Source organism: Pseudomonas sp. JAI111, from assembly GCF_024809425.1.
Lineage (GTDB): Bacteria > Pseudomonadota > Gammaproteobacteria > Pseudomonadales > Pseudomonadaceae > Aquipseudomonas.
Window position 1 is genome coordinate 1 of record NZ_JANUCB010000017.1, and the last position, 57,511, is coordinate 57,511.

Sequence of the window (57,511 nt, forward strand, 5' to 3'; positions counted from 1 at the left end):
GACGAGGGCAATTCGCGCTTCAGTCTGCTGGTTTCGCAGGCAACGCCCGTAGCTCTCAACTTTCGACGTATTCAGTGCGTTTTCACACGGCCTGGACCCATAGCAGTCATATGTACCGCATTGATCGACAGAAATGTCCACCGCCAATCCTAAAATCGTGATGGTGGCTCTTTTCCGGCCTTGATATGCGAAAAGACCTGATCTGGATCTGCTTGGCACCAATATCTGAACAGAAGGCGAGGTTCGGTATTTCCGAAATATTGATCCACGATGCTCTCGGGCGGCACGGTCAATTTAGGTTCTGGCCATTGCTGCGCTAAAACACCTATTGGTTTGTCAGACGAAAAAATAATCCAAGTAGCCTTGCCTCCATTGATACCAGGTAAGTAGCCCGCATCTTGTATCACTTCGATTAAGGCACGCAGCGTTGCTGATGGATCGAGTGTGATCGACGTCGCATGGCCTCCCAGATCGTCTCCTGCATGAACGCTATCTCGATCAATGGCGACTTCCAACATGAATACTCCTTTTTTTGCCGCTGTGCTGTCACTGGATCGCCCAGCGTAGAGACATCAGCGGCTACCTGTCCACAGTCTGCTCTTGGCCGATTGTTGCCTGTCGCGACCGGCTGAAAACGGCCAAAAGCGGACGCTGGCTGCCATTCCCCATCCAGTGCTCTCACACAGGAACCTGACCCAGTCATTTCAACGGGTCATACCTGATCAACGTCTTCGGCTCCAAATACGCGCTCATCCCCCACCTGCCCATTTCGCGCCCAAGGCCTGAATGCTTGAATCCACCGAAGGGGGCACGCGGTTCGTGGGCCAGGGTGTTGATGAGCACGCGTCCCGAATCGATCTGACGGGCGACGTTCATACAACGTTCGGAGCTTTTTCCCAGCACCAGGGCGCTCAGCCCATAGTCCGTATCGTTGGCAATGCTGATCGCATCAGCATCATCCTCGTAGGGGATGATCGTCAGCACCGGGCCGAAGATTTCCTCACGGGCGATGCGCATCCGGTTGTTGGCATCAGTGAAGATCGTGGGCTTCACGAACCATCCGGCATGCAAGCCTTCCGGGCGACCTTCGCCACCCGCCAACAACCTCGCGCCTTCTTCCTGGCCGGTACGGATGTAGCGCTGCACCCGTTCCCATTGTTTCTGGCTCACCATCGGACCGATGTCGGTGTCGGCGTTGCGTGGATCGTCCGAGTGAATCTGTGAGACCCCCTCCTTCGCAATCCGCTCGAACTCTGCCAGCCGGCTGCGCGGCACGAGGATGCGAGTGCCCGCGATGCAAGCCTGGCCGCTGTTGAGAAATCCGGCTTGCAGCACCAGCGGCATGACTGCCTGGAAATCCGCATCGTCAAGCACCACGGTGGGCGACTTGCCGCCGAGTTCAAGCGTCACGCGCTTCATGGTGTCAGCACCGGTTTTTAGCAGATGTTGGCCGATAGCGGACGACCCCGTGAACGAGATCTTGGCAACGTCGCGATGACGGGCGATTTCCTCGCCTACAACATCGCCTCGTCCGTTGACGATATTGAATACTCCCGGTGGCAGCCCCGCTTCGTGCAACGCATTGACCACGACCTGCGTCTGCAACGCGCTCATCTCGCTCGGCTTGATGACAGCGGTGCAGCCTGCCGCCAGCGCGGTAGCCAGCTTGTTGCAGATGAAGCCCGCATTGCTGTTCCAGGGTGTGATCAGACCGGTAACGCCCACGGGCGTCAGAATGACCCTGGCCATGCCAACCTGCTCCTCGAAATCGAACGCCTCCAGTGCATCGATTGCTTGCGCGATCACGTCAGTCGGATAAGTCGCCATCCAGCGCCCGCGGACCGCAGGTGCGCCGTATTCCACGAGGATCGCCTCCAGCAGTTCTTCCTCCCTTGCCGCCACGGCCCGGTGCATGCGTTGCAGTGCCGCAATGCGCTCCTCCCGGCTGGTACGAGCCCACGCCGGGAACGCTACCTTGGCGGCTGTGATCGCACGCTGTGCGTCCAGAGCATCTCCCAGCCGAACCTGACCGATGACTTCCTCGGTGCTCGGGTTATGAAGGTCGAACCATTCCTGACCGTGTGGAATGACGAACTCGCCGTTGATGTAGATATGTTCAATGCGTTGCATGGAAACTCCTCGCTCAAAATGACTCGCCTGAATCGAGCCTCTGTGAAGCGAAGTCTAAGAAGAGTTCATTGTTCCGATAAGCTATCCTTTGGCTCATGAAGAATCCGCATTTTCAGGACAATCCATGCACAGAACAGGAATGACCGAACTGGAAGTGGTTCTGGCCGTTGCGCGCCGCAGCAGTTTTCGCGGCGCAGCACAGGAGTTGGGCATGTCCACCACCGCCGTGAGCAGCGCGGTGGCTGGCCTGGAAGCGCGCCTGAAAGTACGCCTGTTCAATCGCTCCACGCGCAGCGTTGCCCTCACCGACATCGGGCAGCGCTACGTGGCACGCATCGCACCTGCGTTGGCACAGATCAAAAGTGCCGGCGAAGAAGCCAGCGTCGGCCCCGATGAACCCAGCGACACATTGCGCATCAATGCACCGAATGGCGCGGCCTACCTGCTGTTGGAGCCGCTATTGAAACAGTACGCTCTGCGCTATCCCGAAGTGCGCATCGACATCGTCAGCGAATCAAGCATGGTCGACATCATCTCCGGTGGCTTCGACGCCGGGATTCGCCTGGCAGAGTCCGTGCCGCAAGACATGATTGCCGTGGCACTGTCAGGTGACATCCGGATGCTCGTGGTGGCAACGCCCGAGTACCTCGAACGCCACGGCGTGCCCGAGCATCCGCGAGATCTGCTCTCCCACCAGAGCATCGGCATGCGCATGGCCCACGGAGGCCTCTACCAGTGGGAATTGGAGCGCGACGGCCAGAAGTTGCAGATGGATCTGCCGGTACGCTTCGCGTTCAATGAGTTGCTGGCGATCAAGCAGGCCGTGTTGTTGGGCCTTGGCATTGGTTTCATTTCCGAGTGGTTCATCCTGGAAGAACTGGCAAGCGGCGCACTGGTGCCGGTGTTGATGCCGTGGTGCCCGTCGTTTGGCGGGTTGAGGCTCTACTACTCGGGCCATCGCTTCGTGCCGGCGCGATTGCGCGCACTGATTGAACTGGCGCACGAGTTGCGGCCCGTTGTGGTTTGATCATGTTTCGCCCGCGCAGACTGGATATTTATAACGTTGGGTTCGCTAGACATGACCTTTACTACCGACAAGCAGCAACATATCGAAGTCACGTCCAAGGCACCCTGGTATGAAATCCAGGATCAGTGACCATTGTCTCGATGAAAGCTTCGGGTCCGCTGCTACCAGTCCTCGACAAAGCCCACGCGCTCAACGGTCAACCCAAACCTGCGACAATGCTGCCTCTTCGTGCTTCGCAGCTTGCGTGGCAAACGTTCAGGTATTTGAATTGCAAATTCACGAGGAGCAGCCACATTGGAATTGAGACAACTACGCTATTTCGTAAAAATCATCGAGCTTGGCAGCCTGGGGCGTGCGGCACTTGAACTGGACGTTGGCGTGTCAGCCCTCAGTCAGCAAATCTCCAAGCTGGAAAGCGAACTGTGCACCCGCCTCCTGAATCGAACCTCTACCGGCGTGACGCCCACTAGCGCCGGACTTGCGTTTTTACACCATGCCCAATTGACGCTACGCCAGGCGGAAAACGCAATCATGGCCGCCCATCGCGGGCGAATGAGCGGTTATGTCAGCGTCGGCTTACCGCCGACCACCGCAACGGTGCTCGCGTTGCCGTTGATCAACGCAATGCGTGCGCGCTATCCGGACATACAACTGCATTTGGTGGAAATGCTTTCCGGCCACTTGGCGGCGCAGCTCAACGCACGGCAAATTGATCTGGCCATCCTGTTCCAGCTCGAAGGGGGTAAACGCTGGAGCGTGACTCCGCTGCTGGATGAAAAGTTGTTTGTCATTGCTTCGCCCAGCCTGCCTCAAGCGCCTTCTGGTGATAGCGTGCAGTTAGCGGACCTCGGCGGCCTGCCGCTGGTGATGCCCAGCGCGCAACATGGATTGCGCTCGGCATTGATGAGCGCGTTCGAGCGGGTCGGGCTAACACCCAATGTGATTATGGAAGTCGACGGTCTCGCTGTGTTGATGAACGCCGTTCGGGCAGGTCATGCAGCAACGATTCAACCGGGGGCGGCCGCTGCATTGAAAGACGGGTCCGGACTTTCACTGGTCAGGATTGCCGATCCCCATGTGGGCCGGCGTAATCTTCTGGCGACGCTGGCTGACGACGAACTCTCTCCGGCGGCGCTGGCAACGCGGTTGGTCATCGTCGATGTGGCGCGACAACTGGTCGTCGACAAACAGTGGCCTGGAGCTACCTGGATAGAAGGTGTTGACGCGTAATCCTCCTTACCCCCGGACACATTAGTCTCTCTTGACGACAAAGCCTTTAGAAAAACTAAACACCCCGAGTCAAACGCAGCCTTTCGGCCACTCTTTCCTCACCCTATCGTTCTCCCCACTCGCAAGGAGCACTTCGTTCCCGCTTCCTTGCAAATCGAGGAGCGATAATGATCGATGTTTTAATCATAGGGGGTGGCAACGCTGCCTTGTGCGCCGCCCTGATGGCGCGAGAAGCCGGCGCCAGCGTGATGCTGCTGGAGGCCTCTCCGAAAATCTGGCGCGGTGGCAACTCCCAACACACCCGTAACCTGCGGTGCATGCACGACGAACCGCAGGACGTGCTGATCGATGCCTATCCGGAAGAAGAATACTGGCAAGACCTGCTGAAGGTCACCAGTGGCCTTACCGATGAAAAGCTTGCGCGCATTGCAATTCGGGCATCGTCCTCTTGCCGCGACTGGATGCGTTCACACGGCGTGCATTTTCAGCCACCGCTGTCCGGCGCGCTGCACGTGGCGCGGACCAATGCATTTTTTATGGGCGGCGGCAAAGCGCTGGTCAATGCCTATTTCCGCAGCGCCGAGCGCCTGGGTGTAAAAGTTCGCTACAACGCGCAAGTGACCGACATCGAGTTGGATGAGGGGAAATTCGTCGCCGCCCATGTGGGCGAACATGAGGTCGATGGTCAGCGTTTCGCCGCAGAACGCATTGAAGCCCGGGCCTGCGTGTTGGCGGCCGGCGGCTTCGAATCCAACCGTGAATGGCTGCGCGAAGCGTGGGGTCAGAACGAACGCGGTGAATGGCCATCGGACAATTTCCTGATCCGGGGCACCCGATTCAACACCGGCATTTTGCTACGGCGCATGCTCGACCTCGGCGCAGATGTGATCGGCGATCCGACGCAAGCACATATGGTCGCAATTGATGCCCGCGCGCCACTCTACGACGGCGGCATCTGCACCCGAATCGACTGCGTATCGCTGGGTGTGGTGGTCAATCGTGATGGCGAACGCTTTTACGACGAAGGTGAGGATTTCTGGCCGAAACGTTATGCGATCTGGGGGCGTCTGGTGGCCGGACAACCCGGTCAGCAGGCGTATTCGATCATCGATCAACAAGCCATCGGCCGCTTCATGCCACCGGTCTTTCCCGGAACTACCGCCAATACTCTGCAAGACCTTGCCCGCCAGTTGAAGCTGCCTCAAGAAAAATTCGTCAAGACTGTCGAGGACTACAACCGCGCCTGCCGTGTTGGCACGTTCGATCACACGGCGTTGGACGACTGCCACACCCAAGGACTGATGCCCGCCAAAACCCATTGGGCGCGGCCATTGGTGAAACCACCTTTCTACGCGTACCCGCTTAAACCGGGTGTCACGTTCACCTACCTCGGCCTCGCCACCGACGAAACCGCTGCCGTGCATTTCAACGGTAAAGCGAGCCCCAACCTGTTCGTCGCGGGAGAAATGATGGCCGGCAATGTTCTCGGCAAGGGCTACACCGCCGGCATCGGCATGGCCATCGGTACCGCGTTTGGCCGTATCGCCGGTGTGCAGGCGGCCGCTTCGGTGGGCTTTGGCGTTTCATCTGTAAACACGGAGTCTCGACATGCAACTGTTTGATCCCCAAGCGTCGGGCGGGTTGATCCCGGTATTGAATCTTGACGAAAGTGAAGTCCAGCGGCAGATGACCATCTGCAATGCCTGCCGTTATTGCGAAGGCTTTTGCGCGGTATTTCCGGCGATGACCCGGCGCCTGGAATTCACCCAGGCCGACATCCATTACCTGGCGAACTTGTGTCATAACTGCGGCGCGTGCCTGCACGCCTGTCAGTACGCCGCCCCACACGAATTCGACGTCAACATACCCAAAGCCATGGCCAAAGTGCGCCTGGATACTTACGCCGAATACGCCTGGCCGCAAGTGATGGGCAGGTTGTATCAGCGCAACGGCCTGACCCTGGCGCTGGCTTCCGGAGGGGCACTGGCGTTGTTTTTATGCCTGACCCTGATGCTCATGGGCAACCTGTACACGGCCATTCCCGGGGGCAACTTCTACAAGATTTTCCCGCATAACACCCTGGCGCTGATGTTTGGCTCAGTGTTTGGCTTTGCGGTACTTGCCCTGACCATGGGTGTACGGCGCTTCTGGCGCAACGTTTCACCGGTCGCAGCGCCACTGCCGTTGAAAACGTCCGCTGCATTGGAGGCTACGGCCAACGTCGCGAAGCTCAAATACCTGGACGGTGGCCATGGCGAAGGCTGCAACAACGCCGACGATCAATTCACCCTGTGGCGACGCCGATTCCACCACCTCACCTTCTACGGCTTCATGCTGTGCTTCGCCGCCACCGGTGTCGCCACGCTCTTTCACTATCTGCTGAAGTGGTCGGCGCCTTATCCGATCTTCAGCTTGCCGGTGATGTTGGGGATTGCCGGTGGCATCGGCCTGCTGATCGGCCCGGCGGGTCTTCTTTGGCTGAACCTGCGTCGCAACCCTGCGCACGGCGATGAGAAACAAAAACCCATGGATCGCGGCTTCATCGCGCTGCTGTTTCTGGTCAGCGCAAGTGGCCTGGCACTACTGGTTTTGCGTGAAACCAGCGCCTTGGGCTTGATGTTGGCGATCCATCTCGGCCTGGTCATGGCGTTTTTCTTGACCATGCCCTACAGCAAATTCGCCCATGGAATATTCCGCAGCGCAGCGCTGCTCAAACACGCGATCGAGAAGCGTCAACCCAACCCGATCAACGCCGGCAGTGACTGACGGTTAAAAACACTCATTCCAAAAACAATAGTGAGCATAACGGTAGCCATGATGAAAACGACAACGGCAACACCCCAAGCCAAGGGGTCCAAATTGGGCGCCATTTTGCGGGTCACCAGCGGTAACTTTCTCGAGCAGTTCGACTTCTTTCTGTTCGGGTTCTACGCGACCTACATCTCTCAGACTTTCTTTCCGGCCACCAGCGAGTTTGCCTCGCTGATGATGACCTTCGCGGTATTCGGCTCCGGATTCCTGATGCGTCCGTTAGGCGCCATTGTGCTGGGGGCGTACATCGACAAAGTGGGCCGTCGCAAGGGGCTGATCGTGACGCTGTCGATCATGGCCACCGGTACCGTACTGATCGCCCTGGTGCCGGGCTATGCCGCCATCGGCGTGGCGGCACCGATTCTGGTGCTGTTGGGCAGGCTGCTCCAGGGCTTCTCCGCCGGAGCGGAAATGGGCGGTGTTTCCGTGTATCTGGCGGAAATTTCCACCCCCGGTCACACCGGTTTCTACACCAGTTGGCAATCGGCCAGCCAACAGGTGGCGATCGTCGTCGCGGCCGCATTGGGCTACACGATCAACGCCACGATGCAAGCCGCCGAGATCGCCGATTGGGGCTGGCGTATTCCGTTCTTCATTGGCTGCGTGATCATCCCGTTCATTTTCATTATTCGCCGCTCACTGGAAGAAACCGCTGCCTTCACTGCTCGTAGCCATCGTCCAACAACTCGTGAAGTTTTTCGCTCGATGCGTGACAACTGGCGCACCGTACTGGCGGGCGGCTTGCTGGCGTCCATGACCACCACCACGTTCTACCTGATTACGGTTTACACACCGACGTTTGGCAGGACAGTGCTGAATTTAAGCACCTCCGACAGCCTGGCGGTCACACTGCTGGTCGGCATCAGCAACTTTATCTGGCTGCCTGTCGGCGGCGCCCTCTCCGACCGCATTGGCCGTCGGCCACTGTTGCTGGCGATATCGTTGCTGTGCATTTTGACCGCCTATCCCGCCATGCACTGGCTGGCAGAAGCGGCAAGTTTCGAACGCCTGCTCGCTGTTCTGCTGTACTTCTCATTCTTCTTTGGCATTTATAACGGCGCCATGGTCGCGGCACTGACCGAAGTCATGCCACAGAACGTGCGGGTAGTCGGGTTTTCACTGGCCTTCAGTTTGGCCACCGCGGTGTTTGGCGGTTTTACCCCGGCAATCTCGACGCTGCTTGTCCAGGCCACGGGCGACAAGGCATCACCTGCCTACTGGCTGATGTTCGCGGCGGTGTGCGGATTCACGGCGACGACGATTCTGTATCGTCGGCAAAAAGCATTGTCAGTCAGAACCGTTTAGTTTCTCGATCGCCGACGCTTACCACGCGTCGAACCACGACGGGCACCGAATTAGAATGGCATGAGGTCGATTACAGTCTTTCGTCAGGGCAGTAATCGGCCAAAATCAGCCCCTCTGACAGCGAACCTTGGCCCTCGCACAGTGGTCACAACCAATGATGGCACCGCGACTGATCAAAGACCCCTCGGTCTGCTCCACTCAAGCGCGGCGCTTGCAAATCACACACTTTAGGGTGCGCCGGATAACGTTCAGTGGGTTCGGTTCTGTGTAACGCAGGCGCGGACTGCTGCTTTCATCCAATGCTCCCTTGTCGGAGTATGCAAATGACTCAATCAATGCGCTTCTTCCTGTCGATCTTCCTCGCAGCGGCATCACTGGCCTCGGCGAGTTTCCTCAACACGGCGGGTGCGGCCACCGCCGAAGATCTGAATGCCGAATCCCGGCAAGCATTACAAATGCTCTACAAGTCCCATCCGTTTTCTGAAACCATCTCGCAAAAAGCCAAGGCTGTGCTTGTCTTCCCGAAAATCATCAAGGCTGGCCTCGTATTCGGTGGTAGCTATGGCGAAGGCGTATTGATGAAGGGCTCGAAAGTAGAGAATTACTACAACTCTGTCAGCGGCTCATGGGGGCTACAGGCAGGCGCCCAGTCGTATGGCTATGTGGTTTTCCTGATGACCGACAAAGCCGTGAAATATGTCGCTGAAACCAAGGGTTGGGAAATCGGCGTAGGACCAACGGTTGTGGTGGTTGATGAAGGGGTTGCGAAGAATCTCTCAAGCTCGACGCTGAAGGACGACGCGTATGCGTTTATCTTCGATCAGCAAGGGTTGATGGCCGGGATCAGCATCGAAGGCACCAAGATTTCGCTGATCAAGCGTTAAAAGCAGTCCAGCAAAAAAGTGAGGGGATGGATTTACTTTCAGGAAAGTAAATCCATCCCCTTTTCAGTCACTTATTCTTCTTCGCCGGCTTATCTGCCTTCTCTGACTTCTTAGTCTTATCTGGCTTGCTATCAGCTTTTTTTGCAGATTTCTTTGGCTCGACATCTTTTTTCTTGTCTTTCTTATCGGAAGATTTCGAAAGAGCCGAGGCCGCAGCTGATTTCTTTGTCGATGAAGACTTTTTGTCTTTCATATCCTTGCTGGCGCTCGAAGCTTCACCTTTGCTTTTTTTGTCGTCTTTAGCCACGTTGATCACCTCTTGGAGTATGCCGGTATTGGCAAAATGCCTGTGCGATTCTCCACAAGCTAATCATTAGGCGAGCGCGTACAAGAGCGGTTCAAATTTTTTGATGCGTCGAGACAAGCTTTGGATGAAGCACCGATACCTGACCGTTGAAATCCCATCGGTAGGTTGTCGATTGACTCGACCCTCTGTGACGCCAGACCAGCCGTTCGTCACAGAGGGAGTTGCCCTACTCCTTCACTTCAACCTGATCCAACGCCTGATTTACCGCCAATTCCCCCAACATCACCACCTGGGTAATTCCCAGCAAGGTCTTGCGGTGTGAGTGGTCCAGCAATGCCGCGAAGTTGCTGAGCATGGTGGTGGCCGAGCCCAGTGATTCGCTGGCGTTGGCCAGCAGGGATTCGGTGTCGTACTTGGGATTGACGAGGAACATGCGCTCGGGCTCGTTGGCCGCGGCCATAATGAGGGCGCCTGGGTTGAGGTAATGGTCGAGAGCACGCTCAGCGGCGTCGTGGAATTTTTTGGAATCGACGGATTCGTAGGGGGGATGCTGGATCGGTATCGGGTGGGTTGGGTGTGGGTTTGGTCATGGATAAAACTCCTGATACGAGTTTATTTGAAAGGGAGCCATCACACTCGCTACCAAACGAAGGTGGCGGCCATACGCGGGTTGGTAGACCGGTCGTATCAGTTCCCGGCGCCCTCGAAAGGACCCCACGCATGGCCACCATAAAAGGTGATGCTATGCGCTGTGATACGAAACCGGGCTACCAAACCCGATCACTGTTTTCCAGTGACCAGGAAACGATATAGCCCACCTCACAGACGCACAAGCCGGCGGATTCTGGCGCACGCGTAGGCAACGACGCAAGACGTTGTAGCCCTTGGGACGTAACACCGGGTGTCTTTAAACGGGCGCCTTGAAACCTGTTTAAAGCATCAAACGTCGGGCGACAATTTCCAGTCTGAAATCGATGGCGTCGGGGCTGACGCCATCGCGAGCAGGCTCGCTCCCACAGGGGATTAGGTTGAATTCAAGGTCTCTGGATGACGATGAAAAGGCTCGGCCGCAATCAGCGCTGACGCTGATTGACGACATCGGAGGATCGGCCCGGCAGCATGCGGGTCAGGGTGTTGTCGCGGACCCAATAGTGATGGAACAGCCCCGCCGCCGCGTGCAAGCCGATCAACCAGTAACCGGCGCTGCCGAGCAGTTCGTGCCAGTGTTTGAACAGCTTGGCCTGGTCCGGATTGACCGCCACCAGCGATGGCAGGTAGAACTCGAAATAAGGCATCGGCTTGCCACTTGCCGAGAGCAGCAGCCAAGCCAGTAATGGCGTGGCGATCATCAGGCCGTACAAGGCGAAGTGCATCAGGTGCGAAATGCCCGTCTGCCATTTTGGCAGTGATGGAGTGATCGGTGGTCGAGGCGTCAGGCGCCCGAGCAAACGCACCCACACCAGCGCAAAAATGCTCAGCCCGAACAAGCCGTGCAGCCCCAGAAACAGGCCCCTGGCGGTGCTCTCCCGGGGCAGTAGCCCCTTGATCTCGATGCAGGCATACACGCCAACGAACAGCGCCAGCATCAGCCAATGCAGGGTGATCGAGAGTTTTCCGTACCGATTTGTCACTGATTCGCGGGTCATAAAGGGCCTCAAAAACGTCATTGCCGGCTGCCGAGTCATTCGCGCATCCGGGGTCCGGTGGGTTACCGCACCGAAGGGCGACACCGTGCCCGCGAAGTCTTAAGGCAATCTGAAGATCGGCACGATAACACCGTGAATTTCACCTTCAGACTCCGTTAAGAAACACCGCCAATACTCCTCCAAAATCTACCCGGAGGCGTCTTCCAATGCTTGATTCTGAATGGAATATTCCTCTGCCCCTGCACTTCGGCCACGCCGAAACGCCACCGATGAATCTGGCCAGGGCGTTACCGGACGACATCGAGCGTCCTGTCTTTGAAGCGTTTATCCAGCATCGCTTTCGCAAGGCCCATGGTGCCGACATTCGTCACTTCATGCCTGAGTTGTTCGGCATGAGCGATGCCTCGGGCACGCTCACAGCAGTGGTCGGTGTGCGATTGGCAAACGCAGAGGACTTGTTTCTGGAGCGTTATCTGGACGAGTCGATCGAACCGTTGATCAGTGCCGCCGCCGAACGTCCGGTGGACCGCGCCGGCATTGTCGAAGTCGGCAACCTGGCTGCCAGCGACACCGGCAGCGCGCGGATGAGCATCATCGCCATCACCTATCTGTTGGCCATGGGCGGCCTGGAATGGGTGGCCTTCACCGGCAACGTCGGCCTGGTCAACAGCTTTCATCGCCTGGGCTTGAAACCCGTGACGCTCTGCGCGGCCGATCCCGAGCGACTGGGCGATGAGCGCCAGCATTGGGGCAGTTACTACGAGAGCAAACCCTGGGTGCATGTCGGGAATATCCGCGCCGGCTTCATCCATCTACGCAACATCGGCATGTTCAATCGCCTGGGGCTACCAACGTCCATCGAGGATTCCAGCCATGTCGCCTGAAACCGAGCGCTTCAAACAGATCCTGCGCAGCCACGCCACACGCAAGCCCGACACCATTGCCTTGTGGGGCGATCAGCTCAAAGTGGATTACTCCGAGCTGTACGCCGACGTGGTGTATCGCCAGGAGCGACTGCGCGATGAAAACGTCAAGGTGGTGGCGTTGGCGCTGGAGAATGGCGTCGAAGCCATGCTCTGGGACCTGGCTGTGTTGTTTGAAGGCCTGACCTGCCTGACGTTGCCGCCGTTTTTCAGCCCGGCGCAACGTAGCCACTGCCTGGAACAGAGCCAGGCCGGGCTGGTGATTGCCGAGCCGGAGCTCGACGCCGAACTTCTGGCGTGTGGGTACGAGAAAGCCGGGGCGTTCTGGCGCCGCTCGTTCAGCGGCCCGGACCGGATACCCAAAGGCACCGCCAAATTGACGTTCACCTCCGGCACCACGGGCACACCAAAAGGTGTTTGCCTGAGCGCCGAAAGCCTTCTGACCGTCGCTCGCGAACTGTATCAAGCCAGCACGCCCACCGATCCACAGCATCATTTGGCCCTGTTGCCGCTAGCGATCCTGTTGGAAAACCTCGGTTGCTATGCCGCGCTTTACGCCGGTGCAACCTTGAGCGTGCCCAGTCAGAAAACCCTGGGAATTCAGGGCGCCAGCGGTGTTGATATTCCACGGTTGCTCGGCTGCCTGATGACCCGTGCACCCGAGAGCCTGATCCTGGTGCCGCAGTTGTTACAGCTACTGGTCAGCGCCGCCGAACAGAAAGCCTACAACCCCGGCGCATTACGCTTTGCCGCAGTGGGCGGCGCGCGGGTCAGCGAAGAATTGCTGCATCGCGCACAACGGATAGGCGTGCCGGTTTACGAAGGCTACGGACTGTCGGAGTGCGCCTCTGTGGTGTGCCTCAATCGACCCGAGGCACGCCGTCCAGGCAGCGTCGGTCGGCCCCTGCCCCACGTCGAGATTCGCCTGGCAGAGGACGGCGAAGTGCTGGTCAAGGGTTCCACCCTGCTCGGCTATCTGGGCGAGGCGCCACACACCGATGAATGGTGGCCGACCGGCGATCTCGGCGAGTTCGATCCCGAAGGTTTTCTCTACCTCAAGGGTCGAAAGAAGCATCAATTCGTCACCAGTTTCGGACGCAACGTCAACCCGGAATGGGTCGAGGCCGAATTGACCCAGCGCCGCCATATCGCCCAGGCCTTCGTCTACGGCGAAGCCATGCCGCACAACCATGCGCTGCTCTGGCCTCAACGCCCGGACTGCACCGATGAAGAACTGGCCACCGCCGTGGCACAGGCCAACGAGGCCTTGCCCGATTACGCCCAGGTCCATCACTGGACCCGTCTGGATCAGCCTTTCACCCCCGCCAATGGCCTGCTCACCGCCAATGGCCGTCCGCGCCGTGACGCCATCGTCGAGCGTTACCGGGCACAACTGTCTGAATCGGTATTTCCCGAGGTATCCGCATCATGAGTTTTTTCGACACCCTGCAAGAAGCCACGCAACAAGAACGCCACACGTTGTTCAACCTGCCAATCATTCTCGACGCCCTTGAAGGCCGGGTCAGCCTGGAAAGCTACCGGGCTTTTTTGACGCAAGCCTATTACCACGTGCGCCACACCGTGCCGTTGATGATGGCCTGCGGTGCGCGTCTGCCAACGCGTCTGGAATGGCTGCGCAAAGCGGTGTGCGAATACATCGAGGATGAATACGGCCACGAACAGTGGGTGCTTGACGATATCGAAGCCTGCGGTGGCGACCGCAACGCCGTGCGCGATGGTCAGCCGAGCCTGCCAATCGAATTGATGGTCAGCTATCTCTACGACTTGATTGCCCGTGACAACCCGGTCGGTCTGTTCGGCATGGTCAACGTGCTCGAAGGCACCAGTATCGCCCTCGCCACCCACGCGGCGGGCAGCATTCGCGAACGGCTGGACTTGCCCGAAAGCGCTTTCAGCTACCTCAGCTCCCATGGCGCTCTGGACATTGAACACATGCAGACCTATCGCCGATTGATGAACACGCTCGAAGACCCGGCCGACCAGGCCTCCGTGATTCACGCCTCCAAAGTGGTGTACACGCTCTACACCGACATGTTCCGTGGCTTGCCGCGTAACGGGGAGAATCTGCATGCGCCTGTCTGAGGCTCGCGTGGTATTGACCGGCGCCAGTGGCGGCATCGGCCTGGCAATCGCCACCGCCCTGTGTGCCAGCGGCGCCCGGGTGTTGGCGGTGGCTCGGCACAAGGAACCGCTGACGCCCTTGATTGAACGTTATCCGCAGCAGTTGTGCTGGATTGGCGCGGACCTGACCGTGCTGTCCGACCGGCGCAAAGTGCTGAGCGCGGCCGAAGCCATCGGCGGGATCAACCTGCTGATCAACGCCGCCGGGGTCAACCACTTCGCCATGCTCGAACAGTTGGAGGACAGCGACATCCACGCCATGCTCGCGGTGAACATTGGCGCGCCCATTTGCCTGACCAAAACCTTGCTGCCGCTGCTCAAACAAGCCGACAGCGCGATGGTAGTAAACGTCGGTTCGACTTATGGCTCTATCGGCTACCCCGGTTACGCCAGTTATTGCGCCACCAAGTTTGCCTTGCGCGGGTTTTCCGAAGCCCTGCGTCGGGAATTGGCGGACACCCGGGTCAGCGTGCTCTACGTCGCACCGCGCGCCACCCGTACCAGCATGAACAGCCCGGCGGCGCAGGCCTTGAACGATGCGCTCAAGGCCAACGTCGATGACCCACAAACCGTCGCGTCCGCCGTGATTCATGCAATCGCCGGTGATCGGCGCGACTTGTACCTGGGCTGGCCGGAACGCTTTTTCGTGCGCCTCAACAGCCTGCTGCCGCATCTGGTGGATCGAGGCTTGCGCAAGCAATTGCCACTGATTCGGCGCCTGAGTCACAAGCCCGATAACGAGAACCTCGAACCATGAAAAAATTCATCACATGCCTATTGTTGGGGGTCTTGAGCCAAAGTGTCTGGGCGCTGGACCCCACCGACCAGCAACGCCTCAACGGCATCCAGCAAAGCTGGGCGCACATTCAATACGAGGTCCCCGAAGCGCAGCGCACCGCCGCGTTCGAAAAACTGTCGGCCCAAGCGTCGGCCTTCACCCAGGAACGCCAATCGGTCGCCGAAGCCTGGATCTGGTCCGGCATTGTCAAAAGCAGTTGGGCGGGCGCACAGGGCGGCCTCGGCGCGTTGAGCAAAGTGAAGGCGGCAAAAGCCGATTTGGAGAAAGCCCTGTCCCTGGACCCCAAAGCCCTGCAGGGCTCAGCCTATACCAGCCTCGGCGCGTTGTATGATCGTGTCCCGGGCTGGCCCATCGGTTTCGGCGATTCGGACAAGGCCGAACAGTTACTCAAGCAGGCCTTGCAACTCAACCCGACCGGCATCGATAGTCTGTACTTCTGGGGCGATCACCTTTACCGTCAAAAACGTTACGCCGAAGCTCGGACCGCGCTGCAAAAAGCCCTGCAGGCCGAACCAAGACCAGGCCGGGAAACCGCCGACGCGGGCCGGCGCAAAGAGATCGCAGCGTTGCTGATGGACGTTAACAAGAAACTCGACTGACAGGAGTTCGTGTGCGCTTATTACTGATCGAGGATGACGTGGCTTTGGGCGAAGGCATCCATCAGGCTTTGGGCCGTGAGGGCTACACCGTCGATTGGCTGCAGGACGGCGCGAGCGCTCTGCATTCATTACTCAGCGAAAATTTTGACCTGGCGGTGCTCGACCTCGGCCTGCCACGCATGGACGGGCTCGAAGTGTTGCGGCGCTTGCGTGACAGCGGGTCCAATCTGCCGGTGCTGATCCTCACCGCTCGGGACGCGACCGAAGACCGCATTGCCGGGCTGGATGCCGGGGCCGACGATTACCTGATCAAGCCCTTCGACCTCGCCGAACTGAAAGCGCGCCTGCGGGCCTTGTTGCGCCGCAGTGCCGGTCGCGCCCAGCTGTTGATCGAACATGCTGGAATCAGCCTGAACCCCGGCACCCAGCAAGTCAGCTACCAGGGCGAACCGGTGGCGCTGACCCCCAAGGAATACCAGCTGCTGCACGAATTGCTCTCGCCGCCGGGCAGGGTCATGACCCGCGATCACCTCATGCAGTTGCTGTATGGCTGGAACGAGGAAGCTGAAAGCAACACCCTGGAAGTGCACATCCATAACTTGCGCAAAAAATTCTCCACCGACCTGATCCGCACCATTCGCGGTGTCGGTTATTTGGTGGAGGAGCGTCGATGACGTCGATCCGCCGCCGCACGCTCACGCTGATCATCGGCCTGATGCTGGTGGGGGTGGCCGTGATCAGCCTGTTCAACCTGCACGACAGCAATCACGAGATCGCCGAAGTCTACGATGCCCAACTGGCCCAGAACGCCCGGCTGTTGCAAGGTGTGATGCGCATGCCGATGGCCGGCAATCAACACGCCGATCTCTACCAGGCGTTCAACAAGGCGCTGGGCGAAGCGGAACCCCGGGTCGACGGCCATCCCTATGAATCCAAACTGGCCTTTCAAGTCTGGAGCCACAACGGCGAAGTGCTGGTGCACACGGCGAGCGCGCCCTCCTTCAGTTCGCCGCCGGCAACTCCAGGATTCAGTGACGTGGTCGATCTGAACAATCGCCACTGGCGCGCATTCCTGCTGCTGGATAAACAAAATGACTTGAGGATCTGGGTCGGCGAACTGGACGATGTGCGTGCGGACCTGGTGGATCGGATCGTGAGCCATACCCTCTGGCCCAATGTGTTGGGCAGCCTGATCCTGGCGGCGATGATCTGGATGGCTATCGGCTGGGGCCTCAAGCCACTGGAAAACATGGCGGCAACGTTGCGCGCGCGGCACAGCGGTTCGCTGGAGCCGTTGCAACTGAACCCGTTGCCCAGTGAACTGGAGCCGATGCAAGCGGCGCTCAACCGCATGCTCGCGCAGATTCAGGAAGTGCTGGGCCGCGAACGACGCTTCATTGCCGATGCCGCCCACGAAATGCGCACGCCTCTGGCCGTGTTGCGCGTGCATGCACAAAACCTGCTGGAGGCCGGCACCGAACAGGAGCGCCGAGAATCCTTGCAATTTCTGATTGCCGGCGTCGACCGCACCAGCCGCCTGGTCAATCAGTTGCTGACCATGGCGCGCCTTGAACCCAAAGCCCTGGCGCCGGTGTTAACCAGCATTGACCTGGCCGAAACCGTACGCGACAGCCTGGCCCAGCTCACTCCCTGGCTGCTGAGCAAAAACCTTGAGCTGGCCTTTGACGTCACCGACCGCCCTTTTAAGGTGGTAGCAGACGCCTCCGCCATCGACATCGCCCTGAACAACCTGATCAGCAATGCCGCCAACTTCTCCCCCGAACACGGCGTCATCACCGTGCAGTTAAACCAGGCGGACGGTTTCTATACGCTGAGCGTCGAGGATCAAGGCCCGGGCATCGACGAAGCGGATCGCGGGCGATTGTTCGAGCGTTTCTACAGTCGCGGCAATGCTCACGGCGCCGGACTGGGCCTGACCATCGTCAACACCATCGCCACCCGACTGGGCGGACGCATCACCTTGGTCAACCGACCGGAAGGCGGATTGCGCGCGACGCTGTCGATTCCCGATGGCGAGTCCCACAACCCTTTGCAGCGCTCTACGCGCGAGCTGCCGCCTACGGTTTGAGGGATTACCAGCGAGATTTACATCATTTCGTCTGCGACGCGTGACGCGCTAACACTGAATCCCGCCCATAAAAAAGCCCACTGACCGTCACCGGTTCAGTGGGCTTTTGACTGACTTCTACTTACAAAGCCATGTCACTTGCAGCATTAGCCTTTGCGGCCTTTGGCGCTTCAGCCGGAGCAGCAACCGGAGCCGCTACCTGACCAATCGCCGGCGGCGGAGTCAGTTGCAGCACCTTGGCGGTGTAAGCCCACTCCTGCGCAACCTTCTCAGGACTGCCGTTCAGTTGAGTGCCATAGCTCGGCACGATCTGATGCAGTTTTTCCTGCCAGGCAGGCGTTGCAACCTTGTCCTTGAACACTTTCTGCAGCACGGTCAGCATGATCGGCGCAGCGGTCGATGCACCCGGCGATGCGCCCAGCAGGCCGGCGATGGTGCCGTCTTGCGAAGCAACGATCTCGGTGCCCAGCTTCAGCACGCCACCGGCAGCTTCATCGCGCTTGATGATCTGCACGCGCTGGCCGGCTTGCCACAGGCGCCAGTCTTCGGCTTTGGCGTTCGGGAAGTATTCTTTCAGGGCGTTGAGACGGTCTTCATCAGACAGCATCAGTTGGCCGGCGAGGTACTCGACCAGCGGGTACTCCTTGATGCCGACTCTGGTCATTGGCCACACGTTGTGCGTGGTCGTGGTGGTCAGCAGGTCCAGGTACGAGCCTTCCTTCAGGAACTTGGTGCTGAAGGTCGCGAATGGGCCAAACAGGATAACGCGCTTGCCGTCCAGGACACGGGTATCCAGGTGCGGAACCGACATTGGCGGTGCGCCAACGGAGGCTTTGCCATAGGCCTTGGCCAGGTGTTGCTCGGCGATGGTCGGGTTGTCGGTGACCAGGAACGAGCCGCCTACCGGGAAGCCTGCGTATTCCTTGGCTTCAGGAATGCCGGACTTCTGCAGCAGGTGCAGTGCACCGCCACCAGCGCCGATGAAGACGAACTTGGCGTCGGTTTCGGTCTTGCTGCCGTCTTTCAGGTTTTTGTAGCTGACGCGCCAGGTGCCGTCTGCGTTCTTGGTGATGTCTTGCACTTCGCTAGACAACTTCAAGTCGAACTTCGGCGTGGTTTGCAGGTGCGCGACGAACTGGCGGGTGATCTCGCCAAAGTTCATGTCGGTGCCGATCGGGCTCCAGGTGGCCGCGACTTTCTGGTTCGGGTCGCGCCCTTCCATCATCAGCGGAACCCACTTCTTGATCACCACCGGGTCTTCGGAGTACTGCATGCCGGCGAACAGCGGGCTCGCTTGCAGGGCTTCGTAGCGCTTCTTCAGGAACTTGATGTTGTCATCGCCCCACACAAAGCTCATGTGCGGCGTGGAATTGATGAACGAACGCGGGTTCTTCAGCACGCCTTGCTGAACCTGCCAGGCCCAGAACTGACGGGAGATCTGGAAGGCTTCGTTGATTTCAATGGCTTTCGTGATTTGAACTTTGCCGTTCTCGTCTTCCGGCGTGTAATTCAACTCGGCCAGGGCGGAGTGTCCGGTACCGGCGTTGTTCCAGCCGTTGGAGCTTTCCTGGGCGACGCCGTCGAGGCGCTCGACCATTTCCATCGACAGGTCAGGTTCAAGCTCATTGAGCCAGACACCCAAGGTGGCACTCATGATGCCGCCGCCGATGAGCAACACATCGACCTTCTTTGCCTCTTCCGCGTGAACGGACGTGATCCCCATCGACAAAGCCAGCCCCAACAGGGCTGTGTTCATTTTCTTAAACATCTGTAGCACCTATGATAAAACGCCATCCGCCCTTCCATCCTCACAACGAAACCCTCGTTTCACGGCATTCAGGCAGGATGTCGTGGGGTGCTTGCGTATAAGGATTGGAGGGTGGGCACACAAGGCCGACGTGTCTCCATCGACCTCAGTTATATGTCCCTACTGAACTGACTTTTTATCATTATTGGCTTCAGCTACTTGAGCGACATTGATCCTGTCGGCACGTCTCAAGGACGGGCAAACTGAATAGGTCAAACCAAGTTGGCGCGCAGAATATCACGGCTAGATGACCGCGCGCTCTCGAAAGGACTTGAGAGTCATTCAAGACGCGGTTCGTTTGCCGCGTTGAGGCCTAAACGATTCAGCACAAACACCTTGGCGTTGTGGGTCATTTGGTCCAGATGCCGGTCGCGCTGCTTTTCAGCATCAACCATCACGCGCTTTCCATGTTTTTGCAGCAAGTAGTGATGTATCTGCCGGACCTCCAGAGAACTGTAGATAAATGTGACATCCAACAGTCCCATCAAGCCTTCGCTGCTGTGGTCGCGGGTGTTCATCAGCACCTGCGTGCCACGCACGCCGAGCACCTGAAACCCCATCGACTCAAACCACGGTACCTTGGCCACTGTGCAGGTCAGTTCGGCGTGCGGATAGCGACCGATCATTTGGCGCAGCATGGCGCGCGCTACACCGCGTCGACGGTAGCTGGCGTCAACGGCCATATAGGCCACGCCGCACGCGTCGGGATCGTCCTTGACCGGCAGGTACAGCAAAAAGCCGATGACCTTCTCGGGGTCGTCTTCGTCGGTGGCGACGATCAACTCGACCGCAATGCCTTTGCCGCCGCCAAGGGCTTCCAGGTACAGGTGCACTTCGTAGCCCACCGCGTACTGGTACACGTTGTACAGCGGGTTGCTCGGCGCGATGCCGACCATGCTGATGTCGGTCAGGTTGACGACGACCAGCTGCAGGATCTGGCTGTTGATGTGCTCCGGGCACGGGACCTTGAAGTGGGTGAGGTGCGGCATTGAAATTCTGACTCCGGGAAAAGACTTACTGGGCATCGGCGTGGCTATTGTCACAGATTGATCGCCACGCCGCTTCCGCCAGCAATTCCCTGTAGGCCTTCGGACTGGCTGTCACCCGGCCCGACAACCATGCCCGGCAGTAACTGTCCGCCTGGCCGATGATCAGCGACGGCAACAATTCGGCCGGAAAGGCCTTCAACTCATCGCGCCGACCAGGCTCTGCGAGCCACTGCCCAAGCTTTTGGTTGCGTGTCTTGTTGCGGCTCGCCAGCTCTTCCTTGAACGGTCCTTTGGTGACGGCGAATCGGGCGTGGTACTGGAAGCGCGCCCACTCGGGCTGGCTGTCCACCCAATCGACGTAACTGTGCACCAACGCGTGCACGCCCTCTTCGGTCGTCGAGGCCTCTGCAAGGTAGCGGTCGCGAAGCAACGCCTGATCGTCCAGCGCGGTGAAAAACAACGCGGCCACCAGGCCTTCCTTGTTGCCGAAGTGATGGTAAATCGCGCCCACGCTGGTATCGCATTCGGCGCGAATCATTTCGATGGTCGTGGCCTCGATCCCTTGTTCGTTGAACAGGGCCAGGGCCTTTCTGAAGATGTCGCGCTTGAGTTCGGCTCTTCTGCCGGGGTAGCAGCGCTCGAGTAAATCTGCGGTTTCCATGCTGAACACAGGCCAAAGAAAATCCATGACAAGGCAGTCGACTGCCCATAAGTAAGCCGCGCTAGGTTGACAGATTTCGTCGTAACAGAATACTGTTCCGTCACAGAACATTATTCTGTTACGGAACATCATTCTGTAAAACCACCCCATAGTGAGGCTTCAACATGAGTCAGGTTCTCAGCATGTTCAACAGCGTAGGCCCACAAGCCTTCAGCAAAATGGCCTGCCAGATGGCGCCCTATTTCACCACCATCAACCCGCTGATCTCGGCGCTGCGCCCCGGGCATGCAACGGTGCAGGTGCCCTTCAGCCGCGAAATCACCAACCACTTGGGCACGGTTCACGCGATTGCGATGTGCAACGCCGCCGAACTGGCCGCCGGGACGATGACCGACGTGTCCATCCCCGCTGGCGCGCGGTGGATTCCAAAAGGCATGACGGTTGAATACCTGGCCAAGGCCAAAACAGACGTGACAGCGGTGGCCGACGGTGAGGCGGTGGATTGGCAAACCGAAGGCGACAAGATTGTGCCAGTGGACATTCATGACGCCGAGGGCAAGAAAGTGTTCACGGCGCGGATCACCATGAACGTGAAGCTTTCTTAAGAGCTCGCAGATCTGTCGGCAGGTGCGGCCAAGACGGGCGGCGGGCAACCGCCGCCTTATTGCGCCGCACTTAAAGGCAATGGAAGAGGAAGACTGGTTTTATTAATCGGTGAATGGAAACCGCCCCTACTCCGACACCGCCACCTGATTACGCCCCCGGGCCTTGGCCCGGTACAGCGCTTTATCGGCATTGTTCAGCAAGCTTTGCAGGTCATTGTCGCTGGCTTCCATTGCGGCCACGCCGAGGCTGGCGGAGATGCGGTGAACCGGGCCAGTCATCAAGCCGCTGATGGAGTGGATCAGTTGTTCGGCGATCGTCAGTGCTACTTCAATCGAAGTGTCCGGCAGCAGGATCGCAAACTCCTCCCCACCCAACCGGCCATAGACATCCGTTTCGCGAAAAGAGCGATGGATGACCACGCCCATTTGCCGCAGCACCTGATCCCCGACCTGATGCCCGTAGGTGTCATTGATATGTTTGAAGTGATCCATGTCCAGCATCACGGCGCACAAAGGCAGGCGCTTGTCTTTGCAGTCATAGAACAATTGTTGTGCGTGCTCGAAAAAAGCCCGGCGGTTTTTCAGGCCGGTCAGTTCGTCGGTCTGGGCCGCATGCGTGGAAATGTGATGAGCGTGTTCCATCTCACGGGTTAATTGAAAGGCTGTTGCCAGGGCTTCGGACAATTTGCGGGTCGCGCTGGCCACGAATGAGGTAAACACCAAAACCGCCAACGCCATTCCGATTTGCATCGCCGAGGGTTGAAACAGCAACCAGAAGGTGCAGGGCAACAAGACCAGGCCAATGGCCGAGAGTGTCATGTAGCGATGCGCCGAGTAGCACGACACTGCACTGACCGACATGCCAACGGCAAAGAGCATGACCAGCGCCTGGGCCAACAAGTCATTCGCCGGCATGACCGCCAGAGCGCCCGCGCCCCATATGCTGGCGGATAACATCAACGTGACCCAGTATCTACGCTCCCAGCGTTGCGGGGTGCGTTCACTGTCTGGGCAGCGAAACCAGGCGATGAACATCGAGATGCGCAGCAACGACGAACACGTCAACAAGCCTATCCACCAGAAAATGACGCCGTGGTCGAAGCGTTGCCAGCACAGCCCGCACAGCATGATCGCGGCGAGGTAACTGCCGAAAACCGCCGCCACGGATTGGTGGAACAACTGGTGCAGCCGGTCACTGCGCACCTGCGCTGCGATGGAAGTATCCTGTTCGTGCCGAAGTCCTGGGCCACCCATTTGATCCGCCTGATCATGATACTGCGACAAAAAAGCGATTGTGGCATCCTGCCATACAGGTAAACAAACGAATAACACTCGGCGCAGGCTCGTCCACTCACGGTGATGCGCCATACCTCAACTTGCAGACGTATAGCGCCAATCGCCAAAAAAAGTAATAGCACACAAGTGCGTCCCCCACGCCTCCACTGAGGAAAGTGCAGTCGATGGATGCCAGAAATCGACCGTGAGACAGAGGGTCTGTATGCCCGCGAGGATGAGGTCCGCAATGATGCGGATTTCTCAATGGAAATGCGAACAAAGGTGCAATACCTTGTAGAGGTGAGACTTTCCCGTCGCCTTCAACTTCGGGGTGAGAGGACATCGTTGTTTTTGACGTCACTTCAACGCTGTCTGATCTTGAAAAGATTTGCGGTAGCTTCCCCCTCGACGCCCGATGCCTCGCATTGAGTGTTTGTGTATCAACGACGGGGACTTTCGCTCACGACAATGCCCCCCTTGACTGTCGAGGTTGCTGGATGTGAGAGGCCAATTGATTGGTATCGTCATCACCCTGGCCGTGATGAGTGCGACAACCCATGGTTTCATGCAATGGAGAGCAGCCGAGAGCGTACGCCGTGATGCCGTGTGCAAGGCCGCGCAGCAGCACATGGAAACCCTGGGCATTCGAACGCGGGCAATGGCGGCTGGACTGTCTGTCGACGCTTACGCCGAAGCCGAGAAAGCCCAAGTCGGCAAATTGGTCAGCGCCCTGGATACGGCGAAAAATGACGCAGAGATCGAAGCCGTCATTGACGCACACGCAGCCGAGTTGCAAGCGCAGGACGCTGCAACCGACGCGGTACTGGAAAACCAGCGAAGTCAGCAATTCCTCGAACAGACACTCAAGAAACAACGCATCACCGCAGACATCAAACAGGAAATTGAACGCGCCGAGAAAGCCGTAGCCGAGGCCTGTCTCTAACCGGCTCGATCAGTTTTTTCCTGCGCCCTCCCCCCGGATCTTCTGAGTCACCGCTGCGGTGCAACCATCCGGAAGCGGATATTGATGTCGTCGGAAACAACCGTATCAGCCCACTCCCCCTCCCCGATCTTGAAGTCGCTGCGCTTGAGCACCAACCGACCATCAAAAATGCCGATACCTTTTTGGGTCCTCAGCTCAACGGGCACCTGCACCACACGCGTGACACCCCTGAGCGTCAGTTTGCCGGTGATTGAGTAGTGACGAGCACTCAGGGTTTTCACGCTGATCGATTGAAACGTACCCACCGGATACTGCTGCGTATCAAACCAGGCAGGCTTTTTCAGTTCGGTGTTGGCGTCCTCGCTGCCGGCATCGATGCTGTCAAGATCGATGGTCAGAGCGGCATGGGCTGCGGCCGGGTCGGCCGTGTCGAAATCGAGCGTGGCCTTGAAAGAGCCAAAAGTGCCATACACCTGCGAGCTGAACTGGTTGTAGGTAAACGAGATTTTGCTGGCGGTCTCATTGACTTGCGAATACTGGACCGCTTCGGCACAAGGCAAGACGCCGAAAGTGAGCGCGGCAGCCATCACGGCGAACTGCGCGAATCGATGCTTCATGGGGGACGCTCCGGTCGTGGCACCCACCGGCCAACGATAGGTGGACTAAAGCAAAGAACTGCGATTTATGCCACCCGGCATCTAGCCCCTGACCACCGGTCGGCAACGTGAGCTCGCGACCGATCCTTGCGCCCAGGCGGGTGTTTAATTGTCCAGGCACTCACCGCATCAGGAGACCGGACATGAAAATCGTGGTCATCGGTGGCACAGGCTTGATCGGTAGCAAACTGTGCAAGAACCTGCAGGATCTGGGACATGAAGCCCTCGCGGCGTCTCCCAGTACCGGCGTCAATGTCATCAGCGGCGAAGGGCTGACACAGGCATTGAAAGGCGCGGATGTGGTCGTCGACGTGGCGAACTCACCCTCCTTCGAGGACCACGCCGCGTTGCATTTTTTTGAGACCGCCGGGCACAACCTGTTTGAGGCGGAGAGGATCGACGGCGTCAAACACCATGTCGCGCTGTCGGTCGTTGGCACCGAGCGCTTGCTCGACAGCGGTTACTTCCGGGCGAAAATGGCTCAGGAAAAGCTCGTCAAAAAGTCGCGCATTCCCTACACCATCCTGCGGGCCACGCAGTTCTTCGAGTTTATCCATGCCATTGCGCATTCCGGGCGCGAGGAAAGCAACACCCTTCACCTGCCGTCCGCCGCGTTGCAACCGGTGGCGTCGGCCGACGTCGCAGCGGCACTGACGGAAATTGCATTGAAAGCGCCGAGCAACCAGACCGTCGAAGTGGCGGGCCCCGAAAAACGCCCGCTCGTGGAATTCGCCAGCGACTACCTGAAACACACCAAGGACCCGCGTCAGACCGTCACGGACGACACGGTTCCTTATTTTGGTGCGCCGATCGATGACCAGTCGCTCACGCCGGGCGCCAACCCCATCGTCGGCGCGACCCGGTTTGCGGACTGGCTGAAGAGCACCTAGGCGACCTGCTGGCCGGCGGGACTGACCTGCATCAGCTTCGCGTAAGCCTGCAGGTGATGGTCATCGTCACCCCATTGACGAGCCACCATCAGCAGATGCTTGGCGTGGTGTGACAGCGCGTATTCCCAGGTCAGGCCGATACCGCCATGCAGCTGAATGCCCTGATCAGCGACAAACCGGCTGGCGCGGCTGACGATGAACTTGGCCGCCGCGAGCGTGCGGCTGCGCTCGTCGGTGTCGGCTTGATCGGCCACGCAGGCTGCCAGCAGGGTCATTGAGGTGGCCTGGTCCAGTTCGATGCGCATGTCGACCATACGATGCTGCAACGCCTGGAACTTGCCGATCGGCTGCCCAAACTGCTTGCGGGTCTTCAAATAATCGAGGGTCAATGCACAAGCCGCCTCCATGCTGCCCACTGCCTCGGCGCATTGCGCCGCGATGCAGCGGCCTTGCTGATATCGCAGCGCGGGCAACGCCTGGCCCATGTCACCCAATACCTCGTTGCTGCTGACGAACACGTCCTCAAGGTAAAGCTCGCAGGCCATGCGCCCGTCCATGGTGGCGAACGCGCGACGGCGCACGCCGGGTGTTTGTGGATCGAGCAAAAACAGGCTGATGCCCTTCTCGTCCCGCTCACCGTGGCTGGTACGCGCCGAGACCAGAATCAGCCCGGCGCTTTGACCGCCCACCACCACCGACTTGCGACCATTGAGTTTCCAACCGCCATTGACCGGTTCGGCGGTGGTGAGAACGTCATGCAACTGGTAGTGACTTTGCGGTTCGTCGAGCGCCACCGCCATTTGCAGGCTGGCGTTGCCCAGTGGTAGCAGCAGCGCTTGTTTTTGCGCCTCGGTGCCCAACTGTGCGACCAGGCCGCCGGCGAAAATCACCGAGTGCAGATACGGTTCCAGGCACAGCGCGCGCCCCAGCTCGGTCATGATCAGCATGTTCTCCACACCGCCGCCGCCGAATCCACCGTACGCCTCGGCGAATGGCACGGCGCATAACCCAAGCTCACCCAGTTGCTGCATGAACGGGCCGCTGAAGCCGTGTTCAGTGTTGCGGTACTGTTCGCGCTGCTCGAAACCATAGGTGTCACGCACCAGGCGCGCCGCCGTGTCTTGCAGCATCAGCTGCTCTTCATTCAATTTGAAGTCCATGCTCGGCCCCTTACAGTTCAAGAATCATTTTGGCGATGATGTTCTTCTGGATTTCGTTGGCCCCGCCGTAGATCGACGCCTTGCGCGCATCCAGGTACTGATAAGTGGCCGCGCTGCTGTAGTCGGTGTAAAGCAACGCTTCATCCCCATAGCCCAATTCGTCCTCAATGAACGGCAGCGCGTAAGGGCCCACGGCCTTGCTGATCAGGTAAGTGATGGCCTGGCGAATCTCGGTTCCCCTGATCTTCAGGAACGAGCTTTCCGCACCCGGCACTCCGCCGTCACGAACGGCCGCCAAGGTACGAAGGCTGCTCATTTCGGCGGCCATCAACTGCATCTCGACCTCGGCAACCTGGGGGCGAAACAAGGGATCCTCGATCAATGGGCGACCGTCACGCACTTCCTGACTGGCGATGTGCTTGAGGCGATTGAGCAACGCCTTGTTCTGCGCAATGCCGCCGATGCTGGTGCGTTCGTGGGTCAGCAAATACTTGGCGCAGGTCCAGCCCTGGTTTTCCTCGCCCACCAGGTTCTGCAAGGGCACGCGCACATTGTCGAAGAACACTTCGTTGACTTCATGCTCGCCGTCGAGGGTGATGATCGGCCGAACCGTAATGCCCGGGGTTTTCATGTCAATCAGCAAAAAGGAAATGCCACGCTGCTGTTGCGCCTGCGCATCGGTGCGCACCAGGCAGAACATCCAATCGGCGAAATGCGCCAGGGTGGTCCAGGTTTTCTGGCCGTTGACCACATAGTGCTCGCCCTCGCGAACCGCACGGGTTTTCAGCGAAGACAGGTCGGAGCCAGCACCTGGTTCGGAGTAACCCTGACACCACCAGTCTTCGCACGTGAGAATGCGCGGCAGAAAGTAGGCCTTCTGCTCGGGGGTGCCAAATTTGATGATCACGGGCGCAACCATTTTCAGCCCGAAGGACGACACTTTCGGCGCGCCGGCGGCGAAGCACTCTTCGTCGAAAATGTGCTTTTGCACGTCGCTCCAACCCGTGCCACCGAACTCGACCGGCCAGGCCGGGGCCAACCAGCCTTGGCGGTTGAGTGTCTGCATCCATTGCACCTGATGCGCTTTGCTCAAGCGCTTGCCCAGTGAAATGCGCTGGGCGAATTCGCTGGGCAAGTTGTCGCGCAGCCAGGCGCGAATATCATCGCGAAAGGCGCTTTCGTCCGGCGTGAAATCTAAGTCCATCAATCAACTCCAAAAACGCTTGGGTGTGCACTTATCCGATTGCGGCGACAGCACCTGTGGGAGCGGGCTTGCCCGCGATGGCTGTACGTCAGTCGCCATGAATGTTGAATGCGCAGGCCTCATCGCGGGCAAGCCCGCTCCCACAGGGTGTTCAGGGATGTCACTCGTCGAAAATGATCACCGAGCGAGCCAACTCACCCCGACGCAACTCGTCAAACGCCTCGTTGATCTGCTCCAGCTTGATGCGCTGGGAAATCATTTCGTCGAGCTTGAGCTTGCCGGCCATGTAGAAATCCACCAGGCGCGGCATGTCCACCGGGAAGCGGTTGGAGCCCATCAGCGAACCCTGGATGCGCCGTTCGTGCAGCAACTGCAACGGGTCCAGCTCGATTTTCAAACCCGGCTTGAGCATGCCGATGACCGTTGCGGTGCCGCCGCGCGCGAGCATGGCGAAGGCTTGTTCGGCGGTTTGCTTGAGGCCGATGCATTCAAAGGCGTGGTGCACGCCGCCGCGAGTCAGTTCCAGCACCTGTTTGGCCGCATCGCCGTCTTTGCCGTTGATCACGTCGGTGGCGCCGAACTGACGGGCCAGTTCCAGTTTGGAATCAAGCATGTCGATGGCGATGATCCGCCCTGCCCCGGCCAGCGCCGCGCCGTTGATGGCGGCCAGGCCGATCCCGCCACAACCGATCACAGCCACGGTTTCGCCCGGACGCACTTTGGCGGTGTTGAACACCGCGCCGGTGCCGGTGGTCACGGCGCACCCCAGCAGCGCGGCGCGGTCCAGCGGCATGTCCCGGCGGATCGCCACACAGGCGTTTTCGTGCACCAGCATCTGTTCGGCAAAACCCGACAGGTTGACGAATTGCGGGATCGGCTTTTGCACGTACGTCAGGCGCGATTCCTCGTCCTTGCCACGTTTGGTTTCCGGCGATACGCAGCGCGCCAGGTGCCCGGTCACGCAATGCTCGCAATGACCGCAGAACACGGTCAGGCAAGTGACCACGTGATCGCCCGGCTTGACCGAACGCACTTCGGAGCCGACCTGCTCGACCACGCCAGCGGCTTCGTGGCCCAGCACCAGCGGGCCTGGGTACGGGAACGAGCCATCGATGACATGTAAATCCGAATGGCAGACACCGACTGCTTTTGTGCGGATCAGCACTTCACGCGGACCCGGTTTGCTGATGCCCACTTCTTCGATGACCAGCGGGGCGCCCACCTGATGAAAAACGGCAGCTTTCATATGATTTTTCTCGACAGTGACGTTAGGGAATTCAGGCCGGTTGGCCCGGCGCGCGGAATACAGCCTTGGCGTGGCTGAAGGTGCGGAAGCCATCGATACCGTGATAGGCGCCCATGCCGCTGTGGCCTACTCCGCCGAACGGCAGGTTTTCAGCGCTGGCATGGCTCATGACGCCGTTGAGGGTCACGCCACCGGAACACGTGCGGTTGAGCACCAACGCCTCTTCAGCGTCATCGTTGCCGAAGTAATACAGCGCCAATGGACGTGGCCGTGCATTGATGAACGCGATCACCTCATCAAGGGTTTCATACGGTTTGATTGGCAGGAGCGGGCCGAAGATTTCGTCCTGCATCACCTGCAAATCATCGCCAGGGTTGCGCAGCAGCGTCGGCACGATTTTGTTGTGCGCCGCGTCACTTAAATCCTCACCCGCCGGGTTCAGCTCGATCAACTCGACGCCCGCCTCGCGTGCTTGATTCAGATAGCCCTGCAAACGTTCGAGGTGACGAGAATTGATGATCGAGGTGTAGTCGGGGTTGTCCTTGAGGGTCGGGAGGAAACCGGCGGCCACTGCTTTGGCCACACCGATGAAGGCATCCACCGACTCTTGCGGCACGAACACGTAGTCCGGCGCTACGCATAGCTGGCCGGCGTTGAGCAACTTGCCGACAACGACCTTGGTCACGGCGCTCTTGAAGTCGGCGGTGCGGGAAATGATGGTCGGTGATTTGCCGCCCAGTTCCAGGGTCACCGGCACCAGGTTTTCCGCGGCTGCACGCAGCACGTGCTTGCCGATGCTGGTGGCGCCGGTAAACAGCAAATGGTCGAACGGCTGACCGCAGAATGCCTGCCCGACGTCCGCACCGCCGAGCACCACCGCCACGTCCTCTTCGCGATAGACCGAACGGATCAACCGTGCGATCAGTGCCGATGTGTGCGGGGTGAACTCCGACGGTTTGATCATCACCCGGTTGCCAGCGGCCAACGCCCCGGCAAGACCGCTAAACACCATGTAGCCGGGCACGTTCCACGCGGTGACGATGCCGATCACGCCCAACGGCTGGTATTGAACCCAGGCCTGGCCTTGCTCGGTGTGACGCGCTTCGGGTTGCATCCATTCGGCCAGGCGTGCCTTGGCTTGCTTGAGCGATGCCAGGGGCGCCAGCACTTCGCTGCCCTTGGAAAAGGCCGGGCTGCGATGCCCGAAATCGGCCGTCAGGGCGTCAATGATTTCCTGCTCGTGATTGAGCAACAGGTTGATTGCCCGGTCGATCAATTCACCGCGCTGCTCGGCGGTGTAGGGTGCGCTCGCCAGGAAGGCCGCCCTTTGTTTTTCCAGGATCGTGCGGATGTCGGTGCTGGTCCAACTTTCGATGGCGCTCATCACTACCTCTCTTGTTGTTGTCGGGACACCAGCGCGAGTGCGCAGCAGGGCGTCGGGTCAAGCTGCATGGTTGACCATCACTCACGTCACGCCGCCACCCGGATCAGGTGGGTCACGGTTTCAGGCAAGAATCCCCATCGCTTTGGCGCTGTTGATGGCTTGGGTGCGGCGGCAGGCGCCGAGCTTGACGTTAATGTTCTTGGCGTGGGTTTTGACGGTATTAACTGAAATGAACAGGCGGCTGCCGACTTCGCGCACCGACATGCCTTCGGCCAGCAACTTGAGCACCGACACCTCGCGGGGCGTCAGGCCATCCTGGTAATCGGTCACGGCGGTGGCGCGCACAGGTTTGTCGCCGTCTTCGCCCTGTTCGCGGACCAGCATCCGGGCCTTTTGCTCAGCGAGCGGAGCCTGGAAGAACGCACGGTCGATCTTGGCCCAATGCATGCGCCGCTCGGCTTCGTACAACAGCAGATGAGCCTTTTCAGGGATGTCATTGCGCGAGGCGATCTCGGACAACAGCAGGTAGCCATTCAACACGAACGGCGCGCAGCATTCGCGCACCTGCAACAAGCCCGACTGCGCCACTTGCTCGGCCTCAACGAGGCGGCCTTGTTGCAACAGCCACTCGCCTTGCAGAAACAGCAGTCGACCGATCAATGGATAAGGCTGCGTTCGGCTGACATTCAGTTGCGCAAGCTCGGTGCGCAACAACGATTGCGCCAGCCCCGATTGCCCCTGAAGCATCATCAACTGAACCCGGTCGGTATTCACCAACACTTCCGCCTCACGGTTGCCATGACGCCGGGCCAGTTCCAGCGAATGCTCCAACAGCACCTGAGCCTCACTCAGTTCACCGGTTTTCATGGCGATGCGCGCCAGCGTGCAGTGGCACAACAACACCGACAGCCAATCCTGCGCCGTCAGGTCACGCAGGGCGGCATGGCAATGCCGTCGCGCTGGTTCGGCGTTGCCGCGTAATGCGTGCAAGGTCCCGTATAACGCCTGCCAGTTCGCCAACAAGCGCAGATTACGCTGCGGATCGGGCATCGGCAAAAAGCGTCCCAGGCGTTGCAGGCACGCTTCGGCTTCATCCAGCCGCCCACTGAACAACAAGGCCTTGGCGCACAAATAAATCAAGCGCGGACTGCTTTGCAGCAACTGCGGATCGATGCGTTCGCGCCAGTCCATGAACTGCCCAAGATGCCGCTCATTCAAAATCCAGCTCAACCACAAGCGCTCCATGTAATTGGCGGCGACCTCGGGCTGATCCGCACTGAGCGCTTGCTCCACGGCATCATCGACATGACCCAGGACGCTGAGCAACCGGCAGGCACGCAAGCGCAACCGGTTCAACGCAACGCCGCCAAGCCGGCCTTGCAGTGCATTCGCCACGGCAGGCAGTAACCGAAACCAGCCGGGCTGATGGTCGATCGGGAACATGAAGGCCTGGCTATCCAGCAGACTCTGGAACCGTTGAGCACCTTGCTGTCCTTCCCAAAGCTGCTCGCACAACTCCACACTGGCCTTGGACAAATGGGCCAGGGAAAAAAGGACTTCTTGCTGTTCATCGCTCAAGCGTGACAGCAGTTCACGTTCAAGGTACTGGCCGAGCAAGGCCGAGGGCAGCAATCGAACACCCGCACACCAGCCACCTGTCGCGTGCCACAGGCTTTCCCGTGAAGCGGTGTCGGTGTGCGGCGCAATCAAGCTGACCAACGATTCGAATTCATCCGGGCGCAGTGCCAGTTGCCGGGCACCCAGCTCCAGTAACTCGCCTGCGAGCATCAGGCGCGGCAGGTTCCAGTCGGGGCGTTGGCGGCAAGTGACCAGCACTTGCAGGTGGGGGTTGTCCAGAGACAGGAGTTGATCGAACCAGTGGTTCAGGTCGTCGGGCATTTCGGCTGGCAAGTCATCGAAGACAAGCCGAACCTTTGAAGATTCGTCTCCTGGAAGGCTCCCATCGCGAGCAGGCTCGCTCCCACAACGGAATGCGGTCAACTGAGGGAGCGAGCCTGCTCGCGATGACTTCAGCCCGGTCAACTCGATCAATGCATCTGGCCTGGTGTCGGGAGCCACGCCAAGCTCACCCGCCAGCAATGCGCACAAAGACGCCAGCGATTGCGACTGCCCGCCAAGTCTCATCCAGACCACCCGCCCGCGCGCCCCCCGCACATACTCACGCAACAACGCCGTCTTTCCATACCCGGCAGGCGCGCACAGCAGTTGCAAGCGACGCCGTTCGCGCTGAAGTAAATTGCACAGATGCGGCCGTGGCACAAACATGGCGGACCTCGTGAGTCGTGTGAGGAAGCCATCATTGAGCGAGCCCATCGTGAATGCGCCACCCGCATCAGGTGGTGATCACCGCAACGCACAACGCCCTGCGGACAGGGCGTTGGTTTCAGCGGGGACGAACGGTCAGCGGATGCCGGCGTTACGCAGTGCCGAGGGGGTGAAATCGGTCATCTTCGCGGTCATGCCGTAAGTCGTTGCATGCTTGGACTGGTTGGTCATCGCCAACACGTTGTAGCGACCGGCGATCAGGTCATAGATCCCGAGCATGGCGAAGTTGGGCGATCCACGCTCGTAATCGTTGATCGCATACCCTTCGGCCACGCGCCACAGCTGACCACGGCCGTCATAGTGATCGACTTCGGCCAGTTGCCAGGTGTCTTCGTCGAAGTACATGTCACGCTTGGCGTAGACATGACGCTGACCCGGCTTGAGGGTGGCCTCGACGTGCCAGACCCGGTGCAGCTCATAGCGGGTCAGATCCTGGTTGATATGCCCCGGTTTGATGATGTCGTCGTACTTCACTTTCGGCGACTGCAAACGGTAGTTGTTGTACGGGATGTACAACTCCTTTTTGCCAACCAGTTTCCAGTCATAACGATCCGGCGCGCCGTTCATCATGTCGGTGTTGTCGGCGGTGCGCATGCCGTCGGAACCATTGCCCGGACCGTCGTACGCCACTTGCGGAGCACGACGCACGCGGCGTTGGCCAGCGTTGTAGACCCACGCCAGGCGTGGTTCCTTGACCTGGTCGATGGTCTCGTGAATCAGGATCACACTGCCGGCCATGCGCGACGGCGCGGTGATTTCCTGCTTGTAGTAATACAGGACGTTATCGCCCTGCCCGGCTTCGACGCCTTCCATCAACTGCGGGAACGCCAGTTTGTCGTCGTACTCGACGATGGAATACGAACCGTTGGTTTGCGGTGCCGCTTGAGCGGCCTGGCGTTCCATGTTGCCGCCGCGATAGCGGTTGGTGTGGTTCCAGTAGATTTCCACGCCGTTTTTCGGAATCGGGAACGGGTAGTAACGGGTTTGCGAGAAGTTCAGCAAGCCGTTGCCGTCGGGCGTCAGCTCAGTGGTCACCGCACTTTTCTTGGCAATGTCGTAGATGTTCTGCGGGGAAGCCGCCGTGCGCTGGGTCTTGAACACAGGGATTTTGTAGCTGTCCGGGTAGCGCTTGAACATCGCCAGTTGGCCCGGTGTCAGCTTGTCCTTGTACTGCTCGGCGTTCGCCGCGGTGATGACGAATTCCGGTTTATCACTCGCAAACGGATCGCCGAGAAAACCATTATCGAGCGGCGCGGCACCGGGTTTCAAACCACCGGTCCAGGCCGGAATGCTGCCGTTGGCGTTGCCCTCTTTTTGCGCGCCCAACGGAGTCAGCGTGGTGCCCAGCTGAGCAGCTTCCTGGGGTGAAACGGCAGCAATCACGCTGCTGGCCAGCAGTGACAGACTCAGTGCGCCAGCGCGCAGGATAAAACGTGCATTCATGTTCAAATACCTCTGCCAGGGGAGCATCAGAAATTCACGCCGAAGCTGAGCGCAACGTAGTCGCGGTCGACGTTGGTGTTGAAATCGCCGCCGAAGTAGTTGGTGTAACTCAGGCTGGCGTTGTAGGTGTTCAGGTAGTCGGCATCCACGCCGACGCTGACCGCTTTGGAACCTTCATCGAAGTTCGGGCCATAACCCTGAACGTCGTGGGACCAGGCGATGTTGGGCGACAGGTTGATGCCGGCGATGACGTTCGGGTAATCAAGCTTGCCGCGCACTCGATAGCCCCAGCTGTTGCTGGTGTAGAAGCCATCGTCGTTACACTCCTGCGCCGGGTTGCTGGCAGTCGGCAGGCCCACTGCGGTACCGCGGCAGGTCGCTGCGCCGGCCGCACCCGGCAGTTCGCCGGAACCGAAGGCCGGGCTGCGCCCGAAGCGCAGGTCGGAACCATCAGCCTTGCCCAGGCCGCTGATGTGGTTGTAACCCACCTCACCGACCACCGTCAGACGACTGGCGCCCAGCACCTGATCGAAGAACTGCGTCGCGGTGACTTGTGCCTGGGTCACAGGCATGCGTTTGTAACCATTGACCTCGGCGCCCAGCGTGCGACCGGCAAAACCAGTAGTAATCAGCGGCGAGGTTGCGCCGAACGTGGCTGCCGACAACAAGTCAGCCGTGTTCAATTGCAGTGGCATGTTCGGCCGGTAGCTGACTTCGCCACCCAGTGAAACGCCCTCGACGTTGGTCTGGAAGCTCAGTCCGTAGAGGCGGATGTCTTCCGGGTAGTCAATGAAATAGCGGGTGCTACGAGCCGAGACAACGCCGCCTGCCGCACTGCTCATCTGATTGATGCTCAAGAACGGGCTTCGGCTGTGGTAGTTCATCGCATAGGCGCCGAACTCGGTGTCGTTCGCCTCCGGGACGAACCAGCGCAAGGCCAGGCCATACTGACCGCTGTTGCGCGCATCGTTGTCTTTCAGGCGCGGAATGTAAGCGTCGTCAGTGCCCGCGGCGATGGCCGCCAGACTGCCGGTGTTCTTCGCCACACCGGGAGGCAGGTCGAGGCCGGCGATCACCAGGCGGTCGTCACAGCCTTGGGGGACGCCGTCGCTGCCGAAGAACGTGCCGCAGTTGTCGACCACCGATTTATCCCACTGCAGCTGGTAAAACGCTTCGGCGGTGATGTTGTCGGCCAACCCCTGGGACATGTAGAACATGTTGACCGGAATCAGGCCTTCCTTCACTTCCGCCCCCGGACGTCGCAGAGCGGCCACGTCAATCGGGTTGATGCTGTTGATCGAGTTGCCAATGAAGGTGCTCTCGCCCCAGCTCACTACCTGCTTGCCCAGGCGCACGTTGCCGACTTGATCGCCGATCGTGTAGTTGTGATAGACGAAGCTGTCGAGGAACATTGCGCCGGACGACTTGGCGGCGCGATCACGTCCCGAATCATTGATGTCGTAGAACGGACGGCTCTCGTCCATCAGCTCGAAGTCATACCAGTATTTGCCACGGACGAAGGCACCGCTGTCGCCGTATTTCAGCTCCAGATCATGCACACCCTTGAAGATCTTCGAGAAGGTCTCGCCCTTCTTGAAGTTCAGACGGTTGTCGTCGGTGGTCCGGGAAGCAGATTTGCCACCGTTGACGCCCTGGGAGTTGAAGTTGGAAATGAACTGCTTGTCCGGATTGGCAGTCGCCCAACTGGCGCCAATCGACAGCGACGAATCGAACTTCGCCTGCATCTCCCCGATGTTGAAATCAACGGCGTGAGCTTGAGTGCTGACGCAGATGGCAACCGTTACAGCGACGGCCAGCAAACTTGGCTGGAAGGCTCCGCGCATTGTTGTTTTTGTCATGCGGTTTCCCCGGTTAAGGATGACGTGTTGGAGCCCCATGCTAACGAGGCGCCGGTGAGGTCCTGACACCCGAATGGGTGATTTGGATGAAGTGTTTTCGTCGGTATTTCGGGTGGCGTAACGATCCGGTTTGAGGGCTGCTCAGCCGGCGTTACGCACGGTGACACTCAGCCGGTAAACGTCGCCGGCCGCTTCTCGATAAACGCCGCCACGGCTTCGCGGTGATCGGCGGTCTGGTGCGACATCACTTGAAAACTCGCCGACATTTCCAGCAGCGTATCGAGTCGCGTATGCAAGGCTTCGCGCAGAAGACGCTTGGCCAGGCGGACAGCATGCGGCGGGTTGGCGGCAATCGCCGCGGCGATTTCCCGTGCGCTGTCCAGCAACTCTTCGGCCGGCACCACGCGGGACACCAGGTTCCACTCCGCGGCCTGCCGCGCATCGATCATTTGCCCGGTCAGGGTCAGTTCGGTGGCGCGGGACAAACCGATGATCCGTGGCAACAACCAGGCCCCACCGTCGCCCGGAATGATCCCCAACTTGACGAAACTCTCGGCAAACTTCGCCTGTTCAGAGGCCACGCGGATGTCGCACATGCACGCCAGGTCGAGACCGGCGCCGATGGCCGCGCCATTGACGGCAGCAATCACTGGTACTTCCAGATTGAACAGCGCCAATGGCAAACGCTGAATGCCGGTGCGGTATTCCTGACGCAACGCCATACCGGACATTTGCGCGTAGCGGTCCATGTCGCGAACGTTGCCGCCGGAGCAAAACGCCGTACCAGCGCCGGTGATGATCACGGCGCGAACACTGCTGTCGCGCTCGATCCGCTCGATGGCTTCAAGGAATTCAGGCACGGCGCTGTTGCCGGTCAACGGGTTGCGCCGCTCGGGGTCATTCATCGTCAGGGTGACGATGTGTCCTCCCTGTTCGTACTTCAGAAACTGACTCATGGGTGAAGTCCTCAAGCGGATGGGGTGAGGTGACGGGTGAATTCGCTGGCGGTGACGCCGGGCTGCGCCAACAGCGCCCGACCGACGATCCCGTTCCAGTACGCTTCCGAACCTTCGCTGACGCGCCACTCGTGCAGGCGTCGGGTGAACAGCTGCAAGTCCAGCTCTTCGGTCACGCCAATGGCGCCGAACAGTGCATGAGCGGTGGCGGTCACCTGTGGCACTGCCATGCTGGTCCGGGCCTTGGCGATGGCTGCCGGGATCAACTCGGGCACCGAGTGCTCTGCGGCAAAGGCCCGTTCAGCGGCGATTCGCGAGGCGGCAACCTGCTCCGCCATCACGCTGAGTTGGTGCTGGACGGCCTGGAATTTGCCGATGGCCTTGCCGAACTGAACCCGGTCGTTGCAGTACTCCAGCGTCATGTCGAGCGCCCGCTCCATGGCACCCGCCATCGCGGCGGCGTGGATCGCGGCGTTGAACACGCGGACCTGTTCACCGTTGTTACCCAGCGAAGCGCCGACGTGTTCCGCCGACCAATACAACGTGGCGCACTGGCTGCCGTGAACGCCACTGGGCTCGCGCCGTGCCTGGCGGCAATCAAGCAGCAACAGTTCGCCACTCAGGTTCACCACTGCAAAATCGGCCAACAGTCCGTAGGCGACTCGCGGCGCGCACAGCCCGTCAGCGGCGTCGAGATGGGCCGTGCCGGCCAACGTCAACATGCCAGCCGGAAGGGCTTGCGGGCAGTCGCGCATCAAGGCTCGCGCGGCAATGCTCTGCGCCGCCGGAACCGGCAGCGCATAACGACCGAAGGCGAGGAAAATCGGGAACAGCGCCGCCAGTGTCAGCCCTGCTCCATCGGCGTCTTCCGGGGTCAATAACTCGAGAAACCCGCCGTCTTCCAGCGCTCGCCACAGCGTCGTTGCGCCGTCACCGTTTTCAACCGTGCGGACCAGCGCTGGCGTGCACAAATCTGCGAGGATTTTTTCAATTGCTTCAGTGAACATGTCGTCGTTTTCCTGTTCGATGTGCATCAACGCAGCCCGAGCCCGCGAGCGATCATGCCGCGCAGGATTTCCCGGGTGCCGCCGCGCAACGAGAAGGTTGGCGCGACCTGGTTCAGGTACGCGACAGTGCGGTACAACTCGGCATCGACCGGCGCGTGCGGATCGGCGCTGATTGCAGCGGCAATTGCGGCCGGGATCGCCTGTTCGAATTCAGTGCCGATGTCCTTGACCAGCGCCGCCTCCACCACTGGGCTTTCACCCCGTGCCAGCAACGCCGTCAACGCCAACGAAAGGTTGCGCAGGCTGCTCAGTTGGGTGAGGAAGCTGCCAAGCAATGAGGCCTCGGCAGCGCTGGCGCCGTTGCGGCGCAGAGTGTCGGCCCACAGATCGAGCAACACGATGCTGGAGTAGAAACGCTCCGGCCCGCTGCGTTCGAAGGCCAGTTCGGCGTTGACCTGCTTCCAGCCACTGCCCTCCTCGCCGACCAATGCATCGTCACCGAGCAACACATCGTCGAACGCCACTTCAGAGAAATGCGCATCGCCGGCCAGGTCGACAATCGGCCGCACGCTGATGCCAGGCTGCTTGAGGTCGATGATGAATTGCGACAAGCCGTTGTGACGGTCCTCGGGCGCACCGCTGGTGCGCACCAACGCGATCATGTAATCGGCGTGATGGGCGTTGGTGGTCCAGATCTTGCGCCCGCTCAGGCGCCAGCCGCCTTCGCAACGAGTAGCACGACTGCGCACGCTGGCCAGGTCGGAGCCGGAATTGGGCTCGCTCATGCCGATGCAGAAAAACGCCTGGCCGGCGCAGATGCGCGGCAGGTAGAAATCCTTCTGCGCGTCACTGCCAAACTTCAGGATCAACGGCCCGCTCTGGCGATCGGCGATCCAGTGCGCCGCCACCGGCGCACCGGCGCAGAGCAATTCTTCCACCAGCACAAAACGACTGAACGCATCCAGCCCCGCACCGCCGTAGGCTTGTGGCAAAGTCAGGCCGACCCAGCCGCGCGCGGCCAGTTTGCGACTGAAATCGGCACTGAAACCGGTCCAGCTGCGCGCCCGGACATCGGCCGACACGGCGGGCAAATGCTCGGCGAGAAAGCGTTTTACTTCGCCGCGAAAGGCTTGCGCGTGTGCGGGCAACGCGGTCAACCGGAAGGCGTCCAGCAAGCTGCTCACTGGCCACCTCCGCTGACTTTTCCATACAGCGTGACCACGCACGCACCGCCCAGGCCGAGGTTGTGCGCCATCGCCAGACGCGCGCCGTCGACTTGGCGTTGATCGGCATTGCCGCGCAATTGCTGGGTCAGCTCGTAGCACTGCGCCAGACCAGTGGCGCCCAGCGGGTGGCCTTTGGAAAGCAGGCCACCGGAAGGGTTGATCACAATCTGCCCGCCGTAAGTGTTGTCGCCGTCCATCACGAATTTCTCGGCGCCACCCTCCGGACAGAAGCCCAGCGATTCGTAGCAGATCACTTCGTTCTGCGCGAAGCAGTCGTGCAGCTCGCACACGTCGATGTCCTTGGGCCCGACACCGGCCTTCTCATAGACCTGGCTGACGGCGGCGTGGGTCATGTGGGTGCCGACCCAATCGAGCAACGACGGTTTTTCGAAGTTAAAGGACTCGGGGGTGTCGGTGGTCATGGCCTGGGCAACGATTTCGACGTCACGGCGCAGGCCGTGCTTTTTGGCAAAACGCTCGGAGACCAGGATCGCCGCCGCGCCGCCGCAGGTCGGTGGGCAGGCCATCAGACGGGTCAAAACCCCTGGCAGAATCACCGGGTCGTTCATCACGTCTTCGACGCTGAGCACCTTGCGAAACAGGGCCAGCGGGTTGTTGGCCGCATGCCGACTGGCCTTGGCGCGTACCGCAGCGAAGGTTTCCATTTTGGTGCCGTATTTGTGCATGTACTCGCGTCCGGCGCCGCCGAAGGTGCGGATAGCCTGGGGCATGCCCTCCAGGTCGGCGGTCAGGCCGCGCAGGATCGGCAGGAAACGTTCGCGGGTCGGCGGGCGGTCGTCCCAGTGGGATTTCAGCGCGCCGGCCTGCATCTGCTCGAAGCCGACCGCCAAAACGCAATCCGCCGAACCGGACTCGATGGCCTTGCGCGCCAGGTACAGCGCGGTGGAGCCGGTCGAGCAGTTGTTGTTGACGTTGACCACCGGGATTCCGCTCATGCCGACTTCATAGAGCACGGTCTGGCCGCAGGTGGAATCGCCATAGACATAACCGGCGTAGGCCTCCTGAATCAGGTTGTAATCAATCGCGGCATCGGCAAGCGCGCGACGTACCGCTTCGGCGCCCATCTGCACGTAGGTCGGGCTGGCACTCGGTTTGCTGAACGGGATCATGCCAACGCCGGCAACCAGTACTTTTTCGCTCATGGTGTCACCTGGAAAAAAGAGTGGGAAAGGTTCACAACTGGCGCGCGATCAGCTCGCGCAGCACTTCACTGGTACCGCCGAAAATGCGCGTCACACGCATGTCGACGAAGGCGCGGGCAATCGGGTACTCGAGCATGTAGCCGTAGCCGCCGTGCAGCTGGACCATGTCGTCAATGCATTTCCACAAGGTCTCGGTGGCGAAGAGCTTGGCAATCGCCGACTCCTGCACGGTGAGGCGCCGACGCATGTGTTCGCCGATGTAATGGTCGATGGTCAGGCGCACGGCGGTGGCCTGGGCCTTGATGTCAGCGAGCTTGAATTTGGTGTTCTGGAAGTCCCACACCGTCTGGTTAAAGGCCTTGCGGTCCTTGACGTACTCGACGGTCTGCTCCAGCAGGCGTTCGAGTTTGGCGGCGCTGTACAGGGCGATGACCAGGCGTTCTTGCGGCAGCTCTTCCATCAAGTGCATGAAGCCTTTGTTTTCTTCACCGAGCAGGTTGCCCACCGGCACGCGCACGTTGTCGAAGAACAATTCGGCGGTGTCGGCGGCGGCCTGGCCGACCTTTTCCAGCTTGCGCCCGCGACGGAACCCTTCACGGTCGCACTCGACCATAATCAGGCTGCAACCCTTGGCGCCAGCGCTCGGGTCGGTCTTGCAGACCACCACGACCATGTCGCAGGTCAGGCCGTTGCTGATGAAGGTCTTGCTGCCGTTGATGACCCACTCGTCACCGTCGCGCACGGCGGTGGTGCGGATTGCCTTAAGGTCGGAACCGGTGCCCGGCTCGGTCATCGCCACGGCGAGCACGGTTTCGCCCCTGCAGATTTTCGGCAGCCATTTTTGCTTTTGCTCTTCGGTGCCCAGACGCACGATGTAAGGCGCGGTAATGTCGGAATGCACGCCCAGGCTCCAGCCTGAAACGCCCGAGCGATACAGTTCTTCGATCAACACCGCCGAGTGCCCGAAGTCCCCGCCACCGCCGCCGTATTCGGTGGGCACGGTGAGGCACAGCAGGTTGTGGCGACCGGCCTTGAGCCAGGTTTCCCGGTCCACCTGCCCGGCTTCATCCCACTGCGCCTGCTTGGGCAGGCATTCGCGCTCGAAGAAACGGCGTGCGGTTTCGCGCAGCATTTCGTGGTCTTCACGGTAGACGGTACGGTTGATATGCATCGGGATCTCCAGTGGGTTGCCAGGCAGGCGTGCGCCTGGTTCGTGGGACCAATGTATTGATGGGGGTGGGGATTGAAGCCACCCGGATCGGGTAGCGGTCGCGGGTGGCTGGCAGAAGGAAATCGAAGGAAGGAATGCAATACCCCTGTGGGAGTGAGCCTGCTCGCGATAGCGGTTTCACATTCAACATATTCGTTGACTGACACACCGCCATCGCGAGCAAGCTCACTCCCACAAGGGTTTGGGGGTGTGGCTATTGGCGCAGTTCGCGCTTGAGGACTTTGCCGGCCGCAGAGAGCGGCAATGCGTCGTGAAACTCAATGCTTTTGGGGCACTTGTAGCCCGCGATGAATTGGCGGCAATACCGGCGCAATTGTTCTTCATCGACCTCGGCGCCAGGCTTGAGCACCACCACCGCGTGCACCGCTTCGCCCCAGGTTTCATGCGGGATGCCGATCACTGCAGACAGCGCCACTGCCGGGTGCCGGGCGAGGACGTTCTCGACCTCGGCCGAATAAATATTCTCGCCGCCGCTGACGATCATGTCCTTCAACCGGTCGACGACAAACAGGTAACCCTGCTCGTCCATCCAGGCCGCGTCACCGGTGTAGAGCCAGCCATCGCGCAGGGCGTTGGCGGTTTCTTCGGGTTTGTTCCAATAGCCGAGCATGATGTTCGGCCCGCGCACGATGATCTCGCCGACTGCGCCACGCGGCACTTCATGGCCTTGGGGGTCGACGATCTTCACGTTCACGCCCAAGCCACCGCGTCCCACGGAGCGTGACAAACCGCTTTTGCGCGCCTCGGGCGTGTGGTTCCACGGCAAATTGCTCGACACCACCGGGCATGCCTCGGTCAGGCCATAGGAATGGGACAGTTCGATGTCGGGAAGGCGCGCCAGCACTTGCTCGACCATCTCGCCGGCACTGGGCGATGCGCCGTAGGTCAGGCGCTTGAGGCTGCGCAGGTCATAACGATCAAAGTCGGGGTGGGTCAGCAGTGCGAGGATCATCGTCGGCACCAGCAGCGTCTCGGTGATCTGCTCGCGCTCGATGATTTTCAGCACCCCCTCGGCATCGAAGCTTGGCATCAATACATGGGTTTCGCCGGCCAGAAACTGAATCAACGCCCGTGCCATGCCTGCTACATGGAACAACGGCGCAACGTGCAGCAAGCGCCCGCCACGCACCGGCGGCATGTCGACCATGCGCGGCATGCACGCCGACCACAGGTTCAAATGCGATTGCATCACCCCCTTGGGAAAACCGGTCGTGCCGCCGGTGTACATGATGCAGGCGAGCTCATCACCGCCGCGCCCGGCGTCGTCGACCGGCGCACATTCGACGAGCAGATGCTCATAGCCGAGCATGCCCGCCGGCACGTCACCCTCGCCCGCGTAGATAAACAACGGCGCCTGACGTGCAGTGGCCCGGATACCCTCGGCCAGCGCGGCAAAATGCTCGTCGACGATCAGGATGCCGGTGCTGCAATCATCCAGCGAGTAGACGATCTCCGGCACGCTCCAGCGAATATTCACCGGATTGAGCACCCCGCCGCCCCACCACACGCCCATGACGTATTCCAGGTAGCGATCGGAATTGAGCGCAAGCATGCTGACCCGATCACCCGCCGCCATACCGAGGCACTGCAGGGCACCCGCCAGGCGCGCGACGCGTTCGCCGAACTGGCGATACGTCTGGCGGCGCTCACCGAAGACGGTTGCGAGGTGATCGGGGTTTTGCTGCAGGGTGCGTTGCAGGCATTGGGTCATGTACATGGCAACGTCCCCTTCCACACGGTGAAGACACCGTTGGCCCGCAACACCAAACGCTCGCCGACCTTCAACAGGCAGCTGGCGTTGATGAAGGTGCCGCCGGTCTTGAGCACTTCAACATGGGCTTCAAGCCAATCGCCTTCGTGGACCGGGCCGATGTAATCGACATTCAGATTGACCGTGATCGCCACCGACTGCGACACCGACTGGCGCCGCAATATCACCCCGAACGCGCTGTCCGCCACGGTGGCGAGAAACCCGCCATGGGCGATCCCGACGTAGTTGAGATGCTGCGATTGCAGGCGCACCGCCAGGATCGGCTGCTCATCGTGGACATAGAAAGCCCCGCAGTTGCGCAGGAAACCCGAGCGCCTTTGCAGTGCTGAGAACCCCTCGGGAATCATCGCCCCTTCCATCAGCTCACACCCCGATCCTTGCCGGCCCAGAACGGTTCGCGCAGGTCACGTTTGAGCACTTTGCCCGCGCCCGACAACGGCAACGCTACGCGGAACTCGACGCTCTTGGGGGTTTTGTAGCCAGCGATCTGTCGGCGGCAGTGCTCGATGATTTCCGAACCAGCGACCTGGGTATCGGGTTTGAGCACGATCACCGCGTGCACCGATTCGCCCCACCGCTGGCAGGGAATCCCAATCACCGCGCAGGCAGCGACCGACGGGTGGCTGGCAATCGCGCTTTCGACTTCGCCGGAGTAAACGTTCTCGCCACCGCTGACAATCATGTCTTTGAAGCGGTCGACGATGTAGAGGTAGCCGTCCTCGTCCATGTACGCGCCGTCACCGGTGTGCATCCAGCCGCCGCGCAAGGCCTGGGCGGTTTCCTCGGGTTTGTTCCAATAGCCGAGCATGATATTTGGCCCGCGCACAATCACTTCACCCACGGTTCCGCACGGCACTTCGTTGTCGTGTTCGTCGACGATGCGCACGGTCACGCCGAGCCCCGGCCGACCAGCCGAACGCAAGCGTCCATTGGCGATGCCCTCGGCGCTGTGGTTTTCCGGGCCGTTGGCGGAAATCGGCGGCGCGGCTTCGGTCATGCCGTAGCCTTGGGTGAACTCAACATTCGGCAAGGCTTTAAGGGCCAGTTCCAGCAACGGCACGGCAATCGGCGAGGCGCCGTAGGTCAAGCTGCGCAGGCAGCTGAGGTCATGTCTGGCGAAGTCCGGGTGCATGATCAGCGCCTGCAACATGGTCGGCACGATCAGGATGTCAGTGATCCGCTCACGCTCGATGGTGCGCATCACATCAAGCGAATCGAAGGCGGGTACGAAGATGCTTGGCAAACCGAGCAGCGAGATCAGGATCACCCGCGACAGCGCCGCCAGGTGGAACATCGGCGCAATGTGCAGGGTCAGCGCATCCGCCGGCACCGGCACATCGGCTGCGCGGGCCACGGCCGCCGACCACAGGTTCATGTGCGATTGCATCACACCTTTGGGCCGGCCGGTGGTGCCGCCGGTGTACAAGATGGTGGCGAGGTCGTCACCACCACGAAAGGCGTCGTCGACCGGCTCGGTGTCACGGATCAGTTGCTCGTAGGACAGCATGCCGTCAGGTGTCGGGCCATCGCCGACATGGATCAACAGCGGTCGTACTTTGGCCGTGCCGGCAATGCCCTCTGCCATCGGCAGGAAGGTGTCGTCGATCATCAGGATGCGCGTGTCGCAGTCGTCCAGCGAATAGACGATTTCCGGCACGCTCCAACGGATATTGACCGGATTGACCACGCCGCCGCCCCACCAAGTGGCGAGGTAATATTCAAGGAAACGGTCGGAGTTCAAACCCAGCAGGCCGACCCGGTCGCCGGTCTGCATCCCCAGTTTCTGCAAGGCACCCGCCAGGCGCGCCACTCGGTCGGTGAGCTCGGCATAGGTGCGGCGTCGGTCGCGAAACACCGTCGCCAGGGCATGGGGTCGTTGCTGCAGCATGCGATGCAGCCCTTGGGTCAGATACATGTGTGTCTCCTGCGAATTATTGTTGTCAGGTAGGGACGGATTCGGGGCTGGGCGGTGCGTCAGGCACCGGTGTATTTGGGTGGGCGTTTCTCGGCAATGGCCACGCGGCCTTCGGCGTGGTCCTTGCTGTCGCGCAGCAAACCCCAATGGAGATTGGCCTGGATCACGAAATCCCGAGGCATCAGGTGTGCGGTCTGCACCGCCAATTGCTTGATGGACTGCACCGCGAGCGGGCCATTGGCGGCAATGCGTTCGGCCAGGTTCAGGGCCGCTGACAAAAGCCGGTCTTGTGGCAACAGGTCGATGATCAGACCGATGCGCAGGGCTTCCTGCGCGCTGATCGCCTCACCGGTAAGGGCCATTTTCATGGCGTGGGCCGCCGGCACTGCACGCAACAGGTATTGCACGCCACCGGCTGCCGGAATGGTCGCGTCCCGCACTTCGGGCAGGCCGAACGTGGCACTGGCTGAGGCGATTCGCAGGTCACATTGCAGCGCCAGTTCAAGACCTCCACCCAGGCAATCACCGTTGATGGCCGCGATGACCGGTTTCCAGATTTCCAGGTCGCCGAGGTCAAACAGGCGCGTATAGCCACCCTCCTCGGCTTCGGTTTCGCGACTCTTCAACGACCTGCCGACATAACCCGAGGGCGGCAGTAACGATTCCTTGTGGCTTGCACCGCAGCAGAACACTCGCTCTCCGGCGCCGGTGAGCACGATGACACGCACCTGCTCGTCGTCCTGACACGCCACCAGCGTCTTGCGCAGGTGCATCAGGTCGTTGAGGGTCAGTGCGTTGTTCGAGTTGGGCGCATCGAGCGTGACGAGTGCCACGTGATCGATGATCTTGAACTGAATGGCCATGGCTAATTCCTGCGCTGCGGTGATTTTTTAATGGTTTTCAGAGGGGCCGTTGTCAGGCTTCGAGGCCCAGGCCCAACTCACGCAGACGTTCGATCTCCACCGCGTCGAACCCCCAGTCGCGCAGCGCATTGTGGCCGTGCTCACCGCGCTGCGGCGCCGGTCGCGGCTGCGCTGAAGGCGTGCCCAGAAATCGCGGGGCCGGAACCGGTTGCACGACGCCGTCGACCTCGATGAAGCTGCCCCGCGCACGGCTGTGGGGATGCACGCTGGCTTCGGCAAAACCCAGCACCGGTGCGACACAGGCGTCGCTGCCTTCGAAGGCTTCGGCCCACTGATCGCGGGTCCGAGTGAGGAAGGCCGCGGTGAATGCTTCGCGCAGCGCTGGCCAGCCTGCCCGGTCGTGTTGACCGGGCAAGCCAGCGTCTGCCAGACCGAGGATTTCCAGCATTTGCACGTAGAAACGCGACTCGATCGGACCGATCGACATGTGCTGCCCGTCGCGGGTTTCATAGGTGTCGTACCAGGGCGCGCCGCCGTCGAGCAGGTTGCTGCCGCGCTGTTCGTTCCAGTGACCGCCGGCCAGCAAGCCCCAGATCACCGAACCCAATTGCGCCGCACCTTCGGTCATCGCCGCATCGACCACTTGCCCGGCCCCGCCGCGCTGCACATTGACCAACGCCGCCAGCACCCCCATTGCCAGCAACATGCCACCACCGCCGTAGTCGCCCACCAGATTCAGCGGTGGCACCGGACGACCACCGGCCGGGCCGATGGCGGACAGCACGCCCGACAAGGCGATGTAGTTCAGATCATGGCCGGCGCGATCAGCCATCGGTCCGGTCTGGCCCCAACCGGTCATGCGTGCGTAGACCAGAAGCGGGTTGCGTGCCAGGGCCACGTCGGGCCCAAGGCCGAGGCGCTCCATGGTTCCGGGGCGAAAGCCCTCGATCAACACGTCAGCGCGTTCGATCAACTCCAGTGCTGCAGCGACACTTTCCGGCTGTTTCAGATCAAGCGTCACCGAGCTTCGGTTGCGTCCGGTAATGTCCTTGCGCTTGCCTTCGAACTTGGGGCCCAGGTCACTCGCGGCGACAGGACGGTCGATGCGCACCACGTCGGCGCCCATGTCAGCCAGCAGCATCGTTCCAAAAGGCGCCGGGCCGATTGCCTCAAATTCCACCACGCGAATGCCGCTCAGTACGCCCATCGATACCTCTCCACTGGTCTGTCGGAGCGCCAGTCAGCCCTCCTATCTTGTCCCTCCAGTAAAACAAGGCCGATGGCAGCGACCACCACCCGCATCGGGTGGCGTTTGCCAAACACAGGGCCATGACGTTTAAGCTGTGCGTTACACTCGATTGGATTCAATGCACGCCCATAACAAAAAGATTCGGACAGCCCCATGGACAAACCCCGCAAGTCCAACGCCTCGGACACGCCCGCCAGCCGGGTCTTGAATCCGTCACAGTCGCCGATTGTCAGCACCAAGCTGATACCGCCGCGCAGTGCCGGACGCCTGATTTCCCGCGAGCGCTTGCAGGATCAGATGCTCAAGGCGCGCCGCCAGCGCTGCATCGTGCTCAAGGGGCCGGCCGGCTGCGGCAAGACCTCGACGTTGATCGCCTGGCGTCAGGCGCTGTTGCCGTTGGGTTTCGATGTTGCCTGGTTGACGTTGTCGGCCGATGACAATGAACTGACGCGCTTTATCGACTACCTGCTGGCCAGTCTTGGCCAGATCGACCCGGACCTGGTTCGCGAAGCCACCCAACTGGAAGGCCGTGGCATCGACAGCGAGGCGGTGGAACGGACGATCATTACGCTGGTGCGCAGCATTGCCAGTCGCACCCGGGAACTGGTGCTGGTGCTCGACGACCTGCACCATTTGACCGATGTAGGTATTCATCAGGCCCTGCAATGGCTCATCGATTACGCACCGGCCAATCTGCACCTGGCGCTGGTGTCACGCAGCACGGTGCCCTTGTCGCTGGCGCGGTTGCGCAGTCAGGAACTGGTACTGGAATTGAACCTGCGGGATTTGCGCTTTACCCCGGTTGAATCCGAACAGTTTCTCAAGGCGCAACTGGGCGAGATCAACGCCCGTGACGCCAAGCACCTGCATGAGCTGACCGATGGCTGGGTGGCCGGACTGCAATTGCTCGCCGTCAGCCGCAAAAAGAATCGCCCGGCGGCCGCTTCCGACCCGATACAGGTACGGGACGATCAGGCGTTCGCCCGGTTTTTCGAGGTCGAGGTGCTGTCGCATCTGTCGCCGACTGACCTGGACCTGATGCTGCTCATGGCCGTCTGCAACCGCTTTTGCGCGTCGTTGTGCGCGACCCTCAGCGGTAATCCGGAAGCCGTCCGCGAGGCCAACGCCCTGCTCGCGCGCCTGGAGCGGGACAACCTGTTCCTGATCCCGGTGGACAGCGCCGGGCGTGAAACCTGGTATCGCCTGCACCCGTTGCTGCGCGAAACGTTGCTCAAATATTTCGATTCGCGCAGCCAGGCTGAACAGCACTCGGTCCATGCTCGGGCATGGGCCTGGTTCCGTGACCATCAGCACCTGGATGAAGCGGTGCACCACGCGGTCATGGCCGGCGATCCGGATGCCGCCGCCGACCTGGTGGAGCAACACGCCGAATCGCTGTATGCCCACGGCGACCTGCGCATGCTGATCGAGCTGGTTCGACTGCTGCCCGTCGAGCAGGTGCAGGCGCGGGTGAAGCTGCGCATTCTCAAGGCGCGGATGCAACTCTATGCCCGGGACTTCACGGCTTGCGCCAACAGCCTCGATCAGTTGTTCCACGACGTGCCGGACAGTGAAGTCCATGACCGCTTCATGATCGCGCTGCTACGCGCGTCCCTGGCGCTGCAACGCGATGACACGGAGGCGGCGATGACGGTCCTGCCGCAGTTGCTCAACCCGCCGCCGGGCAGCAACAGTGTGGCCATCGGTTCCTGCGCCAATATCCTGTCCTGGCTCTACATGCACCGGGGCGAATACGAAAAGGCGCGACAGGTGCAGCTCGACCGACCGGCGTTGCTGATCAATGGCGAGCCCTTTCTGGGGACATCGGCTGGCAGCTTGCAGGGTCGTTGCATGATTGGCTTGAGTCATGCCCTGGAAGGCCAGATGAAGCAGGCGGAACGGGTTTACCGCGACGTGATGCATGAAGCTGCGCATTGCGGCAAAGCCGGTGCCGACGCGACTTACCTCTCTGCGGCGTTGCTGGGCGAGGTGCTTTACGAGACCAATGATGTCGACGCGGCGTTCAAACTGCTGTCGGGCTGGATCGACATTCTGGAGCGGATTTCGATTCCCGATTCGGTGCTGCGCGTGCTTCAGGTGCTGTGGAATGTGCAATGGCTGGCAGGCAACCATCAGGAAGCCATGGCGTTCATCGAGCGGCTCGACGAATACGCGATCAAGCTCGGCCTGGACCGCCTGCAAGCGTACTGCCTGACGTGGCAGGTGCGATGGCTGCTGATTCTCGGTGAGCCGACGCAAGCCCAGGCCAAACTGGCGCGCCTGGAAGCCATCGATGCGCGCCATCCCGATGCGGGGCAAACGGCGCTCAAGGAAATTCACATCCTGACCGAGAATGCCCGGGCGCGCTGGCAGATTCACCTGGGCGACCTGGACGGCGCGTTAAAGCGCATTGAACAACTGATCGAAACCTGTGAACTGCACCGCCGCCAACTGGGCACGGTGCGCCTGCTGGTGCTAAGTGCGGTGATCGAATCCCAACGCGGCAATCAGTCCGCCGTGCGGGACAAAATCATCGAGGCGTTGCGACGCGGCCAACGCTTCGGTCTGTTGCGCAGCCTGCTTGATGCCCACCCGGATGCGCTGCAACTGATCTCGGACATCGCCAGCAAAGAAACCCTCGACCCGGTGCTGGCGTTCTATGTCGAGCGCCTGCAGGAAGCCCAGGTCACGGCCGCCGTGCCGACCGGCAGGCCCGTCCCGGCCACGGCGGGCAAACCGCTCGCTGCCGGCATGGAGCCGTTGAGCGAACGGGAAGTCGAAGTTGTGCGCTTGCTCGCGCAAGCCCTGCCCAACAAGAAAATCGCCCGCGCCCTGGGACTCTCCCCCGAAACCGTTAAATGGCACCTGAGCCACATCTACAGCAAACTCGGGGTCAACAGCCGCGACGAAGCGGTGGCGCGGGTGCGCGATCTGGAATCGCAGGACTCCAGCACTCACCCCTGATCTCTCAGCCAGACACAACCCCTGTGGGAGCGAGCTTGCTCGCGATATCGGTGCATTAGTCGACATCACGGTTGGCCTGTCACCCCGCCATCGCGAGCAAGCTCGCTCCCACAGGGGAATGTGTTGCTTTCTGATCCGTGATTTTCTCCCCGCCACCCACCTCGGGTGGCGTTCGGGCCGGGCCTTGCGGCCTATCGTAACCCTCAGTTCAAAGGCGCAACTCGCGCCTTGCGCAAGCGGCGAAAAGCCGCCGGCCTATGATCATTGAGGAGTCTTGCGTGCCTATCGCCCGAACCGTTTTCCGCGACGACCATGAGATATTCCGCACCACCGTGCGCCGTTTTTTCGAGCGTGAATGCCTGCCGCGTCAGGCGGCCTGGGATCAAGCCGGTCAGGTCGACCGTGAAACCTGGCTCAAGGCCGGCCGCGAAGGGCTGCTCGGCATCACCCTGCCCACTGAGTACGGCGGTGGTGGCGGCGATTTCGGTCACTGCGCGGTGTTCAACGAAGAGTTCGCCCGGTCCGGCGTGAGCGGCCCCTACTTCGGCATGCACTCCGACGTTATTGCCCCTTACATCAACCGCTGCGGCAACGACGAACAGAAACAGAAATGGCTGCCGGGCATCTGCACCGGCGAGATCATCCTGGCCATTGCCATGACCGAACCCGGCACCGGCAGCGACCTCAAGGCTGTGCGCACCAGCGCCGTGCGCGACGGTGACGAGTACGTGATCAATGGCAGCAAGACCTTCATCAGTAACGGCCTGACCGCTGACCTGGTGATCGTCGTGTGCAAGACCGATCCGGCCGCTGGCGCCAAGGGCATCAGTCTGATTGCCGTGGAAGCCAGTCGCGCGGGTTTCAAACGCGGTCGCAAACTGCATAAGGTCGGCCAGCATGCCCAGGACACCGCCGAACTGTTCTTCGACAACGTACGCGTGCCGGTCGGCAATCGCCTGGGCGAAGAAGGCCTGGGCTTCACCTACCTGATGGGCGAGCTGCCGCAGGAGCGCTTTTCCATCGCCGTGTCCGCCGCCGCCAAACTCGAGCGTCTGCTGGAGCAAACCGTCGACTACGTGAAGGACCGCAGAGCCTTCAATCAGACCGTCTGGGACTTCCAGAACACCAAGTTCAAGCTCGCCGACATCAAGGCCCAGGCCACCGCCCTGCGCGTGATGGTCGATTACTACCTGGGCGAACACATGCGCCGGCGCCTGACCCTGGAAGAAGCGGCGATCGCCAAGCTCTACACCACCGAAACCCTGTGGAAATGCATCGACGACATGGTCCAGCTGCACGGCGGCTACGGCTACATGATGGAGTACCCGATTGCCCGCGCCTTCGTCGATATGCGCGTCAACCGCATCTACGGCGGCACCAGTGAAGTCATGCGCGAATTGATCGCGCGCAAGCTCTGACCCTCAAAAACAAAAAGGTAAAACACAATGAGCCATAAGGTATTCGTTGCTGGCGTCGGCATGATCCAGTTCAAGAAACCGGGGACCAATGAGTCCTACGACGTCATGGGCGAACAGGCGATTCGCCAGGCCCTGGCCGACTCGGGCCTGGACTTCAATGACATCCAGCAGGCCTACGCCGGCTACGTCTACGGCGACTCGACTTGCGGTCAGAAAGCCCTGTACCGCGTGGGCATGACCGGCATCCCGCTGATCAACGTCAACAACAACTGCGCCACCGGTTCCAGCGCGCTGTTTCTCGCGCGTCAGGCGGTGCAAAGCGGCGCCGTGGAGTGCGCCCTGGCGTTTGGCTTTGAACAAATGAACCCAGGGGCATTGAAGTCCGCCTGGAGCGACCGTGCTCCGGCCACCGAGCGCGCCCTGCGACTGGCCGATGAATTGATCGGCATGCCTGAATTGCCTAACGCGATCCGCCAGTTCGGCGGAGCCGGCTACGCGCACATGCAGAAATACGGCACCCAGCTCGAAACCTTCGCCAAGATCCGCGCCAAGGCCAGTCGTCACGCGGCGAACAACCCGCTGGCGGTGTTCCGCAACGTGGTCAGCAGCGAAGAAGTGATGGCGGCGCCGATGCTCTGGGAAGGCGTGATGACCCGCCTGATGGCGTGCCCGCCGACCTGCGGAGCCGCTGCTGCAATTGTGGTCTCCGAAGCCTTCGCGAAAAAACATGGCCTGCGCACCGACGTGCTGATCGCCGGCCAATCCCTGACCACCGACCTGCCCAGCACCTATGACGCCATGGACATGATCCGTGTGGTCGGTTTCGACATGACGCGCATGGCCGCCGACATCGCCTACAGCCAGGCTGGCATCGGCCCCAAAGACATCGACGTGATCGAATTGCACGACTGCTTCGCGCAGAACGAACTGCTGACCTACGAAGGCCTGGGCCTGTGCAACGAAGGGGGCGCCGAGCAACTGGTCAACGACGGCGACAACACCTACGGCGGCAAATGGGTCACCAACCCGTCCGGCGGCCTGCTCTCCAAGGGCCACCCGTTGGGCGCTACCGGCCTGGCTCAATGCTACGAGCTGACTCACCAATTGCGCGGCACCGCCGAGCAACGCCAGGTGCAGGACGCGCGCATCGCCGTGCAGCACAACCTCGGCCTGGGCGGGGCCTGCGTGGTGACCGTGTACCAGAAAAACTGACGCGCCCGGTATTCAAAGGAGCCATTGCGATGATCGACAAGAAACACATCGGCCGACAACTGCCGACCTTCCTCGCCACCGCCGAAGCTGGGCAACTGCGTTTCTTCGCCAAGGCCATCGGTGAAACCAACCCGATCTACTTCGACGAACAGGCGGCGCGCGACGCCGGCTATCCCGGTCTGCCACTGCCGCCGACCTTCCTGTTCTCGCTGGAGTTCCAGATCCCGTCCAACGCCTGGCGTGACGAACTGGGCATCGTTACCGCCCGCATCCTGCACGGCGAGGAATCGTTCCGTTACCACCGCATGGCCTATGCCGGCGACACGCTGCGCTTCGATGTGCGCATTGCCGACATCTACGACAAGAAAGGTGGCGCGCTGGAATTCGTGGTGCGTGAAACCCGAGTCACCAATCAGCACGGTGAGCACGTCGCGGACCTGCGCAGCGTGCTTGTGCAGCGCAACGGCTGAACAGGAGAACACTGATGAATGCCATAAGCCTGGAAAAAATCAACGTCGGCGACACATTGCCGCCACTGGCCCTGCCGCCGATCAACCGCACCACGCTGGGCCTGTTTGCCGGCGCGTCGGGGGATCACAACGCCATTCACATCGACACCGATTACGCGCGCCGGGCCGGCATGGCCGACGTGTTCGCCCACGGCATGTTGTCGATGGCCTACCTCGGCCGCCTGCTGACGCAATGGGTCGATCAGCGTCAGTTGCGCGAGTTTGGCGTGCGCTTTCTCGGCATTACCCACCTGGGCCACCAGATCACCTGCACCGGCACTGTCGTCGATCGCTTCGATGTCGATGGCGAACAACGCATCAAGGTCGAAGTGCGCACCACCAATCAATATGGCGAAACCAAGATTGTTGGCGACGCCGTCATCGCTCTGTAAACAAACCCAAGAATTGAGGAGCAACACCCCATGGCAAAACTTGAAGGCAAAGTCGCACTGGTCACCGGTTCCGGTCGTGGCATCGGTCAACAAATCGCGCTGAAACTGGCGAGCGAAGGCGCGCGCATCGTGATCAACGACCTGGACGCCGACCCGGCTCACGAGACCGCTGAAATAATCCGCAAGCTGGGTGGCGAAGCCGCCGTCTGCCACGGCAACGTCAGCGCCCCGGACTTTGGCGAGCGTTACATCAAGACCGCCATGGACAGCTTTGGCAGCATCGACATCATCGTCAACAACGCCGGTTACACCTGGGACGACGTGATCCAGAAGATGACCGATGAGCAGTGGTACGCGATTCTCGACTGCCACATGACCGCACCGTTCCGCATCCTGCGGGCGGCCTACCCGATCATCAAGGCCCAGGCCCAGGCGGACGCCGCAGCAGAGCGTGAAGTATTCCGCAAAGTGGTCAACATCTCATCGGTTTCAGCCCTGAAGGGTAACGCCGGGCAGATGAACTACTCCTCGGCCAAGGCCGGTGTGCTCGGCATGACCCGTGCACTGGCGCGTGAATGGGGCCGTTTCAAGGTCAACGTCAACGCCGTGGCATTCGGGTTCATCGAAACCCGCATGACCAGCGCCGATGCCCATGCTGGTGCCACCGTAAGCATCGAAGGCCGTGACATCCGTGTCGGCATCAGCCCGGAGGCGGCCAAGTCGTTCGCCCAGCGCAACCCCTTGGGTCGCCCGGGCACCGTGAAAGAAGCAGCCGACGCCGTGTACCTGTTCTGCTCGCCGGAATCGAACTACATCACCGCGCAAACCATCGCTGTCGCCGGCGACCTGCAATAAGCAGCGTGGTGAGGGAGCTGGCTCCCTCACCACCGCTTGAGCTTGATGACCGCAGGATCAAACCCATGAACATAACTGAAATCAACATCCGCCTGGCTGCCATCAAACTGATTTCGCGCAACGGCTATGAGTCGATGAGCCTGCGCCAGCTCGCGGCGGAAGCAGGCATCAACGCCTCGACGTTGTACATCTACTACAAAGGCAAAAGCGAACTGCTGCTGGAACTGATTCTGGAATACCTCCAGGGGCTGTCTCGGGAGTGGGCACGCTGCCGTCCGAAAACCGCCACCGCCGACGTCATGCTACGCACCTTCATTGCTTGCCATGTGCGCTATCACCTGGAACATCAGGACGAAGCCATGCTTGGCAACCTGGAGTTCAGAAGCCTGGGCGAAGAGGACCTGGAGCAGGTGCGCCAGGCCCGGCGGGTGTACCTGAAAACCTTGCAGGAGTTGCTTGAACAAGGGGTCAAGGAAGGATCACTCAGCTGCGCCGAACCGAAGCTGATGGCGCGTACCCTGTTCAACATGCTCACCCACGCCTGCGTCTGGTATCAGGCCGATGGTAGTTGGGGCATCGACGACGTGATCCGGCATTACTCGGAACTGGTGATGAAAATGCTCGGCGCCGCCCCCACGGCATCGCCTCGGCTGGCGGTCCCGCGTACCGTGATCAACCGCCGCGCTGCGCCGATGGAGGTGCGCCCATGACAGACCTCATGCAGCCCTTCTCCATGACGGGGAAAACCGTTTTGGTCGCCGATGCCGCTACCCGCCTGGGCGCCCATTTCGCTCGACTGATCAGCGCTGCGGGCGCGCGCGTGGCCCTCGGCACGCAGCACCCTTCGCAATTGGAACAACTGGCAGCGGACCTGCGCTGGGACGGCGCCGATGTCATGATCGTCGCGCTCGACAGCGCCCGGCGCCAGAGCATTGAAGCGGCGCTGGATGCCGTGCAGGCGCGCATGGGCAGTGTCGATGTGCTGATCAACAACAGCGCCGAGCGCGAACATACTGCCCTGAACAACCACATTGTCCATTGCACCAGCCTGCACATGATTCGGGCCGAGCGTGGGGGCAGCATCGTCAACATCGACCCACCGCCTCGCCCCATCAGCGAACCTAACCCGTGCCTGCGCCCCAACAGCAGCCTGATCCGCATGAGCCGCGCCATGGCCCAGTCGCTGACGCCCCACCGCATTCGCGTCAACGTCATTGCCCCCGGTCAAGGCCAAGGCGCGGGTTTGCAAGAACTCAACGGCCCTTTGTTGTTGCTCGCCAGTGGAGCGGGCGCCAGCGTGACCGGCGCCGTGTTGCATGTCGATGGACCGGACCGCAGTTGCCACGCCACCTGATACGGGTGGCGTGCTCCGGTTGACGACGCTCGAACATGGGTGTCGGTCGCTCTTCGCGACGCCCGTCAACAAGGAGCCAGTCAGATGACTCGCATAACAAAGTGGCTGCCGAAACTTGCCCTGGTGGCGGCTTCGGTCCTGGCGATTTCGGCAACAGCCGGGGCCGCTGAAAAACCCAACATCCTGGTGATCTTCGGTGATGACATCGGCCAGACCAACATCAGCGCCTATTCGATGGGCGTGGTCGGCTACAAGACCCCGAACATCGACCGGATCGCTCATGAAGGCATGCTCTTCACCGATTACTATGCGGAAAACAGCTGCACCGCCGGACGCTCGTCCTTCATCACCGGTCAGACGCCACTGCGCACAGGCCTGAGCAAAGTCGGCGTACCGGGCGCACCGATCGGTATCCAGAAGCGCGACATCACCATCGCCCAGGCACTCAAGTCACAAGGTTATGCGACCGGTCAATTCGGCAAGAACCACCTGGGCGACAAGGATGAATTCCTCCCGACCAACCACGGTTTCGACGAGTTCTTCGGCAACCTCTACCACCTCAACGCCGAAGAAGAACCCGAGCGGCCGTACTGGCCCAAGGACGACCCCGATTTCGTCAAATCCCGGACCCCGCGTGGCGTGATCCACAGCTACGCCGACGGCAAAATCGAAGACACCGGCGCGCTGACCGCCAAGCGCATGGAAACCATCGACGACGAAACCACCGCCGCCGCCCAATCCTTCATCGAGAAACAGGCCAAGGCGGACAAGCCGTTTTTCGTCTGGATGAACACCACGCGCATGCACCTGTTCACCCACGTGCGCGATTCGATGAAGGGCCAGAGCGGCATGCCCGGCAACGAGTATGCAGACGGCATGCTTGAACACGACGGTGACGTCGGCAAACTGCTGAAAACCCTCGACGACCTGAAAATCGCCGACAACACCATCGTGGTCTACACCACCGACAACGGTCCGAACCAGTTCTCCTGGCCGGACGCGGCGACCACGCCGTTCCGCAATGAGAAAAACTCCAACTGGGAAGGCGCTTACCGGGTGCCGGCAA

General features: G+C 60.4%; 51 protein-coding genes and 1 pseudogene (1 of these 52 cut by a window edge). 25 read left to right on the forward strand and 27 right to left on the reverse strand.

The annotated features are described in order from the left end of the window. Positions 1 to 149 precede the first annotated feature (149 nt). Positions 150 to 518 carry a hypothetical protein gene (locus HNR03_RS30930; RefSeq protein ID WP_259158138.1) on the reverse strand — a complete coding sequence of 123 codons (369 nt, stop codon included), beginning with the start codon at positions 516 to 518 and terminating at the stop codon, positions 150 to 152. A gap of 181 nt (positions 519 to 699) precedes the next feature. After that, on the reverse strand, positions 700 to 2,130 hold the full coding sequence (locus HNR03_RS30935) for an aldehyde dehydrogenase family protein (protein ID WP_259158140.1): 1,431 nt from the start codon (positions 2,128 to 2,130) through the stop codon (positions 700 to 702). Positions 2,131 to 2,254: 124 nt separating this feature from the next. On the opposite strand from HNR03_RS30935, the gene HNR03_RS30940 reads away from it, so the two are divergent. From HNR03_RS30940 to HNR03_RS30965, 6 genes are all read left to right on the forward strand, one after another. Next, positions 2,255 to 3,157, forward strand: a complete 903-nt coding sequence (locus HNR03_RS30940) for a LysR family transcriptional regulator (protein ID WP_259158141.1) — start codon at positions 2,255 to 2,257, stop codon at positions 3,155 to 3,157. A gap of 294 nt (positions 3,158 to 3,451) precedes the next feature. Further along, complete coding sequence (locus tag HNR03_RS30945; RefSeq protein WP_259158143.1) at positions 3,452 to 4,387, forward strand: LysR substrate-binding domain-containing protein; 936 nt, start codon at positions 3,452 to 3,454, stop codon at positions 4,385 to 4,387. 167 nt (positions 4,388 to 4,554) lie between these two features. Continuing rightward, positions 4,555 to 6,009 carry an FAD-dependent tricarballylate dehydrogenase TcuA gene (gene tcuA / locus HNR03_RS30950; RefSeq protein ID WP_259158145.1) on the forward strand — a complete coding sequence of 485 codons (1,455 nt, stop codon included), beginning with the start codon at positions 4,555 to 4,557 and terminating at the stop codon, positions 6,007 to 6,009. Continuing rightward, positions 5,996 to 7,153 carry a tricarballylate utilization 4Fe-4S protein TcuB gene (tcuB, locus tag HNR03_RS30955; RefSeq protein WP_259158147.1) on the forward strand — a complete coding sequence of 386 codons (1,158 nt, stop codon included), beginning with the start codon at positions 5,996 to 5,998 and terminating at the stop codon, positions 7,151 to 7,153. Before tcuA ends, tcuB begins: the two co-directional genes overlap by 14 nt. Before the next feature lie 48 nt (positions 7,154 to 7,201). Continuing rightward, positions 7,202 to 8,503 carry an MFS transporter gene (locus tag HNR03_RS30960; RefSeq protein WP_259158150.1) on the forward strand — a complete coding sequence of 434 codons (1,302 nt, stop codon included), beginning with the start codon at positions 7,202 to 7,204 and terminating at the stop codon, positions 8,501 to 8,503. 323 nt (positions 8,504 to 8,826) lie between these two features. Next, positions 8,827 to 9,387, forward strand: coding sequence for a YSC84-related protein (locus tag HNR03_RS30965; RefSeq protein ID WP_222587380.1), 561 nt, complete (start codon positions 8,827 to 8,829; stop codon positions 9,385 to 9,387). 67 nt (positions 9,388 to 9,454) lie between these two features. On the opposite strand, the gene HNR03_RS30970 is transcribed toward HNR03_RS30965, so the two are convergent. From HNR03_RS30970 to HNR03_RS30980, 3 genes and pseudogenes are all read right to left on the reverse strand, one after another. Then, positions 9,455 to 9,703, reverse strand: a complete 249-nt coding sequence (locus HNR03_RS30970) for a hypothetical protein (RefSeq protein ID WP_259158153.1) — start codon at positions 9,701 to 9,703, stop codon at positions 9,455 to 9,457. Positions 9,704 to 9,920: 217 nt separating this feature from the next. Beyond that, a pseudogene (locus tag HNR03_RS30975) lies at positions 9,921 to 10,284 on the reverse strand (DUF6124 family protein). 483 nt (positions 10,285 to 10,767) lie between these two features. Continuing rightward, positions 10,768 to 11,340 carry a cytochrome b gene (locus HNR03_RS30980; RefSeq protein WP_259158155.1) on the reverse strand — a complete coding sequence of 191 codons (573 nt, stop codon included), beginning with the start codon at positions 11,338 to 11,340 and terminating at the stop codon, positions 10,768 to 10,770. 206 nt (positions 11,341 to 11,546) lie between these two features. On the opposite strand from HNR03_RS30980, the gene HNR03_RS30985 reads away from it, so the two are divergent. From HNR03_RS30985 to HNR03_RS31015, 7 genes are read left to right on the forward strand one after another with little or no spacing between them, the layout of a single operon-like run. Further along, positions 11,547 to 12,224: a thermostable hemolysin gene (locus HNR03_RS30985; protein WP_259158156.1), complete on the forward strand. Its 678-nt coding sequence runs from the start codon at positions 11,547 to 11,549 to the stop codon at positions 12,222 to 12,224. After that, positions 12,214 to 13,695 (forward strand): AMP-binding protein, encoded by a 1,482-nt coding sequence (locus HNR03_RS30990; protein ID WP_259158158.1) that lies wholly within the window; start codon positions 12,214 to 12,216, stop codon positions 13,693 to 13,695. The genes HNR03_RS30985 and HNR03_RS30990 overlap by 11 nt, the downstream gene beginning before the upstream one ends. Further along, a complete protein-coding gene (locus tag HNR03_RS30995; protein WP_259158159.1) occupies positions 13,692 to 14,366 on the forward strand; it encodes a TenA family transcriptional regulator in 675 nt (224 codons plus the stop codon). Before HNR03_RS30990 ends, HNR03_RS30995 begins: the two co-directional genes overlap by 4 nt. After that, a complete protein-coding gene (locus HNR03_RS31000; RefSeq protein ID WP_259158162.1) occupies positions 14,353 to 15,162 on the forward strand; it encodes an SDR family oxidoreductase in 810 nt (269 codons plus the stop codon). Before HNR03_RS30995 ends, HNR03_RS31000 begins: the two co-directional genes overlap by 14 nt. Continuing rightward, positions 15,159 to 15,803, forward strand: coding sequence for a tetratricopeptide repeat protein (locus tag HNR03_RS31005; RefSeq protein ID WP_259158166.1), 645 nt, complete (start codon positions 15,159 to 15,161; stop codon positions 15,801 to 15,803). Before HNR03_RS31000 ends, HNR03_RS31005 begins: the two co-directional genes overlap by 4 nt. Before the next feature lie 11 nt (positions 15,804 to 15,814). After that, on the forward strand, positions 15,815 to 16,477 hold the full coding sequence (locus tag HNR03_RS31010; protein ID WP_259158169.1) for a response regulator: 663 nt from the start codon (positions 15,815 to 15,817) through the stop codon (positions 16,475 to 16,477). After that, on the forward strand, positions 16,474 to 17,892 hold the full coding sequence (locus HNR03_RS31015; RefSeq protein WP_259158173.1) for an ATP-binding protein: 1,419 nt from the start codon (positions 16,474 to 16,476) through the stop codon (positions 17,890 to 17,892). The genes HNR03_RS31010 and HNR03_RS31015 overlap by 4 nt, the downstream gene beginning before the upstream one ends. A gap of 121 nt (positions 17,893 to 18,013) precedes the next feature. Here the strand turns inward: HNR03_RS31015 and mqo are convergent, their stop codons facing one another. The 3 genes from mqo to HNR03_RS31030 all read right to left on the reverse strand — a co-directional run bounded on the left by mqo (position 18,014) and on the right by HNR03_RS31030 (position 21,349). After that, the gene (mqo, locus tag HNR03_RS31020; RefSeq protein ID WP_259158175.1) at positions 18,014 to 19,660 is read right to left on the reverse strand and encodes a malate dehydrogenase (quinone); all 1,647 of its coding nucleotides are present in this window, start codon (positions 19,658 to 19,660) and stop codon (positions 18,014 to 18,016) included. 317 nt (positions 19,661 to 19,977) lie between these two features. Beyond that, a complete protein-coding gene (locus tag HNR03_RS31025; RefSeq protein WP_259158176.1) occupies positions 19,978 to 20,688 on the reverse strand; it encodes a GNAT family N-acetyltransferase in 711 nt (236 codons plus the stop codon). Positions 20,689 to 20,713: 25 nt separating this feature from the next. Then, the gene (locus HNR03_RS31030; protein ID WP_259158178.1) at positions 20,714 to 21,349 is read right to left on the reverse strand and encodes a TetR/AcrR family transcriptional regulator; all 636 of its coding nucleotides are present in this window, start codon (positions 21,347 to 21,349) and stop codon (positions 20,714 to 20,716) included. A 164-nt stretch (positions 21,350 to 21,513) separates the two neighbouring features. Here HNR03_RS31030 and HNR03_RS31035 point away from each other — a divergent pair, with 164 nt between their 5' ends. Beyond that, positions 21,514 to 21,954 carry a hotdog fold domain-containing protein gene (locus HNR03_RS31035; RefSeq protein WP_259158180.1) on the forward strand — a complete coding sequence of 147 codons (441 nt, stop codon included), beginning with the start codon at positions 21,514 to 21,516 and terminating at the stop codon, positions 21,952 to 21,954. Positions 21,955 to 22,080: 126 nt separating this feature from the next. Here the strand turns inward: HNR03_RS31035 and HNR03_RS31040 are convergent, their stop codons facing one another. Next, entirely contained in the window at positions 22,081 to 23,208 is a 1,128-nt protein-coding gene (locus HNR03_RS31040; RefSeq protein WP_259158182.1) for a diguanylate cyclase, read from the reverse strand. Positions 23,209 to 23,728: 520 nt separating this feature from the next. Between HNR03_RS31040 and HNR03_RS31045 the strand changes: the two genes are divergently transcribed. Continuing rightward, positions 23,729 to 24,172, forward strand: a complete 444-nt coding sequence (locus HNR03_RS31045) for a hypothetical protein (RefSeq protein WP_259158184.1) — start codon at positions 23,729 to 23,731, stop codon at positions 24,170 to 24,172. Between the two features lie 47 nt (positions 24,173 to 24,219). Here the strand turns inward: HNR03_RS31045 and HNR03_RS31050 are convergent, their stop codons facing one another. Next, positions 24,220 to 24,789: a YceI family protein gene (locus tag HNR03_RS31050; protein ID WP_259158185.1), complete on the reverse strand. Its 570-nt coding sequence runs from the start codon at positions 24,787 to 24,789 to the stop codon at positions 24,220 to 24,222. Positions 24,790 to 24,971: 182 nt separating this feature from the next. Here HNR03_RS31050 and HNR03_RS31055 point away from each other — a divergent pair, with 182 nt between their 5' ends. Further along, positions 24,972 to 25,718, forward strand: a complete 747-nt coding sequence (locus HNR03_RS31055; protein WP_259158186.1) for an SDR family oxidoreductase — start codon at positions 24,972 to 24,974, stop codon at positions 25,716 to 25,718. On the opposite strand, the gene HNR03_RS31060 is transcribed toward HNR03_RS31055, so the two are convergent. The 17 genes from HNR03_RS31060 to HNR03_RS31145 all read right to left on the reverse strand — a co-directional run bounded on the left by HNR03_RS31060 (position 25,715) and on the right by HNR03_RS31145 (position 47,699). After that, positions 25,715 to 26,878, reverse strand: a complete 1,164-nt coding sequence (locus HNR03_RS31060; protein WP_259158187.1) for an acyl-CoA dehydrogenase family protein — start codon at positions 26,876 to 26,878, stop codon at positions 25,715 to 25,717. The two genes, HNR03_RS31055 and HNR03_RS31060, sit on opposite strands and share 4 nt — an antisense overlap. A gap of 10 nt (positions 26,879 to 26,888) precedes the next feature. After that, on the reverse strand, positions 26,889 to 28,082 hold the full coding sequence (locus HNR03_RS31065) for an acyl-CoA dehydrogenase family protein (protein ID WP_259158188.1): 1,194 nt from the start codon (positions 28,080 to 28,082) through the stop codon (positions 26,889 to 26,891). 160 nt (positions 28,083 to 28,242) lie between these two features. Continuing rightward, positions 28,243 to 29,328, reverse strand: coding sequence for a Zn-dependent alcohol dehydrogenase (locus HNR03_RS31070; protein ID WP_259158191.1), 1,086 nt, complete (start codon positions 29,326 to 29,328; stop codon positions 28,243 to 28,245). Between the two features lie 31 nt (positions 29,329 to 29,359). Then, positions 29,360 to 30,712 carry a coniferyl aldehyde dehydrogenase gene (locus HNR03_RS31075; protein ID WP_259158193.1) on the reverse strand — a complete coding sequence of 451 codons (1,353 nt, stop codon included), beginning with the start codon at positions 30,710 to 30,712 and terminating at the stop codon, positions 29,360 to 29,362. Positions 30,713 to 30,832: 120 nt separating this feature from the next. Then, the gene (locus HNR03_RS31770; RefSeq protein WP_310504714.1) at positions 30,833 to 32,611 is read right to left on the reverse strand and encodes a LuxR C-terminal-related transcriptional regulator; all 1,779 of its coding nucleotides are present in this window, start codon (positions 32,609 to 32,611) and stop codon (positions 30,833 to 30,835) included. 522 nt (positions 32,612 to 33,133) lie between these two features. Next, on the reverse strand, positions 33,134 to 34,501 hold the full coding sequence (locus HNR03_RS31090) for a DUF1329 domain-containing protein (protein ID WP_259158195.1): 1,368 nt from the start codon (positions 34,499 to 34,501) through the stop codon (positions 33,134 to 33,136). A gap of 26 nt (positions 34,502 to 34,527) precedes the next feature. After that, positions 34,528 to 36,360 (reverse strand): DUF1302 domain-containing protein, encoded by a 1,833-nt coding sequence (locus HNR03_RS31095; RefSeq protein WP_259158197.1) that lies wholly within the window; start codon positions 36,358 to 36,360, stop codon positions 34,528 to 34,530. 167 nt (positions 36,361 to 36,527) lie between these two features. Beyond that, a complete protein-coding gene (locus HNR03_RS31100; protein WP_259158199.1) occupies positions 36,528 to 37,316 on the reverse strand; it encodes a crotonase/enoyl-CoA hydratase family protein in 789 nt (262 codons plus the stop codon). Between the two features lie 11 nt (positions 37,317 to 37,327). Then, positions 37,328 to 38,323: an acyl-CoA dehydrogenase family protein gene (locus HNR03_RS31105; RefSeq protein ID WP_259158200.1), complete on the reverse strand. Its 996-nt coding sequence runs from the start codon at positions 38,321 to 38,323 to the stop codon at positions 37,328 to 37,330. 26 nt (positions 38,324 to 38,349) lie between these two features. Further along, entirely contained in the window at positions 38,350 to 39,507 is a 1,158-nt protein-coding gene (locus HNR03_RS31110; RefSeq protein ID WP_259158202.1) for an acyl-CoA dehydrogenase family protein, read from the reverse strand. Further along, a complete protein-coding gene (locus HNR03_RS31115; protein WP_259158204.1) occupies positions 39,504 to 40,712 on the reverse strand; it encodes a lipid-transfer protein in 1,209 nt (402 codons plus the stop codon). The genes HNR03_RS31110 and HNR03_RS31115 overlap by 4 nt, the downstream gene beginning before the upstream one ends. Before the next feature lie 31 nt (positions 40,713 to 40,743). Further along, positions 40,744 to 41,883, reverse strand: coding sequence for an acyl-CoA dehydrogenase family protein (locus HNR03_RS31120; RefSeq protein ID WP_259158207.1), 1,140 nt, complete (start codon positions 41,881 to 41,883; stop codon positions 40,744 to 40,746). A gap of 253 nt (positions 41,884 to 42,136) precedes the next feature. Continuing rightward, positions 42,137 to 43,660, reverse strand: a complete 1,524-nt coding sequence (locus HNR03_RS31125; RefSeq protein ID WP_259158209.1) for a long-chain fatty acid--CoA ligase — start codon at positions 43,658 to 43,660, stop codon at positions 42,137 to 42,139. Further along, the gene (locus tag HNR03_RS31130) at positions 43,651 to 44,073 is read right to left on the reverse strand and encodes a PaaI family thioesterase (RefSeq protein ID WP_259158211.1); all 423 of its coding nucleotides are present in this window, start codon (positions 44,071 to 44,073) and stop codon (positions 43,651 to 43,653) included. Before HNR03_RS31130 ends, HNR03_RS31125 begins: the two co-directional genes overlap by 10 nt. Further along, entirely contained in the window at positions 44,073 to 45,776 is a 1,704-nt protein-coding gene (locus HNR03_RS31135; protein WP_259158213.1) for a long-chain fatty acid--CoA ligase, read from the reverse strand. Before HNR03_RS31135 ends, HNR03_RS31130 begins: the two co-directional genes overlap by 1 nt. Further along, positions 45,689 to 46,492 (reverse strand): enoyl-CoA hydratase/isomerase family protein, encoded by an 804-nt coding sequence (locus HNR03_RS31140; protein WP_259158214.1) that lies wholly within the window; start codon positions 46,490 to 46,492, stop codon positions 45,689 to 45,691. Before HNR03_RS31140 ends, HNR03_RS31135 begins: the two co-directional genes overlap by 88 nt. A 52-nt stretch (positions 46,493 to 46,544) precedes the next feature. After that, positions 46,545 to 47,699, reverse strand: coding sequence for a CaiB/BaiF CoA-transferase family protein (locus HNR03_RS31145; RefSeq protein WP_259158216.1), 1,155 nt, complete (start codon positions 47,697 to 47,699; stop codon positions 46,545 to 46,547). Positions 47,700 to 47,894: 195 nt separating this feature from the next. Between HNR03_RS31145 and HNR03_RS31150 the strand changes: the two genes are divergently transcribed. From HNR03_RS31150 to HNR03_RS31190, 9 genes are all read left to right on the forward strand, one after another. Further along, entirely contained in the window at positions 47,895 to 50,705 is a 2,811-nt protein-coding gene (locus HNR03_RS31150; protein WP_259158219.1) for a LuxR C-terminal-related transcriptional regulator, read from the forward strand. A gap of 257 nt (positions 50,706 to 50,962) precedes the next feature. Then, entirely contained in the window at positions 50,963 to 52,123 is a 1,161-nt protein-coding gene (locus HNR03_RS31155) for an acyl-CoA dehydrogenase family protein (protein WP_259158220.1), read from the forward strand. Between the two features lie 27 nt (positions 52,124 to 52,150). Continuing rightward, complete coding sequence (locus tag HNR03_RS31160; RefSeq protein ID WP_259158223.1) at positions 52,151 to 53,335, forward strand: lipid-transfer protein; 1,185 nt, start codon at positions 52,151 to 52,153, stop codon at positions 53,333 to 53,335. A gap of 29 nt (positions 53,336 to 53,364) precedes the next feature. Then, positions 53,365 to 53,805, forward strand: coding sequence for a MaoC family dehydratase N-terminal domain-containing protein (locus HNR03_RS31165; protein ID WP_259158226.1), 441 nt, complete (start codon positions 53,365 to 53,367; stop codon positions 53,803 to 53,805). 14 nt (positions 53,806 to 53,819) lie between these two features. Further along, complete coding sequence (locus HNR03_RS31170) at positions 53,820 to 54,236, forward strand: MaoC family dehydratase (RefSeq protein ID WP_259158227.1); 417 nt, start codon at positions 53,820 to 53,822, stop codon at positions 54,234 to 54,236. A 30-nt stretch (positions 54,237 to 54,266) separates the two neighbouring features. Continuing rightward, complete coding sequence (locus HNR03_RS31175; protein WP_259158230.1) at positions 54,267 to 55,091, forward strand: SDR family NAD(P)-dependent oxidoreductase; 825 nt, start codon at positions 54,267 to 54,269, stop codon at positions 55,089 to 55,091. A gap of 65 nt (positions 55,092 to 55,156) precedes the next feature. Beyond that, a complete protein-coding gene (locus HNR03_RS31180) occupies positions 55,157 to 55,801 on the forward strand; it encodes a TetR/AcrR family transcriptional regulator (RefSeq protein WP_259158235.1) in 645 nt (214 codons plus the stop codon). Beyond that, positions 55,798 to 56,445 (forward strand): SDR family NAD(P)-dependent oxidoreductase, encoded by a 648-nt coding sequence (locus HNR03_RS31185; RefSeq protein WP_259158236.1) that lies wholly within the window; start codon positions 55,798 to 55,800, stop codon positions 56,443 to 56,445. The genes HNR03_RS31180 and HNR03_RS31185 overlap by 4 nt, the downstream gene beginning before the upstream one ends. Before the next feature lie 84 nt (positions 56,446 to 56,529). Next, on the forward strand, positions 56,530 to 57,511 hold the 5' portion of the coding sequence (locus tag HNR03_RS31190) for an arylsulfatase (RefSeq protein WP_259158238.1). The gene runs 605 nt beyond the window's last position; 982 of the gene's 1,587 nt are visible here — the first part of the coding sequence; its start codon is at positions 56,530 to 56,532; its stop codon lies off the right edge, out of view.

Excerpts from the sequence above, each read along its gene's own strand:
- HNR03_RS30930 (WP_259158138.1), bottom strand. The coding sequence starts at position 518 with ATGTTGGAAGTCGCCATTGATCGAGATAGCGTTCATGCAGGAGACGAT.
- HNR03_RS30935 (WP_259158140.1), bottom strand. The coding sequence starts at position 2,130 with ATGCAACGCATTGAACATATCTACATCAACGGCGAGTTCGTCATTCCA.
- HNR03_RS30940 (WP_259158141.1), top strand. The coding sequence starts at position 2,255 with ATGCACAGAACAGGAATGACCGAACTGGAAGTGGTTCTGGCCGTTGCG.
- tcuA (WP_259158145.1), top strand. The coding sequence starts at position 4,555 with ATGATCGATGTTTTAATCATAGGGGGTGGCAACGCTGCCTTGTGCGCC.
- tcuB (WP_259158147.1), top strand. The coding sequence starts at position 5,996 with ATGCAACTGTTTGATCCCCAAGCGTCGGGCGGGTTGATCCCGGTATTG.
- HNR03_RS30960 (WP_259158150.1), top strand. The coding sequence starts at position 7,202 with ATGATGAAAACGACAACGGCAACACCCCAAGCCAAGGGGTCCAAATTG.
- HNR03_RS30965 (WP_222587380.1), top strand. The coding sequence starts at position 8,827 with ATGACTCAATCAATGCGCTTCTTCCTGTCGATCTTCCTCGCAGCGGCA.
- HNR03_RS30980 (WP_259158155.1), bottom strand. The coding sequence starts at position 11,340 with ATGACCCGCGAATCAGTGACAAATCGGTACGGAAAACTCTCGATCACC.
- HNR03_RS30985 (WP_259158156.1), top strand. The coding sequence starts at position 11,547 with ATGCTTGATTCTGAATGGAATATTCCTCTGCCCCTGCACTTCGGCCAC.
- HNR03_RS30990 (WP_259158158.1), top strand. The coding sequence starts at position 12,214 with ATGTCGCCTGAAACCGAGCGCTTCAAACAGATCCTGCGCAGCCACGCC.
- HNR03_RS30995 (WP_259158159.1), top strand. The coding sequence starts at position 13,692 with ATGAGTTTTTTCGACACCCTGCAAGAAGCCACGCAACAAGAACGCCAC.
- HNR03_RS31000 (WP_259158162.1), top strand. The coding sequence starts at position 14,353 with ATGCGCCTGTCTGAGGCTCGCGTGGTATTGACCGGCGCCAGTGGCGGC.
- HNR03_RS31005 (WP_259158166.1), top strand. The coding sequence starts at position 15,159 with ATGAAAAAATTCATCACATGCCTATTGTTGGGGGTCTTGAGCCAAAGT.
- HNR03_RS31015 (WP_259158173.1), top strand. The coding sequence starts at position 16,474 with ATGACGTCGATCCGCCGCCGCACGCTCACGCTGATCATCGGCCTGATG.
- mqo (WP_259158175.1), bottom strand. The coding sequence starts at position 19,660 with ATGTTTAAGAAAATGAACACAGCCCTGTTGGGGCTGGCTTTGTCGATG.
- HNR03_RS31025 (WP_259158176.1), bottom strand. The coding sequence starts at position 20,688 with ATGCCGCACCTCACCCACTTCAAGGTCCCGTGCCCGGAGCACATCAAC.
- HNR03_RS31030 (WP_259158178.1), bottom strand. The coding sequence starts at position 21,349 with ATGGAAACCGCAGATTTACTCGAGCGCTGCTACCCCGGCAGAAGAGCC.
- HNR03_RS31035 (WP_259158180.1), top strand. The coding sequence starts at position 21,514 with ATGAGTCAGGTTCTCAGCATGTTCAACAGCGTAGGCCCACAAGCCTTC.
- HNR03_RS31040 (WP_259158182.1), bottom strand. The coding sequence starts at position 23,208 with ATGGGTGGCCCAGGACTTCGGCACGAACAGGATACTTCCATCGCAGCG.
- HNR03_RS31050 (WP_259158185.1), bottom strand. The coding sequence starts at position 24,789 with ATGAAGCATCGATTCGCGCAGTTCGCCGTGATGGCTGCCGCGCTCACT.
- HNR03_RS31055 (WP_259158186.1), top strand. The coding sequence starts at position 24,972 with ATGAAAATCGTGGTCATCGGTGGCACAGGCTTGATCGGTAGCAAACTG.
- HNR03_RS31060 (WP_259158187.1), bottom strand. The coding sequence starts at position 26,878 with ATGGACTTCAAATTGAATGAAGAGCAGCTGATGCTGCAAGACACGGCG.
- HNR03_RS31065 (WP_259158188.1), bottom strand. The coding sequence starts at position 28,082 with ATGGACTTAGATTTCACGCCGGACGAAAGCGCCTTTCGCGATGATATT.
- HNR03_RS31070 (WP_259158191.1), bottom strand. The coding sequence starts at position 29,328 with ATGAAAGCTGCCGTTTTTCATCAGGTGGGCGCCCCGCTGGTCATCGAA.
- HNR03_RS31075 (WP_259158193.1), bottom strand. The coding sequence starts at position 30,712 with ATGAGCGCCATCGAAAGTTGGACCAGCACCGACATCCGCACGATCCTG.
- HNR03_RS31770 (WP_310504714.1), bottom strand. The coding sequence starts at position 32,611 with ATGCCCGACGACCTGAACCACTGGTTCGATCAACTCCTGTCTCTGGAC.
- HNR03_RS31090 (WP_259158195.1), bottom strand. The coding sequence starts at position 34,501 with ATGAATGCACGTTTTATCCTGCGCGCTGGCGCACTGAGTCTGTCACTG.
- HNR03_RS31095 (WP_259158197.1), bottom strand. The coding sequence starts at position 36,360 with ATGACAAAAACAACAATGCGCGGAGCCTTCCAGCCAAGTTTGCTGGCC.
- HNR03_RS31100 (WP_259158199.1), bottom strand. The coding sequence starts at position 37,316 with ATGAGTCAGTTTCTGAAGTACGAACAGGGAGGACACATCGTCACCCTG.
- HNR03_RS31105 (WP_259158200.1), bottom strand. The coding sequence starts at position 38,323 with ATGTTCACTGAAGCAATTGAAAAAATCCTCGCAGATTTGTGCACGCCA.
- HNR03_RS31115 (WP_259158204.1), bottom strand. The coding sequence starts at position 40,712 with ATGAGCGAAAAAGTACTGGTTGCCGGCGTTGGCATGATCCCGTTCAGC.
- HNR03_RS31120 (WP_259158207.1), bottom strand. The coding sequence starts at position 41,883 with ATGCATATCAACCGTACCGTCTACCGTGAAGACCACGAAATGCTGCGC.
- HNR03_RS31125 (WP_259158209.1), bottom strand. The coding sequence starts at position 43,660 with ATGTACATGACCCAATGCCTGCAACGCACCCTGCAGCAAAACCCCGAT.
- HNR03_RS31130 (WP_259158211.1), bottom strand. The coding sequence starts at position 44,073 with ATGGAAGGGGCGATGATTCCCGAGGGGTTCTCAGCACTGCAAAGGCGC.
- HNR03_RS31140 (WP_259158214.1), bottom strand. The coding sequence starts at position 46,492 with ATGGCCATTCAGTTCAAGATCATCGATCACGTGGCACTCGTCACGCTC.
- HNR03_RS31145 (WP_259158216.1), bottom strand. The coding sequence starts at position 47,699 with ATGGGCGTACTGAGCGGCATTCGCGTGGTGGAATTTGAGGCAATCGGC.
- HNR03_RS31150 (WP_259158219.1), top strand. The coding sequence starts at position 47,895 with ATGGACAAACCCCGCAAGTCCAACGCCTCGGACACGCCCGCCAGCCGG.
- HNR03_RS31155 (WP_259158220.1), top strand. The coding sequence starts at position 50,963 with ATGATCATTGAGGAGTCTTGCGTGCCTATCGCCCGAACCGTTTTCCGC.
- HNR03_RS31160 (WP_259158223.1), top strand. The coding sequence starts at position 52,151 with ATGAGCCATAAGGTATTCGTTGCTGGCGTCGGCATGATCCAGTTCAAG.
- HNR03_RS31165 (WP_259158226.1), top strand. The coding sequence starts at position 53,365 with ATGATCGACAAGAAACACATCGGCCGACAACTGCCGACCTTCCTCGCC.
- HNR03_RS31170 (WP_259158227.1), top strand. The coding sequence starts at position 53,820 with ATGAATGCCATAAGCCTGGAAAAAATCAACGTCGGCGACACATTGCCG.
- HNR03_RS31175 (WP_259158230.1), top strand. The coding sequence starts at position 54,267 with ATGGCAAAACTTGAAGGCAAAGTCGCACTGGTCACCGGTTCCGGTCGT.
- HNR03_RS31180 (WP_259158235.1), top strand. The coding sequence starts at position 55,157 with ATGAACATAACTGAAATCAACATCCGCCTGGCTGCCATCAAACTGATT.
- HNR03_RS31185 (WP_259158236.1), top strand. The coding sequence starts at position 55,798 with ATGACAGACCTCATGCAGCCCTTCTCCATGACGGGGAAAACCGTTTTG.